The organism is Myxococcus sp. NMCA1, from assembly GCF_026810205.1.
GTDB classification, from domain to species: domain Bacteria; phylum Myxococcota; class Myxococcia; order Myxococcales; family Myxococcaceae; genus Myxococcus; species Myxococcus xanthus_A.
On record NZ_CP113950.1, the window covers coordinates 2,280,221 to 2,334,289 of the forward strand.

General features: G+C 70.0%; 56 protein-coding genes and 4 tRNA genes (2 of these 60 only partly in view). 38 read left to right on the forward strand and 22 right to left on the reverse strand.

The features are described 5' to 3' along the window. Positions 1-2,737, forward strand: partial view of a tetratricopeptide repeat protein gene (locus tag OZ403_RS09775; RefSeq protein WP_268784030.1) — the 3' portion only. 989 nt of this gene lie to the left of the window's left edge; the window shows 2,737 of its 3,726 coding nt (coding positions 990-3,726); the start codon falls outside the window, past its left edge; the stop codon is at positions 2,735-2,737. A gap of 1 nt (position 2,738) precedes the next feature. Next, the gene (locus OZ403_RS09780; RefSeq protein WP_268784031.1) at positions 2,739-3,122 is read left to right on the forward strand and encodes a hypothetical protein; all 384 of its coding nucleotides are present in this window, start codon (positions 2,739-2,741) and stop codon (positions 3,120-3,122) included. Positions 3,123-3,135: 13 nt separating this feature from the next. Here OZ403_RS09780 and OZ403_RS09785 read toward each other — a convergent pair whose 3' ends face one another. From OZ403_RS09785 to OZ403_RS09800, 4 genes are all read right to left on the reverse strand, one after another. Beyond that, the gene (locus tag OZ403_RS09785; protein ID WP_140789085.1) at positions 3,136-5,223 is read right to left on the reverse strand and encodes a RecQ family ATP-dependent DNA helicase; all 2,088 of its coding nucleotides are present in this window, start codon (positions 5,221-5,223) and stop codon (positions 3,136-3,138) included. A gap of 46 nt (positions 5,224-5,269) precedes the next feature. Beyond that, positions 5,270-5,521, reverse strand: coding sequence for a DUF3006 family protein (locus tag OZ403_RS09790; protein ID WP_140800643.1), 252 nt, complete (start codon positions 5,519-5,521; stop codon positions 5,270-5,272). Next, complete coding sequence (gene radC / locus OZ403_RS09795; protein WP_140853548.1) at positions 5,521-6,291, reverse strand: RadC family protein; 771 nt, start codon at positions 6,289-6,291, stop codon at positions 5,521-5,523. Before radC ends, OZ403_RS09790 begins: the two co-directional genes overlap by 1 nt. A gap of 157 nt (positions 6,292-6,448) precedes the next feature. Further along, positions 6,449-6,907 (reverse strand): Crp/Fnr family transcriptional regulator, encoded by a 459-nt coding sequence (locus tag OZ403_RS09800; RefSeq protein WP_140789089.1) that lies wholly within the window; start codon positions 6,905-6,907, stop codon positions 6,449-6,451. Positions 6,908-6,979: 72 nt separating this feature from the next. Between OZ403_RS09800 and trxB the strand changes: the two genes are divergently transcribed. From trxB to OZ403_RS09820, 4 genes are all read left to right on the forward strand, one after another. Then, on the forward strand, positions 6,980-7,942 hold the full coding sequence (gene trxB / locus OZ403_RS09805; protein ID WP_140797729.1) for a thioredoxin-disulfide reductase: 963 nt from the start codon (positions 6,980-6,982) through the stop codon (positions 7,940-7,942). Positions 7,943-8,034: 92 nt separating this feature from the next. After that, positions 8,035-9,219 carry a trans-sulfuration enzyme family protein gene (locus OZ403_RS09810; protein WP_140789093.1) on the forward strand — a complete coding sequence of 395 codons (1,185 nt, stop codon included), beginning with the start codon at positions 8,035-8,037 and terminating at the stop codon, positions 9,217-9,219. Beyond that, a complete protein-coding gene (gene moaC, locus OZ403_RS09815) occupies positions 9,216-9,710 on the forward strand; it encodes a cyclic pyranopterin monophosphate synthase MoaC (RefSeq protein ID WP_268784032.1) in 495 nt (164 codons plus the stop codon). Before OZ403_RS09810 ends, moaC begins: the two co-directional genes overlap by 4 nt. 219 nt (positions 9,711-9,929) lie before the next feature. Then, a complete protein-coding gene (locus tag OZ403_RS09820) occupies positions 9,930-10,181 on the forward strand; it encodes a hypothetical protein (RefSeq protein WP_268784033.1) in 252 nt (83 codons plus the stop codon). Positions 10,182-10,190: 9 nt separating this feature from the next. Here the strand turns inward: OZ403_RS09820 and OZ403_RS09825 are convergent, their stop codons facing one another. The 4 genes from OZ403_RS09825 to OZ403_RS09840 form a co-directional block, all read right to left on the reverse strand. Beyond that, on the reverse strand, positions 10,191-10,745 hold the full coding sequence (locus OZ403_RS09825; protein ID WP_140789098.1) for an NUDIX hydrolase: 555 nt from the start codon (positions 10,743-10,745) through the stop codon (positions 10,191-10,193). Between the two features lie 16 nt (positions 10,746-10,761). Beyond that, positions 10,762-11,586 (reverse strand): SirB1 family protein, encoded by an 825-nt coding sequence (locus OZ403_RS09830; RefSeq protein ID WP_140789099.1) that lies wholly within the window; start codon positions 11,584-11,586, stop codon positions 10,762-10,764. 84 nt (positions 11,587-11,670) lie between these two features. Beyond that, positions 11,671-11,946, reverse strand: coding sequence for a hypothetical protein (locus tag OZ403_RS09835; RefSeq protein ID WP_090491927.1), 276 nt, complete (start codon positions 11,944-11,946; stop codon positions 11,671-11,673). A gap of 7 nt (positions 11,947-11,953) precedes the next feature. Further along, positions 11,954-13,528, reverse strand: a complete 1,575-nt coding sequence (locus OZ403_RS09840; protein WP_268784034.1) for a YiiX/YebB-like N1pC/P60 family cysteine hydrolase — start codon at positions 13,526-13,528, stop codon at positions 11,954-11,956. Between the two features lie 203 nt (positions 13,529-13,731). Here OZ403_RS09840 and OZ403_RS09845 point away from each other — a divergent pair, with 203 nt between their 5' ends. The 3 genes from OZ403_RS09845 (at position 13,732) to OZ403_RS09855 (ending at position 15,476) form a co-directional block, all read left to right on the forward strand. Further along, entirely contained in the window at positions 13,732-14,052 is a 321-nt protein-coding gene (locus OZ403_RS09845; RefSeq protein WP_026114192.1) for a DUF2795 domain-containing protein, read from the forward strand. Positions 14,053-14,130: 78 nt separating this feature from the next. Continuing rightward, positions 14,131-15,036: a hypothetical protein gene (locus OZ403_RS09850; RefSeq protein ID WP_328285516.1), complete on the forward strand. Its 906-nt coding sequence runs from the start codon at positions 14,131-14,133 to the stop codon at positions 15,034-15,036. After that, positions 15,033-15,476 (forward strand): CoA-binding protein, encoded by a 444-nt coding sequence (locus tag OZ403_RS09855; protein WP_090491930.1) that lies wholly within the window; start codon positions 15,033-15,035, stop codon positions 15,474-15,476. Before OZ403_RS09850 ends, OZ403_RS09855 begins: the two co-directional genes overlap by 4 nt. 71 nt (positions 15,477-15,547) lie before the next feature. On the opposite strand, the gene OZ403_RS09860 is transcribed toward OZ403_RS09855, so the two are convergent. Further along, the gene (locus OZ403_RS09860; RefSeq protein ID WP_268784036.1) at positions 15,548-17,161 is read right to left on the reverse strand and encodes a S8 family peptidase; all 1,614 of its coding nucleotides are present in this window, start codon (positions 17,159-17,161) and stop codon (positions 15,548-15,550) included. A gap of 292 nt (positions 17,162-17,453) precedes the next feature. Between OZ403_RS09860 and OZ403_RS09865 the strand changes: the two genes are divergently transcribed. After that, the gene (locus OZ403_RS09865) at positions 17,454-18,164 is read left to right on the forward strand and encodes a hypothetical protein (protein WP_268784037.1); all 711 of its coding nucleotides are present in this window, start codon (positions 17,454-17,456) and stop codon (positions 18,162-18,164) included. 3 nt (positions 18,165-18,167) lie between these two features. Here OZ403_RS09865 and OZ403_RS09870 read toward each other — a convergent pair whose 3' ends face one another. Further along, entirely contained in the window at positions 18,168-19,058 is an 891-nt protein-coding gene (locus OZ403_RS09870) for a patatin-like phospholipase family protein (RefSeq protein WP_140789107.1), read from the reverse strand. 96 nt (positions 19,059-19,154) lie between these two features. On the opposite strand from OZ403_RS09870, the gene OZ403_RS09875 reads away from it, so the two are divergent. Together OZ403_RS09875 and metH are read left to right on the forward strand one after the other, a co-directional pair. Continuing rightward, a complete protein-coding gene (locus OZ403_RS09875; protein ID WP_140789109.1) occupies positions 19,155-20,051 on the forward strand; it encodes an ArsR/SmtB family transcription factor in 897 nt (298 codons plus the stop codon). Beyond that, complete coding sequence (gene metH / locus OZ403_RS09880; RefSeq protein ID WP_268784038.1) at positions 20,048-23,563, forward strand: methionine synthase; 3,516 nt, start codon at positions 20,048-20,050, stop codon at positions 23,561-23,563. Before OZ403_RS09875 ends, metH begins: the two co-directional genes overlap by 4 nt. 14 nt (positions 23,564-23,577) lie before the next feature. On the opposite strand, the gene OZ403_RS09885 is transcribed toward metH, so the two are convergent. Further along, a complete protein-coding gene (locus OZ403_RS09885) occupies positions 23,578-24,174 on the reverse strand; it encodes a hypothetical protein (protein WP_237078178.1) in 597 nt (198 codons plus the stop codon). Positions 24,175-24,313: 139 nt separating this feature from the next. On the opposite strand from OZ403_RS09885, the gene OZ403_RS09890 reads away from it, so the two are divergent. Together OZ403_RS09890 and OZ403_RS09895 are read left to right on the forward strand one after the other, a co-directional pair. Beyond that, on the forward strand, positions 24,314-25,405 hold the full coding sequence (locus OZ403_RS09890) for a hypothetical protein (protein WP_140789114.1): 1,092 nt from the start codon (positions 24,314-24,316) through the stop codon (positions 25,403-25,405). 88 nt (positions 25,406-25,493) lie between these two features. Beyond that, the gene (locus tag OZ403_RS09895; protein ID WP_140796398.1) at positions 25,494-26,333 is read left to right on the forward strand and encodes an FRG domain-containing protein; all 840 of its coding nucleotides are present in this window, start codon (positions 25,494-25,496) and stop codon (positions 26,331-26,333) included. Positions 26,334-26,364: 31 nt separating this feature from the next. Here the strand turns inward: OZ403_RS09895 and OZ403_RS09900 are convergent, their stop codons facing one another. The 3 genes from OZ403_RS09900 to OZ403_RS09910 all read right to left on the reverse strand — a co-directional run bounded on the left by OZ403_RS09900 (position 26,365) and on the right by OZ403_RS09910 (position 28,892). Next, on the reverse strand, positions 26,365-26,589 hold the full coding sequence (locus tag OZ403_RS09900; RefSeq protein ID WP_140789116.1) for a DUF2934 domain-containing protein: 225 nt from the start codon (positions 26,587-26,589) through the stop codon (positions 26,365-26,367). Between the two features lie 156 nt (positions 26,590-26,745). Further along, on the reverse strand, positions 26,746-28,068 hold the full coding sequence (mutY, locus tag OZ403_RS09905) for an A/G-specific adenine glycosylase (protein ID WP_268784039.1): 1,323 nt from the start codon (positions 28,066-28,068) through the stop codon (positions 26,746-26,748). After that, positions 28,065-28,892: an SDR family oxidoreductase gene (locus OZ403_RS09910; protein ID WP_328285517.1), complete on the reverse strand. Its 828-nt coding sequence runs from the start codon at positions 28,890-28,892 to the stop codon at positions 28,065-28,067. Before OZ403_RS09910 ends, mutY begins: the two co-directional genes overlap by 4 nt. Positions 28,893-28,988: 96 nt before the next feature. On the opposite strand from OZ403_RS09910, the gene OZ403_RS09915 reads away from it, so the two are divergent. Further along, complete coding sequence (locus OZ403_RS09915; protein WP_140789118.1) at positions 28,989-29,972, forward strand: RecB family exonuclease; 984 nt, start codon at positions 28,989-28,991, stop codon at positions 29,970-29,972. 4 nt (positions 29,973-29,976) lie between these two features. Here OZ403_RS09915 and OZ403_RS09920 read toward each other — a convergent pair whose 3' ends face one another. Together OZ403_RS09920 and OZ403_RS09925 are read right to left on the reverse strand one after the other, a co-directional pair. Beyond that, on the reverse strand, positions 29,977-30,843 hold the full coding sequence (locus OZ403_RS09920; protein ID WP_011552069.1) for a tRNA threonylcarbamoyladenosine dehydratase: 867 nt from the start codon (positions 30,841-30,843) through the stop codon (positions 29,977-29,979). Positions 30,844-30,871: 28 nt separating this feature from the next. Then, a complete protein-coding gene (locus tag OZ403_RS09925) occupies positions 30,872-31,669 on the reverse strand; it encodes a TatD family hydrolase (RefSeq protein ID WP_268784040.1) in 798 nt (265 codons plus the stop codon). A gap of 120 nt (positions 31,670-31,789) precedes the next feature. On the opposite strand from OZ403_RS09925, the gene OZ403_RS09930 reads away from it, so the two are divergent. Both OZ403_RS09930 and OZ403_RS09935 read left to right on the forward strand, forming a co-directional pair. Then, positions 31,790-33,274 carry a TolB family protein gene (locus tag OZ403_RS09930; protein WP_268784041.1) on the forward strand — a complete coding sequence of 495 codons (1,485 nt, stop codon included), beginning with the start codon at positions 31,790-31,792 and terminating at the stop codon, positions 33,272-33,274. 162 nt (positions 33,275-33,436) lie between these two features. Next, positions 33,437-33,688, forward strand: coding sequence for a hypothetical protein (locus OZ403_RS09935; protein WP_140789124.1), 252 nt, complete (start codon positions 33,437-33,439; stop codon positions 33,686-33,688). Between the two features lie 61 nt (positions 33,689-33,749). Here the strand turns inward: OZ403_RS09935 and OZ403_RS09940 are convergent, their stop codons facing one another. Then, positions 33,750-33,992 carry a hypothetical protein gene (locus tag OZ403_RS09940; protein ID WP_043612925.1) on the reverse strand — a complete coding sequence of 81 codons (243 nt, stop codon included), beginning with the start codon at positions 33,990-33,992 and terminating at the stop codon, positions 33,750-33,752. A 526-nt stretch (positions 33,993-34,518) separates the two neighbouring features. On the opposite strand from OZ403_RS09940, the gene OZ403_RS09945 reads away from it, so the two are divergent. Together OZ403_RS09945 and OZ403_RS09950 are read left to right on the forward strand one after the other, a co-directional pair. Then, positions 34,519-35,463, forward strand: coding sequence for a zinc ribbon domain-containing protein (locus OZ403_RS09945; protein WP_268784042.1), 945 nt, complete (start codon positions 34,519-34,521; stop codon positions 35,461-35,463). A 13-nt stretch (positions 35,464-35,476) separates the two neighbouring features. Then, positions 35,477-36,439, forward strand: coding sequence for a DHH family phosphoesterase (locus tag OZ403_RS09950; RefSeq protein ID WP_140873948.1), 963 nt, complete (start codon positions 35,477-35,479; stop codon positions 36,437-36,439). Positions 36,440-36,460: 21 nt separating this feature from the next. On the opposite strand, the gene OZ403_RS09955 is transcribed toward OZ403_RS09950, so the two are convergent. Further along, complete coding sequence (locus OZ403_RS09955; RefSeq protein ID WP_268784044.1) at positions 36,461-37,033, reverse strand: Maf family protein; 573 nt, start codon at positions 37,031-37,033, stop codon at positions 36,461-36,463. Between the two features lie 208 nt (positions 37,034-37,241). Here OZ403_RS09955 and OZ403_RS09960 point away from each other — a divergent pair, with 208 nt between their 5' ends. Both OZ403_RS09960 and OZ403_RS09965 read left to right on the forward strand, forming a co-directional pair. Continuing rightward, positions 37,242-38,378, forward strand: coding sequence for a metallopeptidase family protein (locus OZ403_RS09960; protein ID WP_268784045.1), 1,137 nt, complete (start codon positions 37,242-37,244; stop codon positions 38,376-38,378). A gap of 5 nt (positions 38,379-38,383) precedes the next feature. Further along, positions 38,384-39,571 (forward strand): class I SAM-dependent rRNA methyltransferase, encoded by a 1,188-nt coding sequence (locus OZ403_RS09965; protein WP_268784046.1) that lies wholly within the window; start codon positions 38,384-38,386, stop codon positions 39,569-39,571. 24 nt (positions 39,572-39,595) lie between these two features. Here the strand turns inward: OZ403_RS09965 and OZ403_RS09970 are convergent, their stop codons facing one another. Next, a complete protein-coding gene (locus OZ403_RS09970) occupies positions 39,596-40,093 on the reverse strand; it encodes a caib/baif family protein (protein WP_174258706.1) in 498 nt (165 codons plus the stop codon). Between the two features lie 16 nt (positions 40,094-40,109). Continuing rightward, positions 40,110-40,592: a hypothetical protein gene (locus OZ403_RS09975; protein WP_140796400.1), complete on the reverse strand. Its 483-nt coding sequence runs from the start codon at positions 40,590-40,592 to the stop codon at positions 40,110-40,112. Between the two features lie 127 nt (positions 40,593-40,719). Here OZ403_RS09975 and OZ403_RS09980 point away from each other — a divergent pair, with 127 nt between their 5' ends. The 4 genes from OZ403_RS09980 to OZ403_RS09995 all read left to right on the forward strand — a co-directional run bounded on the left by OZ403_RS09980 (position 40,720) and on the right by OZ403_RS09995 (position 45,421). Further along, positions 40,720-42,795 (forward strand): ATP-dependent helicase, encoded by a 2,076-nt coding sequence (locus OZ403_RS09980; RefSeq protein ID WP_140789132.1) that lies wholly within the window; start codon positions 40,720-40,722, stop codon positions 42,793-42,795. Positions 42,796-43,009: 214 nt separating this feature from the next. Then, positions 43,010-43,456 carry a 50S ribosomal protein L13 gene (gene rplM / locus OZ403_RS09985; RefSeq protein WP_140789133.1) on the forward strand — a complete coding sequence of 149 codons (447 nt, stop codon included), beginning with the start codon at positions 43,010-43,012 and terminating at the stop codon, positions 43,454-43,456. Between the two features lie 14 nt (positions 43,457-43,470). Beyond that, positions 43,471-43,872 carry a 30S ribosomal protein S9 gene (gene rpsI, locus OZ403_RS09990; protein ID WP_140789134.1) on the forward strand — a complete coding sequence of 134 codons (402 nt, stop codon included), beginning with the start codon at positions 43,471-43,473 and terminating at the stop codon, positions 43,870-43,872. 133 nt (positions 43,873-44,005) lie between these two features. After that, the gene (locus OZ403_RS09995) at positions 44,006-45,421 is read left to right on the forward strand and encodes a type IV pilus twitching motility protein PilT (protein WP_268784047.1); all 1,416 of its coding nucleotides are present in this window, start codon (positions 44,006-44,008) and stop codon (positions 45,419-45,421) included. A gap of 50 nt (positions 45,422-45,471) precedes the next feature. On the opposite strand, the gene OZ403_RS10000 is transcribed toward OZ403_RS09995, so the two are convergent. Further along, entirely contained in the window at positions 45,472-46,209 is a 738-nt protein-coding gene (locus OZ403_RS10000; protein WP_174258707.1) for a hypothetical protein, read from the reverse strand. 35 nt (positions 46,210-46,244) lie between these two features. Here OZ403_RS10000 and OZ403_RS10005 point away from each other — a divergent pair, with 35 nt between their 5' ends. The 13 genes from OZ403_RS10005 (at position 46,245) to OZ403_RS10065 (ending at position 53,848) form a co-directional block, all read left to right on the forward strand. Further along, complete coding sequence (locus OZ403_RS10005) at positions 46,245-46,751, forward strand: regulatory protein RecX (protein ID WP_268784048.1); 507 nt, start codon at positions 46,245-46,247, stop codon at positions 46,749-46,751. Between the two features lie 10 nt (positions 46,752-46,761). Continuing rightward, positions 46,762-47,538, forward strand: a complete 777-nt coding sequence (locus OZ403_RS10010) for an outer membrane protein assembly factor BamD (RefSeq protein ID WP_174258708.1) — start codon at positions 46,762-46,764, stop codon at positions 47,536-47,538. Beyond that, complete coding sequence (locus OZ403_RS10015) at positions 47,535-48,239, forward strand: hypothetical protein (protein ID WP_140853565.1); 705 nt, start codon at positions 47,535-47,537, stop codon at positions 48,237-48,239. The genes OZ403_RS10010 and OZ403_RS10015 overlap by 4 nt, the downstream gene beginning before the upstream one ends. Positions 48,240-48,278: 39 nt before the next feature. Continuing rightward, entirely contained in the window at positions 48,279-49,001 is a 723-nt protein-coding gene (locus OZ403_RS10020) for a tetratricopeptide repeat protein (protein WP_011552090.1), read from the forward strand. Between the two features lie 5 nt (positions 49,002-49,006). Continuing rightward, on the forward strand, positions 49,007-49,945 hold the full coding sequence (locus OZ403_RS10025; protein ID WP_140789140.1) for a DUF4388 domain-containing protein: 939 nt from the start codon (positions 49,007-49,009) through the stop codon (positions 49,943-49,945). A gap of 64 nt (positions 49,946-50,009) precedes the next feature. Further along, positions 50,010-51,068: a selenide, water dikinase SelD gene (gene selD / locus OZ403_RS10030; RefSeq protein ID WP_140797743.1), complete on the forward strand. Its 1,059-nt coding sequence runs from the start codon at positions 50,010-50,012 to the stop codon at positions 51,066-51,068. Between the two features lie 49 nt (positions 51,069-51,117). Further along, the gene (locus OZ403_RS10035; protein ID WP_140789142.1) at positions 51,118-51,927 is read left to right on the forward strand and encodes an N-acetylmuramoyl-L-alanine amidase family protein; all 810 of its coding nucleotides are present in this window, start codon (positions 51,118-51,120) and stop codon (positions 51,925-51,927) included. A gap of 87 nt (positions 51,928-52,014) precedes the next feature. Beyond that, positions 52,015-52,728: a ribonuclease PH gene (gene rph / locus OZ403_RS10040; protein WP_011552094.1), complete on the forward strand. Its 714-nt coding sequence runs from the start codon at positions 52,015-52,017 to the stop codon at positions 52,726-52,728. Then, entirely contained in the window at positions 52,725-53,318 is a 594-nt protein-coding gene (gene rdgB, locus OZ403_RS10045; protein WP_268784050.1) for an RdgB/HAM1 family non-canonical purine NTP pyrophosphatase, read from the forward strand. Before rph ends, rdgB begins: the two co-directional genes overlap by 4 nt. Positions 53,319-53,394: 76 nt before the next feature. After that, positions 53,395-53,468: transfer RNA gene (locus OZ403_RS10050), tRNA-Pro, on the forward strand. A gap of 36 nt (positions 53,469-53,504) precedes the next feature. Beyond that, positions 53,505-53,578 (forward strand) — tRNA-Arg (locus OZ403_RS10055). A 99-nt stretch (positions 53,579-53,677) separates the two neighbouring features. Continuing rightward, positions 53,678-53,751 (forward strand) — tRNA-His (locus OZ403_RS10060). A 23-nt stretch (positions 53,752-53,774) separates the two neighbouring features. Beyond that, positions 53,775-53,848: transfer RNA gene (locus OZ403_RS10065), tRNA-Arg, on the forward strand. Between the two features lie 86 nt (positions 53,849-53,934). Here OZ403_RS10065 and bet read toward each other — a convergent pair. Continuing rightward, on the reverse strand, positions 53,935-54,069 hold the final stretch of the coding sequence (gene bet, locus OZ403_RS10070) for a phage recombination protein Bet (RefSeq protein ID WP_140797744.1). 1,002 nt of this gene lie beyond the right edge of the window; the window shows 135 of its 1,137 coding nt (coding positions 1,003-1,137); its start codon lies off the right edge, out of view — the gene reads right to left on this strand; its stop codon occupies positions 53,935-53,937.

Sequence of the window (54,069 nt, forward strand, 5' to 3'; positions counted from 1 at the left end):
GGACTCCGGCGCTGTCGCGGACCCGCCGACGCAACAGGTGTCCGTCGCGGAGGAGACTGCCGCGGCCTCGGAGCCCGAGGCGAGCGGTGACGTGGATGAACAGCAGGCCGGGGCCGCTCCGGCCGAGGACGCCGGGGCCTCTGTCGCGGGTGGTCTCCTGGGCGACCTTCCTCCTCCCGAGCCGACGGCGTCGAGGCCCGTCGTGGCGAGCACGCCCGCGACGCCGCGAGGCTCTGGGGGCAAGCGCTCCTTGCTGGAGGAGATCCCGGACGCGGCGCCCGCACCCGCGGCCACCGCCGCGAAGGCCAAGGCGCGCAAGCCGGACACCGAAGCGCTCACCGCCGAGTACGAGAAGGAACTGCGGGCGAAGCTGGCGCGTGAGGCGGCGAAGACGTCGTTCATCGCCCGGCATGGCGTGAAGGTCGCTGGGGCCGTGGTGGGCGTGGTGGTGCTGGCCATCGTCGTCTTCAGCTTCGTCAACATCCGCGCGAGCCAGGGCGGACAGACGCTGAGCGAGACGCTGGCCCGGGCCGAGGACCTCATCATCCAGGACACTGGGGCCTCGCTGGATGCCGCGCTGGCGCAGCTCGAGAAGGCGCGGGACATGGACGAAAGCAGCAGCCGGGCCTGGGCGCTGACGGCCTGGGCGCACGCGCTGCGCTACGCGGACCATGGGCAGGCCTCCGAGGACCGACGCCAGGCACTGGAAGCGCTGGAGCGGCCGGGCGTGAAGGACGCGGCCCCCGCGCAGGTGCTGGTTACCAACGTGCTGGTGGCGGACGAGCGCGGACGTGCCCTGGCGCGGAGCGCGCTGCTGGGCTCGCAGCAGGACAGCACCGAGGTCCACGCGCTCGCTGGCAGCCTGCTGCTGGAGGCGAAGGACGAGAAGCAGGCGCTCGAGCGCTTTGACCGCGCGCTTCGTGCCTCTGGCGCCAACGTCCGCGCGCTGGTGGCCCTGGGTGATTACTACAAGGCTTCCGAGGACTTTCCGCAGGCCATCGAGATGTACGAGCGTGCGCGCAAGAAATCCCCCGAGCACCCCTCGGCCCGCATCGGCCAGGCGGAGGCTCGGCTCGCGCTGTACCAGGACCTGGATGCCGCGCTGGCGGACGTGGCGCGGCTCGCGGAGGACCCGAAGCTTCCTGCGGCGTTGAAGGCGCGCCAGCAGCTGGTGCATGGCGAGCTGCTGTCCGCTCAGGGCAAGCATGCCGAGGCCCGCGCGCTGCTCTCCAAGGGCACCCAGGGCCCCCTGGCCTTCGAGTTCCAGCTCGCGCTCGGCGCCGCCAGTCGTGCGGCCGGGACGCTGGACGCGGCGCAGGCCGCCTACGAGGCCGCGCTCAAGCTGCGGCCCAAGAGCGAAGAGGCCCGCGAGGGGCTGGGCCGCACGCTGCTGGACCGCGACCGGGAGCGCGAAGTCCTCACCCGTCTGGAGGCCGACGGGGGCCGCAAGGTGGCCCTGGTGCGCGGCGCCGCGTATGCGCGCCTGGGAGACTGGAAGAAGGCCCGCGCGGAGCTGGCGCGCACGCGTGTGAATGACCGGTATCCCCCGGAGGCCGTCTCCTGGCTGGCCCTGGCGGACGCAGCCGAGGGCAACGGCGCCCAGGCGCGGGAGCTGCTGGAGAAGGCCCTGCACGCGGCGAAGCGGCCCCGCAACGACATGCGGCTGGCGCTGGGGCAGCTCTACTGGCGCGAGCGGGCCTACGACAAGGCGCAGGTCTTGTTCGAGGAGGCCCAGAAGGACCCGCGTGACTATGAGGCCGCGTGCTCGTTGGGGCGGTTGATGTTGTCGCGTGGGCTGCCCGACATGGCCCTCAAGCCGCTGACGCAGGCGGTGGAGCGCAACGGCGCGCACGGCGAGGCCCGGGACGCGCTGGGGCGCACGCTACTGGCCCTGGGGCGGACGCCGGACGCGCTCAAGCAGTTCGAGGCGTGGCAGCTGGAGAACCCGGGGAGCGCGGCCGCGCACAAGGGCTTCGCGCTGGCGCTGTTCCACTCTGGCCGCCGCAAGGACGCGGAGGGCGCGGTGCAGCGCTCGGTGAAGCTGGTGTCGGATGACGCCGAGGCGCACAAGCTTCGCGCGGCCATCCTCTTCGGCGCGGGAGACGCGCGGGGCGGCTTCTCCGCGCTGGAGCGCGCCAACAAGCTGGACCCGAAGGACGCGGGCACGTTCTGTGAGATTGCCCTCGCCTTCATGCGCCAGGGCAACAGTGGCAACGCGGAGGCGGCCTTCGCCGCGGCCCGGCGAGAAGGGCCCGACGCCACCTGTGGCCGGGTGGGAGAGCTGTACGCGCAGTTGCCGGGCGGTGGGCGTGGCGCCGCTCGGACGCTCAAGGACCTGGCGGCCAGGGCGCCGACTGTCTGGGACAAGGCCTTCGCACAGGCCACCATGGCGCGCGCGCTGCTGGGGGCGGGGGCCGTGAAGGATGCCCGTACCGCGGCGGATGAGGCCGTGCGCCTGGCGCCTTTCGATGGGCGCGCCCAGCTTGCACTGGGAATGGTGGCGCTCAAGCAGAAGCAGGAGGACGTGGCCCGGGCCGCGCTGGAGAAGGCCGTGGAGCTGGAGCCCGCGGACGGCCTGGCGCGCCTGGCGCTCGCGGATGCGTTGGTGCGCGAGCCCGGTGAACTGCCGCGAGCCGTGGAGTCCTACGAGGCGTTCCTGAAGCTGGCCGGTGGCTCGAATGAGGCCGCGCGGGTGAAGAAGGCCCTGCCCAGCCTCAAGAAGAAGGCGGCGAGGTAGCGTGAGGTATTTCTCCTCCCGGACGGATTCCCCACTGCTGCACATCATGTGGGGCAATGCGTTCCTGCTGTCGCTCATCTACCTGCTGCTGGGGCTGGGGGTGGAGATTGCCCTGCGCTACTTCCCCTCGCGCTTCCTCCAGCGGCTGTCGCTGTCGCTGGACTCGCTGCCGGCACGGGCCCTGGAGCTGACGGGGGCCATGGAGCCCTTGCGAGCGGCCTACTTCTCCGGCCGCATCTCCGAGGTGGGCGTGCGCGTCGTGTTCGGCATCACCACCATGGTGGTCATCTTCCTGCTCGCGATGGTGGTGGGCACGGTGATGGGCGGCGTCCGGACGCTGCTGGCGCGCCGTTCCCTGCGCGAGGGCGGACGCCGGCACCCCTGAAGAGGCCGCGGCTTCAGCTCCGGCGACGAATGGTGGGCTTGCGCGCGCGCACCGCGGCGTCCGGCACGGCCTGGGGCTCGTGGCCCGCGGCGCGCGCCATCAGGCAGATTTCCACCACCTTGGGGCCAAAGCGCTCCCAGCGGCTCTCCCCGGTGCCCTTCACCGCGAGGAATCCCTCCCGGTCCACCGGCAGCGCCGCGGACAGGCCCAGCAGCGTGGCGTCGTTGAAGATGATGAAGGGGGCGACGCCCAGGTCCTTCGACAGTTCCTTGCGCCAGCGCCGCAGCTCCGTGGAGGCCAGCTCGCTGTAGTTCGTCACCACCGGCGCCGCCGCGGAGCCCGTGCCACGCGAGCGCGACGCTGCCGGCCCGTGGGCCAGCAGCGTGGGCATCTTCTCCGGCGTGCACACGTCGCAGTTGCCACACGACGTGTTGGTGTCGCGCTGGCCGAAGTAGCGGAGGATGGCCGAGCGTCGGCACTTCTTGTCCCGGTCCGTATATGCGTACTCGGTCATCCGCCGCAGCAGCGACAGGTTCTGCCGCTCCTGCTCCCGCACGCGGCTCAGGTCGAGCCCCAGCTCGCGGAAGGGCACCCGCTCCAACGCGCGGATGGAGCGCCCGGCGAAGGGGCGCCGTACCTTGACCACGTGGGCCTTCTCCAACAGGCCCAGCGCGTGGCGGACCTCGTCCACCGACAGCCCGATGCGGCGCGCGAGGATGGGCAGCTCCGTGGTGACCTGCCGGCCCACGGGGAACGTCTCCAGCAAGGACTTGAGCAGCCGCTGTGCGTCCGGCGAGTGCGGCTGCGCCGAGGTGGCCTTCTCCAGCAGGGTGATGCCGTGCTCGCCCTCGCCTCGGCCACCACGCTCCACCTTGCCCTCGCGTTCGAGGATGCGCAGCGCCGCGGAGACCTCGAACTCGCTGGCATTCACCGTGCCCGCGAGCGCGTGCACGCCTCGCTCGAACTCCTCCACTGACTGGAGCACGTTCCACACGTCCCCGAAGATGGCCTCGGCCGGGTGGCTGCTCTGGATGAGCCGCTCCTGGGTGAAGACGTCCGAGTGGTTGAAGAGCAGCACCGCGCGCGCGGCCTGTCCGTCGCGGCCCGCGCGGCCAATCTCCTGGTAGTACGCCTCCACCGCCCGCGGGATGTTGGCGTGGCCGACAAAGCGGATGTCCGGCTTGTCGATGCCCATGCCGAAGGCGTTGGTGGCCACCGCCACCGCTTCCTTCGCGGACATGAAGGTGTCCTGGGCGCGGCGCCGGGCGTCATCGTCCATGCCCGCGTGGTACAGCACCGCCTTCACCCCGCGCCCATGCAGTTCGGAGAAGATGTCTTCTGCCGCGCGCCGCGTGGAGCAGTACACGATGCCGCTCCCGCCCGTGGACGCCAGCCGTGCGCAGGCCTCGTGCCGGTCCGCGTCGCCGCCCACCTCCTGCTTGCCCAGGAAGAGGTTGGGGCGGTCAAAGCCCATGGCGAATTCCTGCGGGTCCTTCATCAGCAGGACGCGCACGATGTCCGCGCGGACCTCCGGCGTGGCCGTGGCGGTGAGCGCCACCGTGCGCGGCGGACGCAGCCGCTTTCGCACCTGTCCGAGCAGCGCGTAGTCCGGCCTGAAGTCGTGCCCCCACTGGGAGATGCAGTGCGCCTCGTCCACGGCGAGCAGGTCCACGCCCAGCGCGGACACCGTCTCCAGGAAGCTCTGGCTGCGGAAGCGCTCGGGCGCCACGTAGAGCAGCTTGTACTCACGCGCGCGCAGCTTGCGCATCCGCTCCGCGCGCTCCAGGTCGGACAGCGATGAGTTGATGAAGGTCGCCGGGATGCCCCGCGCGGTGAGCTGCTCCACCTGGTCCTTCATCAGGGCAATCAGCGGCGACACCACCAGTGTCAGCCCCGGCAGCAGCGTGGCGGGCAGCTGGTAACACAGGCTCTTGCCCGCGCCGGTGGGCATCACCACCACCGTGTTGCGGCCGCTCAAGACGGAGGAGATGACCTGGTCCTGCCCCGGCCGGAACTGGGACAGGCCGAAGTGGCGGACCAGCCCCTGCTGTGCTTCCTCGAGGTAGGGCAGGTCCACCGGCATCGCGCGCATGTTCATCATCCTGGTCCAGCCGTCAACGGAAACGAGGCCGGCGCGCGGCCTCCACTCACAGGTCGAACCCTGGTGGAACCGGAACAGCCAGCCGCGCTCGTATCCGCGCGACGTCCTGCCGCCGCGCCTCCGTTTGCCCTGGCTCCAGCCGGCCATCCACCACGACGTCACCCTCGCGCACGCCCGTGGGCAACGACGCGCGCTCCACCGTGCATGCCTGTCCGGTGTCCAGCCGCACCACTTGCGCCCGGACGTCCTCCAGCAGCTCCACCTGCACCGCTCCCCACAGCCCCACCATGCTCACCATCATCCGCCGCCTCCATTCGCGCTCCACGCCCGCCGCTTCTCCTGTGCTTCGTCCGGCATCAGCCCGCGCTCCAGCATCGACACGTAGCCGCCGTCTCCCATCACCACGTGGTCCAGCACCTTGATGTTGAGCAGCTGCGCCCCCGCGACCAGATGCCGCGTCAGGCCCAGGTCCTGGACGCTGGGCTCCGGGTCTCCCGAAGGGTGGTTGTGCGCCAGCACGATGGACGTGGCGCGCGAGGTGAGCGCCGCGGCGAACACCTCCCGCGGGTCCACCGGGCAGGTGTTCATGGTGCCCTCCGCCACGCGCGCGTCATGCACCAACACGTTGCGCGCGTTGAAGCACAGGACGTGGAACACCTCGCGCCGCAGCGCCCCCAGCACCGGCGCCAGGTACGCGGCAATCTCCTTCGGCGTGCGCAGCCTGGGCCTGCGCTCCCGGGCACGCTGCGAGCGGCGGCCCAGCTCCAGCGCGGCCAGTGCCTGCGCCGCCCGGACAGGCCCCACGCCGGGCCGCAGACTCAGCGCCAGGGGCTCCTGCTGCACCAGCCCCTTCAGCCCGCCGCCCTCCGACAGCAGTGCCCCCGCCACCGCCCACGCTCCAGGCGCGCGAGGCCCGGAGCTCCACACCAAGCACAACAGCTCCGGGTCGGTGAGTGCCGCCGCCCCCAACCGGAAGAGGCGCTCCCGTGACTCCTCCGCGCCTCCCACCCCTCGCGCCCTCACCGACCCTTCGCCCGCCCACGCCGCTCCCGCCGCCGCCTGCTCCATCCCGCCGCCCTCCACGGGGCGGGGACAAAGCAACCCGTGTGCCTGCTTGTGCTACCTGGGGAGTGGGGTGCGTACCCGTCCCGACACGTGGGAAGGGGCTCGGATGCCGGACGGACATCCCTGCACCAGCTGGCTTCTCGGGGGCTGAGACGGACTGTCAGAAGCGGGAGAGGGCGAAGAAGCCCTTGATCTTCTCGTTCGTCTCGCGGAGCCGTTCGCTCAGCGTGCGGACGAACGTCCAGAGCAGCACGTACGCCAGGTCCTTGTCGGTGAACATCAGCTGGTCCAACCGGGAGCGCTCGATGACCCAGACGGCGCAACTCACGTGGGCGATGGCGTCCGCCGAGCGCGGCGAATCCTCGATGACCGCCATCTCACCGAAATACTGGCCGGGCTCCAGGATGGCGAGCGCCTCCTCGCCGATGCCGGGCACCGACTTGGAGATGCGGACCTTGCCCTCGGCGATTACGAACATCTCCTGGCCGGTTTCCCCCTCACGGAACAGAAAGGCGCCCGCCGGGTAGGTCCGGGAGTGGCCAATCTGGGCGACCTTGGCGAGCTGTCCCTGGGTCAAACCCTCGAACAGCGCAACCTTCTTGAGGACGGCGGCATCCATGAGGCCAGCTTCGTATCACGCGCCCGAGGCGCTCTGGTACCTTGGGGCCATCAACGAGATTTGGGAGGAGTCGTGGTGGAGGAGAAGATCAACAAGGTGACCATCATCGGCTCGGGGCCCGCGGGCTACACCGCGGCCATCTACGCCGCGCGCGCCAACCTGCAGCCGGTGGTGTTCGCCGGGGGCCCCACCCTGGAGCATCCGCAGCGTGTGCCGGGTGGCCAGCTCATGGTGACCACCGACGTGGAGAACTACCCGGGCTTTCCGGAGGCCATCACCGGCCCGGAGTTGATGGAGCGTTTCCAGAAGCAGGCGGAGCGGTTTGGCACCACCATCCACATGGAGAACGTGGTGAAGGTGGACTTCTCCCAGCGCCCCTTCCTCATCCAGGGGGAGAGCGTCAGCTGCCGCTCGGAGACGGTCATCATCTCCACCGGCGCCACCGCCAAGTGGCTGGGCGTCAAGGGCGAGGACACCTACAAGAACCGCGGCGTCTCCGCGTGCGCCACCTGCGACGGTGCCTTCTTCAAGAAGCAGGACGTGCTGGTGGTGGGCGGCGGTGACACGGCGATGGAAGAGGCGACGTACCTGGCGAAAATCGTCAACCACGTCACCCTCATCCACCGCCGCGACACGCTGCGCGCCTCCAAGGTGATGCAGGAGCGCGCCCGCCAGAATCCGAAGATCTCCTTCATGTGGGACTCCGCGGTGGAGGAGGTCCTCGGCGACGCGAAGGGGATGAATGGCGCGGTGGTGCGCAACCTGAAGACGGGCGACAGCCATCAGGTGAAGGCGACCGGCTTGTTCGTGGCCATTGGCCACACGCCCAACACGGAACTGTTCCAGGGCGTGCTGGAGACGCACCAGGGTGGCTACCTCAAGACGGTGCCGGGCTCCACGCGCACCAACATCGAGGGTGTGTTCGCCTGTGGTGACGTGCAGGACCACTACTACCGCCAGGCCATCACCGCGGCGGGCACGGGCTGCATGGCCGCCATCGACGCGGAGCGCTGGCTCATCGAGCACGGCGAGTAGTCCACCCGCCCGCGCGGCTCCGCTGAGCATTCCCAGGCCGGCCCCTTCCCGGGGCCGGCTTTTCCCTTCCCGCGAAGGACGCAGCAATCCCCATGAGCTCGAAGCAGAAGACGGTGGCGGTGCACGCCGGGACGCGGCTGGCTGGAAGCAAGGCGGTGCCGGTGTCGCCGCCCATCTACCCGGCGGCGGTGAACTGGTTCGACAGCAGCGATGACCTGGACAGCGCCCTGGACGGGAAGGACTACGCGTACGCCCGCATCAGCGCGCCCAACACGACGCTGCTGGAGGAGGCGGTGGCCGCGCTGGAAGGCGCCGAGGCCTGCGTGGCCTACGCCAGCGGCATGGCCGCGCTGCGCTCCGTCTTCGAGGCCCAGGGCTTCCGGGCGGGGGACACGCTGGTGATGCCGGCGGATGGCTACGGCGTCACGCGCGCGCTGTACAAGAGTCTGTGCGCCACGCTGGGCGTGGAGCTGCACGCGTTCCTGATGACGGACCCCGAGGTGCCCGGGCGCATCCGTGAGCTGAAGCCGCGCATGGTGCTGGCGGAGAGCATCTCCAACCCGCTGCTGCGCGTGCCCGACCTGCGCGTGCTGGCGCGGGCCTGCCAGGACGTGGGCGCGACGTTCGTGGTGGATGGCACCTTCCCGTCGCCCGTGGGACAGCGCGCGTTGGCGCTGGGCGCGGACTACGCGGTGCAGTCCACCAGCAAGTGGCTCAACGGGCACAGCGACGCGCTGGGCGGAACGGTGAGCGCCTCACGTGAGCGGATGGCGCCGCTGCGCGCCGCGCGGGTGCTGGCGGGTGACGTGCTGGGGCCCTTCGAGGCGTGGCTCACCTTGCGCGGACTGCGGACGCTGCCGGTCCGCATGAAGGCGCATGTCGAGCACGCGGCGCACGTGGCGCGGCGCCTCGCGGAGTCGCCTTTGCTGGAGCGGGTCATCTACCCGGGGTTGGCTTCGCACCCGGACCACGCCACCGCGCAGGAGCTGCTGCTGGGCGGCGGCCCCATGGTGGCCTTTGAAATCAAGGGCGCGGGGCGGCCGGAGTGCATGCGCTTCCTGGAGGCGCTGAAGGTGGGACGGCCCGGTCCTTCACTGGGGGACGTGTGCACGCTGGTGATGCACGCGGCCAGCGCCAGCGCGCGCCGGTTCACACCGGAGGAGCGGGAGGCCGCGGGCATCCGGGAGAATCTCATCCGCGTCTCCGTGGGGTTGGAGGACCCGGACGACATCGTGGATGACCTGCTCGCCGCGGTGGCCCAGGGGGTGCGCCGATGAAGATGGTGGACGTGGGGGGGAAGCCGAAGACGGGCCGCGTGGCCGTGGCCACCGCGCTGCTGCGGATGTTGCCCGACACGCGCGAGCGCATCCTGGCGGGGAAGGTGGAGAAGGGGGACGTGCTGGCCGCGGCGAGGCTCGCCGGCATCATGGCCGCCAAGCGCACGCCGGACTTCGTTCCGCTCTGTCACCCCATCGCGCTCTCGGGCGTGGAGGTGACGCTGGCGCCGGAGGACGCGGGGCTCCGGGTCCGCGTGCAGGTGAAGACGGTGGACCGCACCGGCGTGGAGATGGAGGCGCTCACCGCGGCCTGCGCGGCGGCGCTGACCGTCTATGACATGTGCAAGAGCGTGGACCGCGGCATGGTGCTGGACGCGGTGCAATTGGAGCAAAAGTCCGGTGGGCGCTCCGGCACGTGGCGGCGGGAGGAGGCCACGCCGGCTGAGGCGGCTGCGCCGCGACGTCGGACGCGCGCGAAGAAGGCCCGCTGAAGGGGGGGCCTCCCCCGAAGCCGAAGTGCCCGTGCGTTGGCGGACACAGGCGGGCTCAAGCCCCGCCTTCTGTCCGTCTCCACACGCCGCGAATGTGACGCCGTCCACGCCCAGGGCACGCTTGTCCCCGAGGGGGCTCCCGGTGCGCGGGGAAGGCCCCCACGTTGCACTTCAGGCCATGCGGGCGCGAAGGACATGCGCCGGTTCGAGAGGTGACGGGTGTTCGACTTGCGGGGCGTTCTGACGCTGCTGACGGCCCTGGGGGCCGCGGGCTGCGGTGCGCTCACGGAAGAGGGCGCCGCGGCCGACGTGTCGCAGCCCGTGGCGGACCGAGCCGCCTGCGACGCACAGGCGGCCCAGCGCCGCTACGTGTCCGAGGACAGGAAGGAGTGCCAGGTCGTCTTCTTCGTCTGCGCCCGGGGCGAGTCGCCCTTCTTCGACGCATGCGGCTGCGGCTGCTCGCGTCCCTGATGCACGGGCCTACTTCGACTCGCTGAGCAGGCGCTCCTGGAAGAAGGCCGCCACCACCAGCGAGTGGGAGATGTGTCCTTCCAAGATGAGGCGCGGCAGGTCGGCGCGCGGGTGCAGCTCCACGGCGATGTCCTCGCCCGCGTCCTGCCGCCCCTCGTGCCGCTTCACGCAGTCGAGCGCGAGGAAGTTGAAGCACACGTTGCCCTGGAACGCGGGGTTGGGGTGCACCTGGCCCACCGGCACCATTCGGCCCGGCACGTAGCCCGTCTCCTCTTCCAGCTCGCGCGCCGCGGCCCGCTCCGGCGCTTCACCCGGCTCCACGATTCCACCGGGGAGCTCCAGTGTGGATGCCTCGACGCCGAAGCGGAACTGCCGCACCAGCACGAGCTGCGCGTCCGGCGTCACCGCGATGACGTTCACCCAGTCCGCGCAGTCGACGCGCACGCGTGGGTGTTCGTGGCCCGTGCGCGGGTCCGCCCACCAGTCCTCGCGCACCCGGGCGACGCTGAAGTCATGCTCCAGCCCTCGCCGCAGTCGGCGCCAGGGCTTCACCTCTCGAGCCACGTGAAAGTCCTTCCCGTCAGTTGAGCAGCGCGGCGCGCTCCCGCAGCTCGCGGGCCGTCATCTCCAGCCGGTCGCGGTCGGGGGCCTCGGGCGAAAGCTCCAGGCAGCGCTCCACGTCCTTCAGCGCCGCGCGGTAGGCACCCAGGCTGCTGAGCAGCGCGGCACGGGTGCGCAGCTCGCCCGGGTGGTCCGGCGCCAGGAGCAGCAGCAGGTCCACCACCGCCAGCCCGCGCTCACAGTCCTCTCGGCCCAGGTACACGCGCCGCAGGTTGGACAGCATCCGGTATGTAATGAGCTCCACCGGCGCGGGCGCCAGCATGTTGCGGTCGAACTTGAGCTGCGGCGCCACGCGCTTGAGCAGCTCCTCGCAGCCGTGCTCGGTGAGGATGTCCCCTTGATGGAACGGGTCCATGAGCAGCTTGTGGTCCCCCGCGTCGTGCGCCACCAGGAAGTGGCCGGGGAAGGGGACGCCGTACAGGGGGATGCCCGCGCGACGCGCGACCTCCAGATAGACGACGGACAACGTAATCGGCAGCCCCAGCTTCCGCTCCAGCACCTGGTCCAGGAAGCTGTTCTCCGGGGAGTGGTAGTCGTCCTCGTTGCCGCGGAAGCCCTCGATGTCCGCCAGCACGTGGCGCAAGGCGCGCAGCGGCGCCAGGACTTCGCCCTTCTCGCTCAGCCGCTCCGCCTCCACCTGGACCCGGCACGCGAGCACGTCCAGCATGTGCAGGCACCCCGGGGCGTCCAGCAGGGGCTTGTCCAGCGTGGCGATGGCCAGCGCCGCCAGGTCCAGCCGCGGGGGCTCCGCGGCCAGGGCCGACACCAGACGCTCTCGCGCCAACGGTGGGCTGAATCCAGAGGGAATGCTCACGGCGAGAACCAGTAACCCACGAGGGCCCGGACGGCAAAGGCAGGCGGCCGAGCGTCAGAATGCTGGAGGTTCAAGCGGCAGCCGTCCCTTGATTTCCGCCCGCAGGGCAATCTGGGCCGCAATCAGCCCGGACAGGATTCCATCCTCGAACTCAAATGTAGGATGTTCCTTGAGTTCCGGGAAATCGTGGGAATTGCGCACCTCCTCCGGGGAGATGTTGGGCACGGCCTCGCGGGCCAGGCGCAGCACCTTGGCCTGCTGCTGGGAAATCATCTTCTCGAAGAGCTGGGTGGACAGCTGCAGCATCTCTTCGGCCATCTGCTCCGTCATCGTGTGTCTACTCCTGGGCGATGTCCCACTTGGCACGGCGGTAGCTGTAACGGAAAGCGGTGGCGTCCGCCTCCCTGGCGTTGCCTTCCGCCTCCCGGCCGTCCAGGAAGGCCACGAAGTCCAGCTGCCGGTCCTCGCGTCCGTATTCCGCGTCGAAGAGGCGGACCAGCTCGTTGGCGGGCAGGGTGCGGCGGCCAGCCACGCTGACCAGGGGGATGCGCAGGCCCGCCATGTCGCCCGCGGGAGCGTAGGACTTCCACACCAGCTCCGTGCACACGAGCGTCTGGTCGGAGAAGAAGTCGAAGTCGAAGTCATACGGGCGGCCCTGGAAGGTGAAGGCGCGCACGATGGCGCGAGCCTTCTCCAGGCGGGACAGGCGCGGGCGCATGACGCCCAGGTAGTCCACTCGCATGCCGTGCTCCAGGCCGGTGAAGGACACGCCTTCGCTGATGGATTCGATGATGCGCATGGGGTCGCCGTGCGCGTCGTTGCCGCTGTACTCGGCCCACTTGGCGGGGAAGGCGCGCGCCAGGTGCTGGGTGAGCGAGCCCGGTGCGCCGGGAAGGGTGGCCACCCAGTCCTTCACGTCCGAGTCCTCGTCGAAGTACGCGCCAAGCTGGGCGGGCGTGCCGATGAAGAGCTCCGCGTGTGGCCAGAATCCCGGCAGGCCGATGTTGGAGAGGTACCAGTTCTGCCGGGCCACCACGATGTCGCCGGGCTCCATCTTCTCCAGCAGGGACAGGGCCTGCTCGCGGGAGATGAGCGGCTGGCCCACGCGGCGCACGCGGGTGTCGCCCATCCATTCGGCCACCGCGCGCTGCACGGGGAAGAAGGCGCGCTGCGCGGTGTCCGCCGTCAGGTCCACCGTGGCCTTGGCGAAGAGCGTGGCGCCGCGCCGGGTGAGCAGTCCCTTCGCCACCTTGCTGTTGTGCTTCATCTCCTGCAGCAGCCAGGGCACGCGCGGGGCGTCCAGCGCGCCGGCCTTCACCAGCAGCGGGCGGAGCTGTTCCTTGTATCCATCCCCCGTGAGCAGCTGCGTGCTGGTGGAGACGTGGATGGCCTTGTCCTTGAACCGGGCGAAGGCGCGCGCGGGCAGGCCGTACTCGGGCGCGGGCTCGTCCAGCAGCACCTCGAGCTGCTTCTTGCCCAGGGTGAGCTCCGCGTAGGTGAGGCCGTGGGCCAGCTCCGTGGTGAGCGCGCCGTGGGTGAGGAGGAAGCCCCAGGCGTGCTTCTTCGGATGTGCGTGGGCGGGCACCTTCACGAAGTCCCAGTAGCGCTGGCGGATGACCTCCACGGACACGAAGTAGTCGAAGAAGGCCGCCCAGGTGCTGAGCAGCAGCTGCTTCTGGTCCGGCGTGTACGGCACGCTCTGCTTCTGCAGGTACACGGCGCGCGACTGCTTCACGGCCTCCTGTAGCCCGCGCAGGCCCCGGACGTGGCGCTCCAACAGCGCGAGGTCGGTCTGGGCCTGGGCGACGAAGGCCGCTTCGTCCAGGGCGAAGACGTCATGGACGGGCGGCGGGGCGGCGGCGGGCGTACTGGCGAGCGTGAGCCAGGCAAGCAGCAGGGGCGCGGCGGACATGGGGTGTGGGACTCCTGCGAGGAAGGCGTCGCGGGCCGACACCTTAGCCGGGAAGGGGCCAGGGCGGCTGTCCCCCTGGCTGGACAGGGGCTGGGACGGGGGCGCCCCGGGTGGTCCCGCGCCCCGGCCATCCCCACGTTGTCATTGCACACGAACGCACCGGTGCCGGGGCCAGCGCGCCCCGGCAGAAAGGCAGACAGACGATGGCTTATGGACTCGCGGAGGATCCAGCGCTCTCCATCACCCCGCACCTCGACGCGGTGGAGTACCCCGTCGAACGGGAGCAACTGGCGGCGGCTGCCGCTGACGCAGGCGCCCCCCCCGACGTCATCAACCTCTTCAAGTGCCTGCCGCGCCGCGAGTACGCCACCCGCGAGGCCGTGCAGCGGGACCTCTCCGAGGCGTCCCGTCGCTCCGCCCTGGGGGGCTCGAGGGACGACGATGACGGGGTGAACCGGGACCGCCGCAACATCGGGCGGGACGCGGTGGAGGATGCACCGGACGGCCAGACGCGTCATCCGTGAACCGGTGGGCGTTGGGGAGGGGAGGCCTGGTGGAAGCGCTCGCGGGCGCGGGCGCTTTCTGCCAGCGTGCGACCGCGCATGCGTCCCGGCCCCTTGACGTCCAGTCTTCTCCTGTCACTGACCGCCACTGCCTGCAGCCACAAGGCGCCGCTTTCCGTGTCGCCTTCGGAGCCGCGGCCGGCGTCGGTGCGACTGGACTTCCAGCCCCCCGTGGACCGCGTGCTCACGGAGACGCAGCGCAGCGTGCGTTCGGTGGAGCGGCGGGGTGACACCCTTCGAGAGGAAGTGGAGCTGACCACGCAGACGCGCTTCACGCCCTCCGAAGGGGGCTGGCTGCTGGCGCAGGCGGTGCCGCGCTCGCGCCTGACGCGCAATGGTCAGGAGGTACCCACCGGCGTGGCGGACGTGCTGGCGCGCTTCACGCTGCAGGCGTGGCTGGCAGCGGATGGCACCTTCGTGAAGCTGGTGGCCCCCGAAGCCGCGCAGGAGGCGCTCCGCCAGGTGGCGCCCGCGGGCACGGAGGCGGGCGTGCTGGAGCGCTTCTTCGAGCCCGAGGCCCTGGAGACGCGGGCGCGGCGTGAGTGGGAGGTGAAGTTCGCCGGCCTCTTCCAGCGCAACCTCGTGGAGGGCCAGCAGAGCTGGGTGGTGGACCTGGTGCCCGTGGGGGACAGCCAGGTGGCCTACGTGCTGGAGCGCACGGTCCAGGGCACGCGGGACACGCCGCTGGGAGACGCGGTGGTGCTGGGCCTGCGCTGCCTGGACGCGGTGCCGGAGGATGCGCCGGACGCGCTGTCGGAGGCGTGGGTGATGGCGGGCCGGCCGGAGTTGACGCCGGGCGTGTCTTGCGAGGGAGAACAGCTGGTGGGCCGGGGGCGCTTCATGCCCGTGAGCCGCCAACTCACGGTGCGGGCGACGGTGGCGGGCGAAGCGTGGACTGTCACGACGGAGTCCCGGGCAGAGGGGCTCCAGGAGGAGGCGCGATGAGCTGGGAGCAGAACCTCATCGAGGACGAAGCGGGTGTGGAGCGCGTGGTGAAGAGTGCCCGGCGGGTGGCGGTGCTGGGCATCAAGACGGAGCAGCAGTCAGGGCAGCCGGCCTACTACGTGCCGGACTACCTGGCGCGCTCGGGCGTGGAGGTGGTGCCCGTGCCCGTCTACTACCCGGACGTGACGCACATCCTGGGCAAGCCGGTGTTCCGGCGGCTGACGGACGTGCCCGGCGACCTGGACCTGGTGGACGTCTTCCGCAGGCCGCAGGACATCGACGGGCACGTGGACGAGCTCATCGCCAAGAAGCCGAAGGCGGTGTGGTTCCAGTCCGGCATCCGCAACGACGCCGCCGCGGAGAAGCTGGCGAAGGCGGGCATCCAGGTGGTCCAGGACCGCTGCCTGATGGTGGACCACCGCCGCTACGGCGGGCGGTAGTCACTTCGCCGCCAGGAAACGCACCCCCATCCGTCCTGACGCGGAGGGTGGGGGCGTGCCGAGCATCCGGCTCAGTAGTCGCCCGCGATGACCTTGGGCAGGACCTTGGCCAGGTCCGGTAGCGGGCCAATCTGGCGCGTGTTCGCGGGTTGCGGAGTGCCGTTGGCGCGCAGCAGCGAACGCATCTGCGTGCTGGTCAGGCGTCGCCCGTTGGCCAGGGCCACGCCCTGCGCGCTGGCGGCGGCGCCCACCACGATGGGGGACGCGCTGGAGGTGCCGCTGAAGCTGGACGTGTAGAACTGGTCCTCGCCATGGCTGGCGCCGAACACGTTGCCGTAGCCCATGCTGTAGACGCGCTCACCCCAGCCGTGCACGTCCACGCGGTTGCCGAAGTTCGTCCAGCACATGGGCAAGCGCGTGGTGGCCGTACTACCACCCACGAAGATGGCCCCCGAGTCCCGGGTGTTGCGGTTGAACACGCTCCCGTACGCGGGCGCATCCAGGTCGGCGCTGCCGTTGCCCGCCGCTTCCACGACGATGACGCCGTTGGCGGTGGCCGTCTTGATGGCGTCGTAGTTGGCCTGCCAGTACTCCATTGCGATGTAGTCGCACTGGGAGGTGTTGCACGAGCACGCCGTGCCGTCCGAGGGGCCGCGGGCGTGCAGCTCGATGAGGACGATGCCACCCAGACCCGCGGCCGTGGCCGCCTTGGTGATGGCGCTCGCCGTGCTCTGGGCCCCGATGGACTCGTAGCCCGCCTTGGCCTGGTGCGCGATGCCCGTCACGCCATAGGCGTTGCTCGCGCCCACGATTTCACCCAGCACCGCCGTGCCGTGGTCGCGCCAGCTCCGGTCGGTGTACTGGGTGCCGCCCATGTGGAAGAGGTCGGGCATGTCCTCGTGCGTGGTGCGCCACCCGCCCTCGATGTCCACCACCTTCACGTTCTGCCCCTGGCCGCCACGGACCGTCCACGCGTACTTCGCGTCGATGCCGTCAGGCGCGGCGTTGAGGTATCCCTGGTTGCTCTCGTAGAGCGGTGTGACGGGTGGGAGGTCCGCCGCGGCCAGCAGGCTGCGCACCGCCGCGTCCATGCCGAAGTTCACCATGGCCGGCTCGGGGGGCGGCTCGGCGTAGGCCACCTCGACGCCGTCCAGCGCGTTGAGCGCGGCGACCAGGTCGGCCACGCGCTCGGATGTGGTGCCCGGCATCAAGGGGACTTCGAAGTACAGGTTCAGGTCCGCCAGTTGCTCACCGCTCTGCCGCTCCCCGGAGGCCTTGCGCGCCTCCAGCGTGGACTCGGCGTCGTCGAACAGGCGGGCCATGGCGCCAATGCGGGGCGCGCGCTCCAGCAGTGACATCACATGGTCCAGGTCAGCCTCCAGGCGCGCGTCGCCCAGCCCTCGTCTGGCCAGCAGCGAGCGCTCCGCGGCGTCCCGGTCCGACGTCAGGGCCACCAGTTGCTGGTCGCGCAGGCGCACCCGGCTGCCTTCGTGGAACTTCACCACGATGCGCTCCACATAGGTGTCCGCGGCCAGTTCGCGGCCGGTGGGCTTGGCGACAAGCGCGCGTGGCTTCAGTGACTTCGCGGGCGGAGCGGCCACCGCCGTGGGGGCGAAGGCGAGCACCGACAGGGACAGCATCGCGTACCGCAGGGGGCGCATCGACAGGAGCGACGACATCGTCATGGACAGCCTCCACATCGGAAGAGAGGACGGCTGTGTCCCGGGTCCACTTGCTCAGTGGACTGGTTCACATGGATATCTTGCATTTCTGATCTGTCGTGAAATGAGGAGCCGACGTCCGCGTCCGTCCGGAAGCCGACATCGGCGCGCCCTGTTGGAGGAGACGCGCGCCCGCGTCGACGGGGTGCGTCACTGGCGCGGAGGCATCTCTCGTGGAATTGTGGCTCCACCCTGGAACCGGCTTTTCGCCGCGGCGGGGGACAAGGGCGGTCTTCCGTCCTGGGAGCATCGGTCGATGCGGGTCGCAGGCGCGTTGGGGCAGGGGCTGCTGGTCGCCTTCCGGTTGATGGGCGTGGGGCTTTGGGGCGCGCTGAAGGGCGGAGCGCTCTTCGGTCTGGTGGGGTTGGCGGTGGGCGCGGCCACCTACGCGTTGCCCCGGTGGCTGGGCGTTCCGCCCGCGCCCACGTGGCTCGTCATTCTGAGCGCGGTGTTGCCGCCGCTGGCCCTGTCGGTGGCAGGCGGCTACGCGTTCATGCTGCAGGCGGTGTCGGGGCGGCTGGCCGAGGAGGCCAAGGCGCGGGGCGTGGTGGCCCGCGTCTATGCCGTGCTCAAGCCCGTCACGGTGCAGGTGGCGCGGCGGCTCCAAGGCTCGGGCTCACTGTCGCGCGAGGAGTTGTCGCGCGTCGTGGACGAATCGATGAGTGAGCACCTGCGGCAGGTCGAGCAGTCCCGGAGCGAAACGCCGTCCTCACGCATGGCGGAGGTGGAGCGCTTCCTCATGGAGCAATCCCGTCGCGTCCTGGGCGTGCTGGCGCTGCGCGCCGTCGTCTCCGCGCCGGACACCGCCACCGCGGTGCGGAACCTGGAGACGCTGGGCATCGAGCGCGTGGAGATGACGCTGGTGGAGACGCTGGAGGACCTCTTCTTCCTCCAGGTGCTGCTGGCCTTCGGGGCGGGCGTGCTCGTGGCCGCCACGCCCGCGCTGCTCATGGTGTGGCTGCGCTGAGGCTCACCACTCCGCCTGCGCGAAGGGCACCGGAGGCCGTGCCAGGGCGCGCTCGGCGGCCAGCTTCGCCTGGTCCAGGGCGTCGAAGCCGCGCTCCATGGTGGTGGGGGACACGGGCGGCAGGTTGGAGACGACGACGTAGACGGGCACCTGCTTCTGCTCCAGCACGGTGAGCTGGAGGCGGAAGTGGTCCTGCCGCAGCGCCGCCGAGCCCGCGGCCAGGCCCTGCGCGTACGCCATGGGGCCGCCCACCACCTTGCGCGTCTTGCTGGGCAGGTAGTGCACGAGGATGGCGTCCAGCTCCGCGCCCACCGCGCTCTCGTGCAGCGACAGCGCGGGCGCCTTGTCCACCAGGCCACCGTCCCAGTACAGGCTGCCCTCCAGGGGCACCGCGCGGAACAGGCCGGGGTAGGCACACGTCGCGTGGACGCGCGGGGCCAGCTCTCCCGAGGTGAACACGTCGTGGCTGCCCAGCGTGAGGTTGGCGCCCACCAGCAGCAGCGGGTGCGGCAGCTCCTCGAAGGTGCGCACCGGCAGCGTGGCGTCCAGCAGCTTGCGGAAGCGCTCGCCCTTGAGCAGGCCCGTCAGGCCGTGCCCCGCCGCGTCCGCGTTGAGCACCGCGCCAATGGGGTCCGGGTCCCAGAAGTTGGCGCGCGTCTGGCGCAGCACCAGCTCCTCCACGTCACGCACCGGCGTGCCCGCCGCGGCGTAGGCCGCCACCATGCCGCCCGCGGACGTGCCCGCGTACGCATGAGGACTGAGGCCCGCGGCGGCCAGCCCCTTGAGGAAGCCAGCGTGACCGTAGAAGCCGAAATATCCAGCGGAGAGGACGAGTCCGAAGCGCTTGCCGGCGAGCAGCTCGTGAAGGGTCGGGGTGTGGGTGGGAGTCGCCATGCTTCGCCTGTACGCGACTGTCGGGGCACAGGCAACGCGTCGCGTCTAGAGAATGCTGGCCTCGGGCCCGGCATCGACATATGTTGATGCAGCGATATGGAAGAGCTCTCCCAGTCATTCCGGGTGCTCGGAGACCCGACACGGCTGCGCATCCTCCGGTTGGTGGCAGAGGCCCCGTTGAATGTGACGGAGCTGGTGTCCCTGGTGGGCGTGGCGCAGTCCTCCGTGTCCCATCACCTGGGCAAGCTGAAGGGACTGGGCCTGCTGCGCGAGGAGCGCCACGCGGGCTACAGCTACTACTCGCTGGCCTTGGAGCAGGCGGATGGCCGCTGGCCGCTCATCCAGATGGCGCGTCAGGCGGAGGACGCGGCGGGGGACTCGGCGCGGCTGAAGGATTTGCTGCGAGCGCGCGAGGACCGGCAGGCCCTCAACGAGCGGCTGCTGGAGCCAGGGCAGTCGTGGTTCCTGTGGGCGGGTGCGCTGGCGTCGCTGCTGCCACCGCTGGAGGTGGCCGACTTCGGCTGCGGCACCGGTGTGCTGAGCGTGGCCATTGCCCGCTGGGCGCGGCGCGTCTGGGCCATTGACCAGAACGCGGACGCGCTGGAACAGGCGCGGGAGCGGGCGGGCCGCGAGGGCCTGGAGAACATCCGCTTCCTCCGCGAGGACCTGCACCGGCTGTCGCTCGCGTCCGCCAGCCTGGACCTGGTGGTGATTTCGCAGAGCCTCCACCACGTGGAGGAGCCGCAGGCGGTGCTGGCCGAGTCCGCCCGCCTGCTCAAGCCGGGCGGCCGGCTGGTGCTGTTGGAGTTGATGCCGCACGAGGAGCGCTGGGTGCTGGAACGGCTGGGCCACCGGCACCTGGGCTTCGCGCCTGAATCCCTCGAAGCCGCGCTGCGCGAGGCCGGCTTCACGTCCCTGACCCGGGAGACACACGCCCGGGACGGGGCCAGCCCCTTTCGTGTCTTCCTGCTGACTGGAGTCAAACCGTCATGACGAGCCCTGTCCCCACTGCCCTCCCGCTGCCTCCTGGTGAGAACGGCCGTCGCGTGGAGGCCCTGCGCGCCGCGATGCGTGAGCGCGTGCTGGTGCTGGATGGCGCCATGGGCACGCTGCTCCAGAACGAGGACCTCAAGGCGGCGGACTTCGGCGGCCCGGAGTACGAGGGGTGCAACGAGTACCTCGTCCTCACGCGGCCGGAGCTGGTGGAGAGCATCCACGCGCGCTACTTCGCGGCCGGCGCGGACGTGACGGAGACGGACAGCTTCGGCGGCACGCCGCTGGTGCTGGCGGAGTTCGGCCTGGGCCACAAGGCGCTCGAAATCAACGAGGTCTCCGCCCGGCTGGCGCGCAACGCCGCCGCCGCCGCCGAGGCGAAGGACGGCCGCATGCGCTGGGTCGCGGGCTCCATTGGCCCCACCACCAAGGCCATCAGCGTCACCGGCGGCGTCACCTTCGAGGAGTTGGTGGACAACTTCGCGGTGCAGGCCGAAGGGCTCGCGCTGGGGGGCTCGGACTACCTGCTGATTGAGACGGCGCAGGACACCCGCAACGTGAAGGCGGCGCTGCTGGGCGCCGAGCGCGCGTTCCAGAAGCTGGGCTACGCGCTGCCGGTGGCGGTGTCCGGCACGATTGAGCCCATGGGCACCATGCTGGCCGGGCAGAGCGTGGAGAGCCTGGCCGCGTCGCTGGAGCACGCGGACCTGCTGTACCTGGGCCTCAACTGCGCCACGGGGCCGGACTTCATGACGGACCACCTGCGCTCGCTGGCGTCGATGAGCGCGTTCCCCGTGTCATGTGTGCCCAACGCGGGCCTGCCGGACGAGAACGGCCACTATCTGGAGACGCCGGAGATGCTGGCGCGCTCCGTGCGGCGCTTCTGTGAGCAGGGCTGGCTCAACGTGGTGGGGGGGTGTTGTGGCACGCACGCGGGGCACATCGAGACGATGGCCAAGGCGGTGCAAGGGCTGAAGCCACGCGCGGGCTCGCCGCGTTCCCGGGCCTCGCTGTCCGGCGTGGACTACCTGGAGGTGACGGACGAGCAGCGCCCCCTCATCGTGGGCGAGCGCACCAACGTCATCGGCAGCAAGAAGTTCAAGGAGCTCATCGTCGCCGGCCAGTTCGACGACGCGTCGGAGATTGCGCGCGCGCAGGTGAAGCGGGGCGCGCAGGTCATCGACATCTGCCTGGCCAACCCGGACCGGGACGAAATGGAGGACATGCGCAGCTTCCTGGAGGTGGTCATCAAGAAGGTGCGCGTGCCCTTGATGATTGACTCCACCGACGAGCGCGTCATCGAGATGGCGCTCACCTACAGCCAGGGCAAGGCCATCATCAACTCGGTCAACCTGGAGGACGGTGAAGAGCGCTTCGAGAAGGTGGTGCCGCTGGCGCGCCGCTTCGGCGCGGCCCTGGTGGTGGGTTGCATCGATGAGGTGGGCATGGCCGTCACGCGCCAGCGCAAGCTGGAGGTGGCGGAGCGCTCGTACGAGCTGCTGACGAAGAAGTACGGCATGAAGCCGGAGGACCTGTACTTCGACCCGCTCGTGTTCCCCTGCGCCTCGGGTGACGCGCAGTACACCGGCAGCGGCGTGGAGACGATTGAAGGCGTGCGCCTCATCAAGCAGCGCTTCCCGCGCTGCAAGACGGTGCTGGGCATCTCCAACGTGTCCTTCGGCCTGCCCACCGCGGGCCGCGAGGTGCTCAACTCCGTCTTCCTGTACCACAGCGTCCAGGCGGGCCTGGACATGGCGCTGGTCAACTCGGAGAAGCTGGAGCGCTACCCGTCGCTCCCCGAGGAAGAGCGCAAGCTGTCCGAGGACCTGCTCTACAACCGCGGCGCGGACCCGGTGACGCCCTTCGCCGCGGCCTTCCGTGAGCGCAAGGCCGCGCGGGCCCAGGTGAGCACGCTGCCGCTGGAAGAGCGGCTCCAGCGCTACATCATCGAAGGCACGCGTGACGGCCTCACCGCGGACCTGGAAGCGGCCATGCAGAAGTACTCGCCGCTGGAAATCATCAACGGTCCGCTGATGAAGGGCATGGATGAGGTGGGCCGCCTCTTCGGCGCCAACGAGTTGATTGTCGCGGAGGTGCTCCAGAGCGCCGAGTCCATGAAGGCCGCGGTGGGCTTCCTGGAGCCGCACATGAGCAAGGCCCAGGCGGCCATGCGAGGCAAGGTGGTGCTCGCCACGGTGAAGGGCGACGTGCACGACATCGGGAAGAACCTGGTGGAAATCATCCTGGCCAACAACGGCTTCCACGTGGTGAATCTGGGCATCAAGGTGCCCCCCGAGCAGTTGGTGCTTGCCGTGCGTGAGCACCAGCCGGACATCCTGGGCCTGTCGGGCCTGCTGGTGAAGAGCGCGCACCAGATGGTGGCCACCGCGGAGGACCTGAAGCGGGCGGGCGTGGACGTGCCGATTCTGGTGGGCGGCGCCGCGCTCAGCCGCAACTTCGTGGACCGCAACATCGCCCCGGCCTACGGCGCCGGCACGGTGGCCTACGCGCAGGACGCGATGAACGGGCTCGAGCTGGCCAAGCAGATTGTGGATCCGTCCTCGCACGAGAAGCTGCGCGGCGAGCTGACCGTCCGCCGGGAGAAGCTGGCGCGCGAGGTGAAGGAGCGGCCGGCTCCGGCGGCGGTGGTGACGCGCGGGCGCAGTGCGGAGGTGAAGGTGCTGGACAGCGTGCCGTCCGCGCCGGACTGGGATCGGCACGTGCTGTCCAACACGCCGCTGGACCACATCTGGAAGTTCATCAACCCGGTGATGCTCTACGGACGGCACCTGGGGCTTCGCTCTTCATCTCGGGTGCTGGGCACGCCGGCCGAGGCGGAGCTGGCGAAGACGGAGGAGGGCCGCAAGGCGCTGGCCCTCAAGGAGGCCGTGGAGGAGCTGAAGGGCTTCCTGCGCGGCGGCCTCATGCAGGCGCGCGCGGTGTTCCAGTTCTACAAGGCGGGCAGTGACGGCAACCGGGTGGTGCTCTTCGACGGCGCGTCCGGCAAGGAGGCCGCGTCCTTCGACTTCCCGCGCCAGGACCGCGAAGGCGGCCTGTGCCTGGCGGACTACCTGCGTCCGCTGGAGGGCGGCGCGCCGACGGACAACGTGGCCATGTTCGTCGTCACCGCGGGCTCCGGCATCCGCGAGCTGTCCGAGGAGCTGAAGGCGAAGGGCGAGTTCCTGAAGATGCACGCGGTGCAGGCCCTGGCGCTGGAGACAGCGGAGGGCTACGCGGAGCTGCTGCACACGCAGCTACGCAGCATGTGGGGCACGCCGGACCGGCAGGACATGACGATGCTGGAGCGCTTCCGCGCGGAGTATGTGGGCAAGCGCTATTCCTTTGGCTACCCGGCCTGTCCCCGGCTGGAGGACCAGTCGAAGCTGTTCGCGGCGCTGCGGCCGGAGGACATCGGCGTGCAGCTCACGGATGGCTCCATGATGGAGCCGGAGGCCTCGGTGTCCGCCATCGTCTTCCACCACCCGCAGGCGTCGTACTTCTCCGTGACGTGAGGTGACGTGGCGGCTCAGAAGCGCGCGCCCAGGCTGAGGTCGGCGCTGAAGAGGTTGCCGACGTCGGCGCTGCCCGGGGCGAAGTCCCGCGCCACGAGCACGCGGTAGGTGGCGCGCAGGCCGGCGGTGACGCCGCTGTACCGGTACTCGAGTCCGGCGGCGAGCGGCACCTCCGCGCCCCAGCCCTTCTCGAAGGCGGTGCCCACGTCCATGGGCGTGGGGTGGAAGTAGCTGACGCCCGCGCCCGCGCCGACAAAGGGCTTCCACTGCGAGAAGAGCGTGGGGCCCACCTTGGCCAGCAGGCCGCCGTTGTGCCGCCACAGCGTGCCGCGCCGGGGCTCCGCGTAGCCGTTGGCGGAGCCCTCGTAGCCCAGCTCCAGGCCCACACCGGAGACGATGGGGACTTCTCCCAGCAGGGCCAGGAACGCGCCCACGCCCGTCTCCCTGCCCACGTTGCCCGACCACGTCGTCACGCCGCTGCGCACTGTCAGGCCGGATGCCCCGAAGCCCGGGGCGGGCTGCGCCTTGACGCGGGGCGTCTCCGCGACGGCGGGACTGGCGAGCAATGCCGCCGCAAGGGTGCCCGTCCCCCATCCACATCGCCTGTTCATGAATGCCCCCTCCCTTGTCCGCCGGGGTGTCTCCCGGTTCTCGGGTGGAACGTTGTTGCCGGACAGGAAGGTCGGGAACCCGGCGCATCGGGGATGGGCAGCCACACCGGAAGGCCGGGGAGGGGATAGAGTCCGCGCCATGAGCGCGCCGAACATCCGCCGAGCCGTCCAGTTGCTGCCTGCCTGTGCCACCACCGGAATCGGGAGCCTGCCGCACACGCAAGTGGAGCTGGGGCTCCAGGCCGCGCTGGCCCTGGACATCCCGTTCCTGCCGCAACTGCCGGTGGGCAAGCCCTCGGAGTTGATGATTCCCGCGGCGCTGGAGGGGCTGCCGGGCCTGGCCTTCGATGAGGAGGGCCTGTGTACGGTGGACCTCGCGGCCTGGCAGGCGGGGCGCGCGGCCTTCGAGGCGCGGCTGGAGGCCGCGTTCCAGTCCGGCCAGTTCGAGGCCTTCGAACCCTCACCCGAGGCATGCCGGGCGTGGCGGCCCTTCCTGTGGGAGGTGGAGACGCGGAAGCTGGCCTTCGCGAAGGCGCAGCTCGCGGGCCCCTTCACGGTGCGCTCGGTGGCGCGCACCACCGACGGACAGCCCGCGCTGGAGGTGCCGGGCCTGGATGAAGCGATGTACCGGCTGACGCTGGCGCGCTCACTGGCCATGGTGAAGGCGCTTCGCCGCGCGGGCACCACGCCGCTGTTCTACCTGGACGAGCCCGGGCTCTATGCGCTCCAGCGGACGAATCCCCGGCACCTGATTGCCATGCAGGAGCTGAAGCTGCTGGTGGTGGCCTTGCAGCGCGAAGGCGCGCTGGTGGGCCTGCACTGCTGCGGCAACACGGACTGGGCCGCGTTGCTGGATGTCCAGCCGGACCTGCTCTCCCTGGACGTGCGTCTGTCATTGGACGCGATGGTGGAGGCGGGCGCCGCGCTGGAGCGTTTCCTCGGCGCGGGCGCGACGTTGAGCCTGGGCATCATCCCCACGGACCTGGCGTCCACCTATGAAGTGGGAGAGCTGGTGGACTCGGTGGAGGCCACGCTGAAGGCGGCGCTGCCTCGCGGCTTCACCTTCGCGCAGGTGGTGTCCACGGTGGTGCTGACGCCCGCGTGTGGACTGGCGATGCGCTCGGTCATCGACGCGGAGCGCATCCTGGAGGAGCTCAAGGTGGCGCAGCGGCGGCTCCGGAGCGCGCTCTCCGCCGAGCGTCCCTCCGTTGACACCGTGAATCCCCACTGAGCGGGCTCATCCCCCCGCGCTGAAGGATTCCCTGCCCAGGGGCATGGGCCGCCGCGATGCATATCTTGTCGCGGGGGTTCATGCGCCCATGTTGGAGCAGCGTATCGGGACATGGTTGGAGTTGCAGGACGCGCTCTTCGCCGGGTCGTGGAGCGAGGTGTTGGGGCGTCACCGCTCCACCTTCGTTTTCCGTGGCATGCCCCAGGTGGCCAACGATTTGTCCACGGCGCTCAACCGCAAGGGCCTGTTCGTGCGCAAGGAGAAGGACCTGCTGAGGGCCTTCCGAAAGTACGCGCGGGGCTACAGCCCGCAGTCCGTGGAGTCACTCTGGGACTGGCTCGCCCTGGCCCAGCATCATGGACTGCCCACGCGGATGCTGGATTGGACCTTCAGCCCCTATGTGGCGCTCCACTTCCTCACCGAGAACCCGGAGCGGTATGGCGAGGACGGCGTGGTGTGGTGCGTGGACTACCGCCAGACGAATCGCCACCTTCCCAGGCGGCTGAAGACACTGCTCCGGCGAGAAGGCGCGGACGTCTTCACGGGGGAGATGCTGGCCATGGCGGCGTCGGACCTCTCTACTTTCGACCACCTCGCGAAGCACCCGTTCGTGCTCTTCCTGGAGCCACCGTCGTTGGATGCCCGCATCGTGAATCAGTTCGCACTCTTCTCGGTGATGAACGGGCCCGAGCTCTGCCTGGACACCTTTCTCGAAGCCCAGGCGGAAGGCGTGCGCAAGCTCATCATTCCCGCCGCGCTCAAGTGGGAGGTGCGCGACAAACTGGACCAGAGCAACATTACCGAGCGCGTGCTCTTCCCTGGCTTCGACGGGCTCAGCCGCTGGCTTCGGCGTTACTACAGCCCACGTGCCTCCGTGTGCGCCGCGGGCGCTCCGGCGGGGCGCCCGCGGCGGCGTGTGGCGAAGTGAGTCGGCCTGGCGGCTACACGACGGCGGACTGTCATTGACGGCCGAGCCGAAGCTCTCGCTCGGCCTGAAACCAGTCCTGCTCGGAGTTGCCGTGCGTACCGCCCCGGGCCAGGAAGATTTCGTAGGCCCGGCGGGCAAGCTGCTCGTTGGTGGGGCCGGGGCGCGACTCCGGAGCCCGAGGCTTGGTTGGGGCCGGGGGGGCAGGCGGCTTGCTCGAAGACGGCCCCGTCTGCTTGTTGGCGGTGTGGCGTGCCATGCTCGGATTCCTCCGGTGGAAAGAGTCCGCGGAGATTGGGGCGCGTCGATGCTGAAAGAAACCGGCATGCGGGGGCCGGGGTTGTCAGTGCGACAGGAGGACTGCCTCTGTGTCGAGCGACGGACAGCGGGACGTGCGGGGTCGGCGTCGAAGCGCTCAACCGCCTGACAGCACGCTCGCCCCAAGCACGACGTCGAGCGCTCGCTGCATCGCGGTGCTCATGCCGAGGTCCCCCGCATCAGCAGGGGAGCACCAGCGAAGCTCCTGGAAGGCGGGTGTGCTCGTGGGCCGGCGAGGACCGGAGACGCGCAGCAGCCGCAGCGAGAGGTCACGGTGGGTGAGCTGCCGCTTCACGGTGCCCAGCGCGCCTTCCAACGTCACGTCGACGCCCAGCGCGGCGGCGAGCCGGGCGCGGGCTTCGCTGTCCGGTGCGTCGTCGGCGATTTCGGCGGCCGGCAGCTCCCATAGGCCTCCGAAGAGCCCGGCGTCCGCGCGGCGGGCGAAGAGGAGGGTGCCAGCATGGGGCCACACGGCGACGGCCAGCGTCAGCTTCTTGGGCGTGGCTCGCACCTTGGCGGGGGGCAGCTCGTCCACGCGGCCCTTGCGGAAGGCGACACAGGCTCCGCGCACGGGGCACAGCAGGCACAGCGGGTTCTCTGGCCGGCACGTGGTTGCGCCGTGCTCCATGAGGGCCTGATTGAAGTCACCGGGCCGCTCGCCCTTCACCAGCGCGGTGGCGAGTGCCCACAGTGTGGCTTCTCGCTGGCGGTCTCCTGGAGCGCCTTCGACCTCGAAGATGCGAGAGAAGACGCGCGCGACGTTGCCGTCCACCAGCGGCGCTTCTTCGCCAAAGGCGATGGAGGCCACCGCGCCTGCGGTGTAGCGGCCGAAGCCGGGCAGTTCGAGCAGCTCCGCGGCGGCGGACGGCAGGGTGCCGCCGAAGCGCGCGACGACTTCCTGTGCGGCGCGGTGCAGGTTGCGGGCGCGGCTGTAGTAGCCCAGGCCCTTCCAGCCCGCGAGCACGTCATCCAGCGGCGCCGAGGCCAACGCGCGCGCCGTGGGGAATCGCGCGAGGAACCGCTCCCAGTAGGGAATCACCGTCGACACCTGGGTCTGCTGGAGCATGACTTCGCTCAGCCAGATGGCATACGGGTCCCGGGTGCGGCGCCAGGGCAGGTCGCGCTTGTTCCGGTCGTACCAGTCCAGCAGCGGCCCACGCACGCTGGCGAGGTGCGCCGGAGCGGGGGGGACAGTGGCCGCGGGCGGCGCGGAAGGAGGACGCCCGGCGCGAGTCTGCCGGGCTGGCGCTTCCTCGGGTGATGCCGCGGCCGTGACGGCAGCTCGCGTCTTCGTGGCGATGCTTTCGCGCGGCACCTGCACGTCCTCGATGGCGGGCTTCGAGCGAGTCTTGGATGCGGCACCGCCGGACGTTGAAGCAGAAGGCTTCGTGCGGGGGACACGGGGACTGCGGGAGGTCATGCGTCCTTCTTCTTCGAAGCCACCGCCATGCGGCGGGCGACACGGTCGAACAGGGAGGGCACCCACCGGTTGGCCACCACCATCACCCGGCCGGGCAGCGTGAGCACGGTGTCGCGCCGTCCACTCCGGCTCGCACGAACCATCGCGTCGGCGACTTCTTCCGCGGACATGGCCTTCAGCGGGATGGCGTCCTGTCGCCAGCCCTCCGCATGGAGGCGGTTCTCCCGGAAGTCGCTTTCGGTGAAGCCGGGCGACACGAGCAGCACCTGGATGCCCTCGGCGGCCAGCTCCGCGCGCAGCGACTCCGTCATTGCATTCACCGCGGCCTTGGACGCGCAGTAGCCGCCCAGCAGCGGCAGTCCCCGGTGGCCCAGCACGGAGCTGACGTTGACCACCTGCGCGCCACGCCGCTTGCGCAACAGCGGCAGTGCCTCGCGCGTCATCCGCCATAGACTGAAGACGTTCAGCTCGAAGACCTGCCGGAGTTGCTCCTCCCCAACGCCCTCCAGCGGTCCGTAGAGTCCCTGGCCCGCGTTGTTGACGAGCACATCCAGCCCACCGAAGGCAGCATCCGTCTCGCGCACCAGCCGCGTCACGTCGTCGCCCACCGTGACGTCGCACCGCACCGGCAGTGCCCTCACGCCCAGTGACGCCACTTCACGGGCTGCGTCCTCGAGCTCGGGAAGCCGGCGCGCGGCCAGGACGACATCCGCGCCCGCGGCGGCGTAGGCCCTCGCCGCCGCCCTGCCAATGCCTCCGGAAGCCCCCGTGATGAGGACCACCCGGCCCTTGAAGGGTTGGGTCTTCATGCCGACGCGCACCATACCTTCCCGGTTGCCTGGGGGGACTGTCTTTCAGCGACCAGCGGGGGCCTGTTTCCTCGCCTGTTCCCCTTCTGGTGGAGCGGGCGAACGCCTAGGATGCGCGCCTTCATGCGGCGCCCCCCTCTCAGCAACGACTTCTCCTGGTCCAAGAGCCGCCACGAGAAGTTCTCCGAGTGCCTTCGCGCGTACTACCTCTACTACTACCGCTCCTGGGGCGGCTGGGAGGCGAGCGCGCCCAAGGACGTACGCGAGCTCTACGTGCTGAAGAAGCTGGGCAACCGCTACACGTGGGCCGGCAGCGTGGTGCACGAGAGCATCAAGGACGTGCTGTTGGACTGGCGCGCGGGCCGCGAGGTGGACCCGGCGGCGGTGGAGGCGCGCACGCGCAAGCTGATGCAGGACGACTTCCGGCACTCGCGCTCGAAGAACTACTGGTCGCAGAAGTACCGCAAGCAGTTCACCGGTCTGGTGGAGCACGAGTACGCCGAAGCCGTGCCGGACGAGGCGTGGAAGCAGAACTGGGAGACGGTGCGCTCCGCGCTGTCGTGGTTCTTCTCCTCGCGCTGGAAGGACCTGGCGCACAGCCTCAAGCCCGAGCAGTGGCTGGAGGTGGACGCGGGCTTCGACTTCGCCCACTTCACGATGGACGGCCTCAAGGTCTTCGCAATTCCCGACCTGGCCTTCGTGGATGCGGACGGCACGCCGGTGGTGGTGGACTGGAAGACGGGCAAGTCGCGCGACGGGTACGACGAGCAGGTGCTCGGTTACGCGCTCTACGTGGCCCAGCGCTACCGCTTCCCGGTGGAGAAGGTGCGCGCCTCGCTCGTGTACCTCAACGAGGGCAAGGAGCAGGACGTCACGGTGGACCCGGAGGCCATGGCCTCCTTCCACCGGCACTTCGAGCAGAGTGTGGCGAAGATGCGCTCGCTGCTGAAGGACCCGGCCACCAACACGCCGCTGGACGCGTCCGCGTTTCCGCCCACGGAGTCGCTGACGTCCTGCGCGCGGTGTGTCTTCCGCCGTCCCTGCGGACGTGAGGGCGCCGCGGCCGAAGTGCCCCAACCGCAGCAGGTGGTCTGAGCGCCTAGCGCGCCGACGCGAGCCGCCGCACCACCACGCCCGCCGCGTTCATCCCGAAGCAGGACGTGACGAAGGCCACGCTGCCGTCAATCTGCGTGCGGTGGTCGCAGGTGTGGAACTCGTTGTCCTGCGGGCACACGCACAGGAAGCCGTCGGTGGCGTCGTCGTACTGGAGCGTCACCGGCAGCCGCCGCGCTTCGATGGAGTACACGGCGGTGATGCCCGTGTGCTTGTCCGTCTCCACCGCGTACTTGCGCTTGAGCAGCTTGCGGATGTCCTTGGCGAAGGGGTCCATGTGCGTCTCGGACAGGTCCTCCACGCGGATGGCGGTGGGGTCCAACCGGCCCGCGGCGCCCATGGAGCTGACCACCGGCACGCCCAGCGTCACGCAGCGGTGCAGCAGGTGCAGCTTCGCCTTCACGTTGTCGATGGCGTCCACGACGAAGTCGTACTGGCCCGGCTGGAGCATCTGCTCGGCCACGTCCGCGCGGTAGAACTCGCGCACCGCCTCCACCTTCGCCGCCGGATTGATTTCCTGGCAGCGCTGCGCCATCAGCTCCGCCTTGGGCTTGCCCACGGCCTTCACCGTCGCGTGGAGCTGGCGGTTGGTGTTGGTGACGCACACGTCGTCATGGTCCACCAGCGTCAGGTGGCCAATGCCGCTGCGCACCAGGCCCTCCGCCGCGAAGCTGCCCACGCCGCCCAGGCCGAACACCACCACGCGCGCGTTGGCCAGCCGCTCCATCGCGGAGTCGCCCAGCAGGCGGCCGGTCCGGTCGAAGCGCCGGGAGAGCTTGAAGGGACGGGCGAGCGAGTCCGGGGCGGTGGGCGGAGTCTCAGGGGCAGGGGCGGGGAGCGGCTGCGGGTTCATGGCGGTCCTCTATAACGCGACCGCTCGCCTACCGCGAAGGCGCAGGGAAAGCTTCCCGGAAGAAGCGGCGGGCATTCTCGGTCGTCTGCCGGGCGACCTCCTCGACGGGCTCCCCTCGGACGTGGGCCATGCCCTCCAGGATGTGGGGAAGGTAGCCCGGCTCGGAGCGCGTCCCCCGGTGGGGCGTGGGGGCCTGGTCCGGGGCGTCCGTCTCCGCCATCAGCCGGTCCAGGGGGATGGCCCGGAGCGCATCCAGGGGCTTGCGGGCCCCCGCCCAGGTGACGGGGCCCGCGAAGGAGAAGTGGCAGCCCTTCTGGAGATAGAAGCGCGCCAGCTCCACGCCGCCGCTGTAGCTGTGCATGAGCAGGCCGGCCTCGGGGAGGGGCTCCTCCTTCAGCAGTTCGATGAGGGCCGGGTGCAGCCGGTGACAGTGCATCAGCACGGGCAGGCCGTGCTTGCGCGCCAGCGCGAGGTGTCGCTTCAGCACCGTCACCTGCCGTTCCAGCGGCGCGCCCGGAAGGCTGGGGCCGTCCAATCCGCACTCACCCACGGCCGCCGCGCCGCCCTTCGCGAGCAGCGCGTCCAGGTGTTCGAGCACGGCGTCGTCCTCTTCCGGGGGCATGTCGGGGAGGAGCTGCGGGTGGATGCCCAGGCCCACCTGAAGGCGGGCATCCTGGCGGGACATCTCCAGCAAGGGCTCCCAGTCATGCGGGCCCACGCCAGGGATGACGATGCCGTGGAGGCCCGCGGCCCATGCGCGTGAGAGGACTTCATTCCTGTCGGCGTCGAAGCGGGACGCATCCAGGTGGCAATGGGTGTCTATCATTGAGCAGGCAGCTCCCTTGGGCCGTTCATTCAGGAACACGCTGCGTGCTCCTGCGCATCCGGGTAAGCGCGCCCGGAAAGGCTGACGGTATACGCGCCCTCTATTCTCCGGAGGGTTTCCATGACCAAGCGTGTCGTTATCAGCGCGCTGTGTGGCGTGCTGCTGGTGCTGTTGACGGGGTGCGGTGACGAGTGTGTCGATGCATTCGACTGCCGCAGCGACAACGGGCCACCCCCGGCGGGGAAGGATTGGACGTGCCGCTCGGGCAACTGTGAGCTGCGCGATGTCCAGCGGCCGCCCGAGGAGGACGCTGGGACGGAAGAGGACGCCGGCACCGAGGAAGACGCTGGCACCGAAGCGGACGCGGGCACTGAAGTGGACGCCGGCACGGGCGACGACGGTGGCGTGGTCGTCATTGGCACGGGGGCCAAGGGCGAGGCTTGCACCGCGTCCTCCGACTGCGCCGCGGGCCTGCGTTGTGAGGGCACGACCGAGGCCATGACGTGTCAGGCGCTGCACGTCGCCTTCACGGCCATGGACGACACCGACGAAATGGCTGCGGTGGTGACGCGCTTTGATGAGCCGGAGCCCACGCGGCTGTCGGACGCCGCAGAGAACAGCCTCTACCCGCGCTGGAACCCGGCCGGCAACCGGATTGCCTTCGTCCAGGGCGCCACCGAGACGGGCAGCTCGACGGGGAACCTGGCCGGTGAGCTGGTGGCGCGCGACGTGCCGCTGGTGGCGGGCACGCCCACGATGCTCGCCAACGGCACCACGGGCAGCACCGAGGGCTTCCTCTACCTGGAGTGGGAGCCGGGTGATTCTCTCCTGTACGTGCGCCGCGATGGCGACAGCATCTCCGGCATCTCCCGCGTCCCGGCAGAGGGCGGCAAGGTGGAGCAGGTCACAGCGTTGGGTTCCTCCCCGGCCTGGCGCAATGGCAACACGTTCGCGTTCAGCACCGCCACCGTCGGCATCTCCACGGACACCGTGGGTGGCGGCGCGCCCAAGCCGCTGGCCATCGCGGGCCCCACGGCGGAGCAGCCGCACTACAACCGCGTCAATGACCAGCTCCTGTTCCTCCGTCCGGATGACTCGCGGCCGGTGGGGCTGAACACCGCGCTCTACATCGTCCCCGTGAGCGGCGCCGCCGTGCAGACAATTGCCGAGTTCAGCACGGCGGCCGTCGAGGGTGGCTCGGTGGATTCCTACATCGCCAACCCCACCTGGGCGCGGGATGGCAGCTGGGTGGCGTACGTGCGCGCCTACTTCTTCAACCCCACCACGGGTGAGCCGGAGCTCTGCGGCGCCGGCACCTCGCCCTGCGCCGGCGACCCGGGCAACATCATCTTCCTGCGCCGCATCAACCCGGCGGACGGCGCCCCGGTGGGGGATGAGGTCAGCTTCGCCGAGGGCGCCACGCTCCCGTCGTTCTCTCCGGATGGCCACTACGTGGCCTACATCCAGGCGGGGCAGCTCTACGTCCAGCAGATTGACCCGGCGGCGGGCGCGAAGGTGGGTGACCCCATCGTCCACCCGCTGGGGGACTACACCCTCCAGACGTCGCGCGGCGATGACCACCGCCCGCGCTGGCAGCCCCGGTAGCCCCAGGCCGTTGACGGCGTGAAGTCCCAGGCCCGCGTCTCCCCAGGGGACGCGGGCCTTCGTCGCTTCCGGGATGGCGCGCGGCGCCTTGTCTCGGCGTGAGATGCGGCATAGGGAGGGGCGCGCGGGCCCACCCTTGGGCCCGTCCACCGGAGGACCCGCATGAGGCGCTTTCTTGTTCCTGGCTTCCTGCTCTTCACCGCCTGCGCCACCGTGCCGGCTCACAGCCTGGACGAGGGCAGTGGTGGCGCCGTGGCCGAGGAGCCACAGCCGCTGGCCGCACCTGTGCGCCTGGAGACACGCTCCGGCAGCTTCCTGGTGCACCCGAACAACGCGGAAGACTTCGAGAAGCTGCTCGCGGGAGAACCCACGCGGCAGCGCTACAACGCTGGCATCCTGATGGCGGGAGACTGACGTCCACGCCGCCGCGGGGGCAGACGCGCGCGCCACGCCGGCCGAGACAGGGACGGAGGGCTCAGCCTTCCACGACGATGCGGCGCCCCAGCGCCCGGGTCATCTGCGGCGAGGTGAGCTGGGCCAGCACGTCCACCAGCTCCCCGCCGGAGGTCTCGAAGGCCGCCGCGATGACCTCGCCCACCGTCAGGTGGACCTTGCCCGCCGCCGCCCGGGCCCGCTGGGCCGTTCGCCGGAGCGCGGGCATCACCCGCCGGCCCTGCCTGGGAACCGCGCCACTTCTACGAGTCGTCCGCTTGCCCATGGGTTCCTCCCACCGCACCGTGCTACGCGGGTGAGTACACCGTGGGTCTGACACATGCAGTTGAGGTGCCAGCGGCCTGACTACCTGGCCGGTGGGACAATACCCCTCATTTCCCAGGCAGAAAGCGGGGTTAAGCAGATAGTCAGCTCACTGGGTTCACGGTGCTGCCCGGGTATGAATCGTTTCATCGAGCGTTTTCGTTCACTCTGAGCGCAATCTCGACGTTTCGTTCAACGGCCCCGTTTCGTCACGTGGCTTACAATTCTTGGCACCTAGGTCCAATCTGACCTCGATGTCAGAGTCGAGCCTTCCCGCAGAAGTCCGTCTTTCCGGGCGGAAAGCCAGAACATCCTGACACGAATGTCGTGGCCTCGTGGGCGGCGCGGGCAGTGCGGTATACGCCGGGGGCATGCCCCAGACTCTCTGTCCGAACTGCGGCCACAGCCCCATTCCGCGCGGTGCCAGAGCGTGCCCCTCGTGCGGGGAGCCGTTCGACCATCTCCAGTCCCACAAGAAGGTTGGCCGGATGCGGTTGGACCGGCCCATGGTGGAGGCGGACGACGACGCCACGGTGTTCGGCGGGGACCTTGTCACCAGCGCGGTGTCCGCCCATCCGGGCCCTGCTGCGGGGGTGTTGCTGGCGAGCGCCGCGGCCTGGTTCGTCCGCGCCGCGGGCCTGTTGGGCTCGCTGGAGGACCCCACGTGGACGTACGGCCTGGTGTGCCTGGGCGCGGTGCTCGCGCTGGTGCTGGTGCTCAACCGCGGCCCCGCGAAGGGGATGGCGCAGTTGGGCGTGGTGGTGCAACTGCTGGCCACGGGCTGGTTGGCGCGCGAGGCACCGCTGGCCCCCGTCCACGTGGCCTACTTCATCCTCGGGGTGCTCGCGCTGGTCATGGTGGTGGGCGAGCCGGGGCCCATGCGGCGCTACCTGGGGTTGGGTTTGGGGCTGGGGGCGGCGGTCGCCTCCGCGGGGTTGCTGGCGCTCCCCATCGCGGGGACGTCGGGCGCGGGTGTGCGTCAGTCCCTGGTGGGCAGCGAGCTGGGGTATCGGCTGGAGCTGCCCGCGGGGTGGGGACAGCTGACGCGCGAGCAGCTCGCACCGCACCTGGTGCTGCCCGCGTCCACCCTGCAGGGCGGCGGCGTGGGCTTCGGCGACATGGCGCAGGGGCGTTATGGCCTGCTCTGGGTGGAGCGCGGCACGGGCAAGGCGGCGGCCGTGGGGTGCAAGGGGTTACTCCAGGCGCTGGGCGGCACGTTGGGTGAGGCGGTGTCACTTCCCGCGCCTCCGGCGTTGGGGAGCAAGGCCACCGTGCATCCGCTGCGCACGCCGGGTGGCGCGGGAGGCACGCTGGCGTGCGGGGTGCTGGCGGACGGGCGGCTCGTGGGGCTGGCGGTGGTGGCTGCCCAGGCGAGTGGCGGCGCGGACGAGGTGGCCTTCACGACGGTGGGCGCGGGACTCGCGTTGCAGTAAGGGGCTCATCGCCATGAACGTCCAGGTCCTCTTTCACGACAGCTGCTTCGACGGCGCCGCGAGCGCGGCCGTGTTCTCCCGCTTCTACCGGGAGCGCATCCGTCCGGAGGCGGCCTTCCGGTACCTCGGTTTGAACCACAAGCCGGGCGCCGAGGGCATCGATCCGGCCGTGTTCACCGGCGAGGAGAATGTCATCGTCGACTTCCGCTACAGCCAGGACGCGCGGCTTACCTGGTGGTTCGACCACCACGCCTCCGCCTTCCAGCAGCCGGGGGACGAGGCGCACTTCCGCGCGGACACCAGCGGGCGCAAGTTCCACGACGCGCACCGCAAGAGTTGCACGAAGTACCTGGCGGACGTGGCCCGGGAGCGCTTCGGCTGGGATGCGTCGCCCCTGGCGGACCTCATCCACTGGGCGGAAATCATCGATGGGGCCCAGTTCCCCTCGCCGCAGATGGCGGTGGCGCTGGAGGAGCCCGCGCTGCGCATCATGACGGTGCTGGAGGCCAACAAGGACCCGGGCCTCATCCCCGAGGTCATCCGCCGCATGCAGTCCGAGTCGCTGGCGGACATCGCCGCCTCGCCGCTCATCGCCACGCCGTTGGCGCCGCTGCTGGCGCGCCACCAGTCGAACATCGAGCTGGTGCGTGCCCGGGCGCGCTACGAGCGCGGCGTCGTCTTCTTCGACCTGGTGGACGAGGGCGTGGACAGCCTCAACAAGTTCATCGCCTATGCCCTCTACCCGGACGCGCGCTACACGCTGTGGGTGGGGAAGGGCGCCTCGCGGGCCAAGGTGTCCATCGGCTCCAACCCGTGGAAGCCGGAGCTGCGGCGGCACGATTTGTCCGCCATCGCGGGGCGCTACGGCGGCGGCGGACACCCGGTGGTGGCCGCGGTGAGCTTCAAGGCGGACCAGGCCGACAAGGCGCGCGCCGCCTACGCGGAGATTCTCGCGGAGCTGTCCTCCGACGCGTGACGGCGCGGGCGTCAGCGGCGCTCAGAAGAACCGGAAGCCCGCCTCCCGCAGCAGTCGCACCACCGTCACCATGGGCAGGCCCTGCACGTTGGAGCGGTCGCCGTCGAGCCGCTCCAACAGGGCCTGTCCGGCGTCCTCCACGCGGTAGCTGCCGCAGCAGCCCTCCCATTCGTTCAGGTCGAGGTATCGCTCCAGCTCCTCCTCCTTCACCGGGTAGAAGGTCAGCCGGGCCGTCTCCACTGCTTCGAGCACCTTGCCTCCGGGGCCCACCAGGCACACCCCGGTGTGGATGGCGTGGGTGTTGCCCACCAGCTTGCGCAGTTGCTCGCGCGCCGCGTTCCGGTCCACGGGCTTGGAGAGGACTTCGCCCGCCACCTCGACGAGCTGGTCCGCGCCCAGCACCCAGGCCTCCGGGTGCCGCTGATGCACCGCGCGGGCCTTGCGTGACGCGAGCTCCCGCACGGCCTCCGTCACCGACAGGTGTGGGGCTACGAGCTCGTCCACGCCGGGGGCCTCGGCGCGGTAGGGCAGCCTCAGTCCATCCATCAGGGCCCGCCGGGCGCTCGACGTGGAGGCCAGAATCAATTCGCTCATGGGATGGGCAACCTAGTGCAGTGCGGGGCGGGTGGGTGTCCGGTCGCGTCAGCAAGCGGGCGTGCACGTCTCGGCTTCCCGGCCACGGGGTGATGCCGTACCCTAGCGGCCCATGTCGCGGCGCGGTCTGCTCGCCTTCTGTCTCCTCATCGCTGCCTGCAAGCGCGGCCCTCCGGCCTCTGAAGCGCCGGACGCGTCCTGTCCGGCCGTGCCCGCCCTCAGCGCGCCTGGCGCCGGGGCGCCCACCGCCAGCGTGCGTCCCGCACCGCCCCTGGAGGACGCCACTCACCGGATGCAGCCGCTGGCCGTGTGCCGCTCGGACGGCGCCGCCCCGTTGGATGCGTCGCGCCGCTACTTCGAGGACGGCCGCTTCGAGGAATCACTGTCCTGCGCCGCCCAGGCCGCCGCGCTGGAGCCGGACCTGGCCGCCGCCCACGCGGAGCGCGGCGTGGCGCTGGCCGCCCTGGGCCGCGAGACAGAGGCGCAGCTCGCCTACGCGCGGGCGCTCGCCATCGACCCAGGGGACCCGTCCGCGCTTCTGGGCTCGGCGCACCTGTACGCCGTGCAGCTGCCCTCCACCCGGGAGCGGGACGAGCTGGGCGCCCTCTACGCCGAGCGCGGCCTGTCCCAGCCCAACACGCCCCCGGAGCTGATTCCGCACCTCGCGCTGGTGGCCGCCATGGCCTTCAACGATTTGGGGCAGGCGGAGTCCTCGCTGGCGCACTCGGCCATCGTCCTCGCGCGCAACCCCGGCAGCCGCGAGGCCCTCTACGAGCGCGCCCTGGCCCTCTTCGAGCTGTGCCGCTTCCGCGAGGCCCGCACCGCCTTCACCAGCCTCGTCGACGACCCGGAGCGGGCCGCGCACGCCCATCACCACCTGGGGCTCCTGCTGGAGCGCGAGGGCAAGTGGAAGCAGGCGCAGGGCCACTTCGACAAGGCGCGCACGCTGGCGCCGGACGACTTCCCCGAGCCGCCGCTGCCCGCGGAGGAGGACTTCCGCGCAGAGGTGGAGAGGGCCGTCGCCGAGCTGCCCACGGACATGCGCGGGGACTTGGACGGCGTGCCCGTCACGGCGGAGGAACTGCCCGCGGACGCGGACCTGCTGGCCAACCAGCCGCCGCTGTCGCCCACGATTCTCGGGCTCTTCCGGGGCCCTCCGCTGGCTGAGCCCTGTGATGGCTCCGAGGTGCCGTGCCGCTCCGTGGTGCTCTACCGCCGCAACCTGGCGCGCGCCGTCCGGACGCCTGAGGAACTTCGCGAGCAGATCCGCGTGACGTTGCTGCACGAAATCGGGCACCTTCGCGGCGAGGACGACGAAGAACTGGCCGCTCGCGGCCTGGAGTGAGCCTGATGCCCCCCCATGCAGCCCTGCCCGTCGCGCGCGTCACCCCAAAGGGGGCGCGCTCGCTGCGGCACTTCAATCCCTGGGTGTACCGCACCGAAATCGCCGCCCCGCCCGACGTGAAGGGCGCCGGCGCCGTGGTGCTGGTGGTGGACTCCCAGGGCAATCCCATTGGCCAGGCGCTCTACGCTCGCCGCTCGCCCCTGGCGCTGCGCCTGCTGACGCGCAAGGGGCCCGCCGAGGAGCCGGTGGACGACGCCTTCTTCCGCCGCCGCCTGGAGGCCGCCCTGGCGCGCCGGGCATTCCTGTCCGGCCGTGACGGGCTGCGGCTGGTGCACGGCGAGGCGGACCAGCTCCCGGGCCTCTTCGTGGACCGCTACGGAAAGGGCCTCACGCTCCAGACGCTCTCCGAGGGCATGGATGCGCGCAAGGAGACGCTGGCGAAGATGCTGGTGGAGCTCACCGGCGCCACCCACGTCATGTGCCGGGACGACGCCTCCGGCCGTGACTTCGAGGGCCTGTCCCGCGAGGCGCGCCTGCTGCACGGCGAGGGCGCCGCGCGCTTCACCTACCACGAGGGGGAGAACCGCTTCGAGGTCGACCTCCAGGGCGACATGAAGACGGGCGCCTTCCTGGACCAGGTGGACAACCACCTGCGGGCCGGGGAGCTGGCGCGCGGCGACGCGCTGGACCTCTTCAGCTACCACGGCGGCTTCGCGCTCTCGCTGTCACGCACCTGCACGTCCGTGCTGGCGGTGGAGCAGGACGAGAAGGCCGCCGCGCGCGCCAAGGCCAACGCCGAGGCCAACGGCCGCGCCAACGTCACCGTGGAGAACGCCAACGCCTTCGACGTGCTGCGCCGCTTCGACACCAGCGGGCGCCGCTTCGACACCGTGGTGTTGGACCCGCCCGGACTGGCCAAGCGCCGTGAGGGCCTGGCCACCGCGCTGCGCGCCTACCACGAGCTGAACCTGCGCGCCTTCCGCTGCCTCAAGCCGGACGGGCTGCTCGTCACCTGCTCCTGCTCCGGCAAGCTGGACCGCGCCGCCTTCGAGGAGATGGTGCTGGCGGCCGCCGCGGATGCGAAGCGGCCGGTGCAGATTCTGGAGCGGCGGGGCGCGGGGCTGGACCACCCGGTGCTGGCCGGGCTGCCGGAGACGGAGTACCTGAAGGCCCTCTACGTGCGCGCCCTCTAGCGAGCGAAGGGGAGGGGCTGGGGCCTATGGAATCCCCAGCTCCTTGCGCAGCCGGCCCACGACCTTGAAGTACTCCGTCCGTGGGAAGGGCACGTTGAGGATGTGGAAGTCCTTCTTCGCCAGGCCCACGCAGCCGAAGCAGTAGTTGCAGTCCTGCAGGTTGCGGCACAGCACCAGGTACGCGCTGGTGGAGCAGTTTTCGCTCTGGACGCAGTACGCGCAGGCGTTGCAGCTCTTGCAGTCCACGCAGTGCGAGCAGTTGTTGCACAGCTCGCATCGGGTGCAGTGCGTGCACGTGAAGCAGCTGTCGCAGTCCTTGCAGAACATGCAGTTGGCGCAGCGCTGACAGCCCTCGCACGCGTAGGAGCCGGGGTTGCCCGGGTCGGACGCGAAGCTCTTGGCCAGCTTCTGGAACTGATCCAGGAACTCCCGCTTGCCCAGGGTGGACACCAGCTCCCGCGCCGCCTTCTCCTGCGCGACCAGGTCCGCCTTATCGGGCCGCGTTCCTTTGTCCTTCACCACCTGGGACACTCCTTCATCAGTTCGGACCGGGCCTCAGGCGAGCCAGTCCCGCAAGGTCGATGCCGCGCGCCACCCGGCGCACCTCCACCGTACCCGGAAATCCCCGGCTGGTGACGGCAACCACGTAGCGCCCCCCCACAAGGAGGTTCGCTTCGGCCACGGACTCCTCCGCGTCGTACCGCACGAAGCCCACGGCGTCGTCCAGGTGGATGGGGGCGGACGGGTCACTGGCCGCCTTGCCCCGGGAGCGGTCGGCGGCCTCCTGGATGGCCTTGCCAATGCGCTCGCCCATGGTGGTGTCCACGATGCGCACCTTCACCTCGCGTCCCTCACCTCGGGTGTAGAGCCGCTCGGCCTCGGAGACGGACACCTCGCCGTACTTCCCGGTGGAGCCCTGGGTGTGCGCCACCGTGAAGCCGTCCAGCCGTTCTGGAAGGAAGGGCGCCAGTTGCTTGAAGTACACGCAGGGCGCGTTCTCCGCCGACACCTCGGGTGTCACCTCCGGGGACGAGCCGGACTCGCCGAGGCATCCCGTGCCCAGGACGAATGCGAGAACAGCGCCAGAGCGCCTGGGGAAAAAAGAGTCGCGCACGAACGAATCAAAGGGTATCCCCGCCCCGCGCGCAATGGACCTCTCGAAGCTCAATCCTCCGCAGCGCGAGGCCGTGGTCACCATCGAGGGACCGCTGCTCGTGCTGGCAGGCGCTGGCAGCGGCAAGACTCGCGTCATCACCCACCGCATCGTCCACCTGCTCAACGAGCGGCCGGGCCTCATCATGGCCCGCAACATCCTGGCGGTGACCTTCACCAACAAGGCCGCCACGGAGATGAAGGAGCGCCTGGTCCACATGGCGGGACCTCGGGCGCAGGGCGTGCTGGTGTGCACCTTCCACGCCTTTGGCGCGGAGATGCTCCGCGAGGACATCCACCGGCTGGGTTGGCCCAAGAAGTTCGCCATCGCCGACATGGGCGACCAACTGGCCAACATCCGGCGCGCCATGCGCGAGCACAAGATCGACGACCGCTCGTTCGACGCGCGCAAGGTGCTCAACCTCATCTCCAAGGCGAAGAACTCCGGCAAGGCGCCGGAGCCCAAGCCGGAGGGGATTGGGGATGATTACGACCTCATCACCCACATGGTGTACCCGGACTATCAGCTGTCGCTGAAGGCGCAGGGGTCGGTGGACTTCGACGACCTGCTGCTGCTGCCCGCGCGCCTGTTGCGCGAGCATCCGGACCTCTACGAGAAGTACACCAAGCGCTTCCGCTACCTGCTGGTGGACGAGTTCCAGGACACCAACACCGCGCAGCTGGAGCTGCTGAAGCTGCTGGCGGGCCGCTCCCGCAACGTGTGCGCGGTGGGTGACGACGACCAGTGCATCTATTCGTGGCGCGGCGCGGAGGTGCGCAACATCCTCGACTTCGACCGCCTCTTCCCGGGAGGGAAGGAGGTCCGGTTGGAGCAGAACTACCGCTCCGTCCAGACGGTCCTGGACGCGGCCAACGCCGTCATCGCCAAGAACCCAGAGCGCAAGGCCAAGCAGATGTGGACCGACCGCACAGGGGGCACGAAGGTGAAGGTGGTGACGTGTCCCAATGACGAAGAGGAGGCCCGCTTCGTCGCGCACGAAATCCAGAAGCACATGGCCCTGGGCATCTCCGCGGACGACATCGCCGTGCTCTACCGGACCAACGGCCAGTCCCGCCCCATCGAGGAGACGCTGCGGGAGAAGAACATCGGCTACGAGGTGGTGGGCGGCAGCGAGTTCTTCGACCGGCGCGAGGTGAAGGACGTCATCGCGTACTTCAAGGTCATCGTGAACAAGCTGGACGAAATCTCGCTCCTGCGCATCGTCAACGTGCCCTCGCGCGGCATTGGCGACGTGACGATGGAGCGACTGAACGTCCACGCGCGGGGCGAGGGCGTCACGCTGTGGACGGTGATGAAGAAGGCCGCCGACTACGAGGACCTGCCGCCGGGGGCCGGGGCCCGGGTGATGGACTTCGTGGACCTGGTGGAGCGCTACCGCGCCGCGTACGAGCACGGCCAGCTGGCCAACGTGACGCGCAAGCTGCTGGAGGAGATTGGCTTCCGCGAGGCCACCCGCGCCCACGCGACCAGCGCCACCGCCGCGGACAAGAAGCTGAAGGGCGTGGACGGCGTCCTCAACTCGCTGGAGAACTTCGAGAAGCGCGAGGGCCCCAAGGCCAGCCTGCCGACGTACCTCAACCGCCTGAGCCTGGACACCCGGCAGGAGGAGGAGGAGGTGCCGGGCGCCAACCGCCGCGTCACCCTGATGACGGTGCACGCCTCCAAGGGCCTGGAGTACCGGCTCGTCTTCTTCATCGGCATGGAGGAGGACCTGATGCCCCACGGAGGCATGCAGGGCGAGGCGCAGAACCTCGAGGAGGAGCGGCGCCTCTGCTACGTGGGCATCACCCGCGCCAAGGAGGTCCTCTACCTCACCCGCGCGGCCACCCGCGTGAAGCGCGGCAAGGAGGTGCCCCGCACGCCTTCGCGCTTCCTGGAGGACCTGCCTCCGGAGGTGATTGAGATAGTGGAGTTGGACGCACCGCGTCAGGGGCCTCCGACCACGGAGGAGAAGAACTTCTTCGCCAACTTGAAGGAGCGCTTCAAGAAACCCGGGATTCCGGGATCGCCTCCGGGTGGCACCGGGCCGTCTGGGGGAGCAGCCAGGTAGGTGCCCGCCTCCTGAAGGGGGCGTTGGGGCGGGGGTGATCGGGGAATCCGGGCGTCTGGTGCGGTGTGACCTTGACTTGATCCGCCACACCCACTAGGACGGTCGGCCTTTCCGGGCCTCCGTGAAGTTTTCACGGTCGACCCGCGGTTGATTAAGCACGAGCAGCGGTCCCTGGAATGCACACGGCGGCCGCGAGAAGTCTGGAGTGCACGAAATGTCGCAGAAGACCTACAGCGCGAAGGCTGGGGACATCAAGCGCCAGTGGCACGTCATCGACGTGTCCGACAAGGTGCTGGGCCGCGCGGCGAGCCAGATTGCCACCCTGCTGAAGGGCAAGCACAAGGCCATCTACACGCCGTCCATTGACACGGGCGACCACGTGGTCGTCATCAACGCCGAAAAGGTGAAGGTGACGGGTACGAAGGAGCAGAACAAGATGTACTACCGGCACCCGCACGCGGGTTTCCCGGGCGCCCTGAAGGTCACCAACCTGGAGAAGCTCCGCCAGCGTCACCCCGAGGACATCATCATCAACGCCGTGCGGCGCATGCTTCCGCGCAACGCGCTGGGCCGCCAGATGATGACGAAGCTGAAGGTCTACGCAGGTGACACGCACCCGCACGCGGCCCAGAAGCCTGCCGCGTTCGAGGTCGAGGCGTAAGGGAGATAACGTCCATGCCCATCCACCAAGAGCTCGGTTTCTACGCCACCGGCCGCCGCAAGGAGGCCACCGCCCGCGTCTGGATTCGTCCTGGCACTGGCCTCGTCACCATCAACGGCCGCGAGCTGAACGAGTACTTCGGCCGTGAGACGTCCAAGATGGTCCTCAACCAGCCCCTCGAGATCCTCGAGCAGAAGGGCAAGGTTGACGTGACGGTCAACGTCAAGGGTGGCGGTCTCTCCGGCCAGGCCGGCGCCATCCGTCACGGCATCGCCCGTGCGCTGTGCTCCTTCAACCCGGAGTTCCGTCCGGCGCTGAAGAAGGCCGGCTTCCTCACCCGCGATGCTCGCGCGGTCGAGCGTAAGAAGTACGGCCAGCCGGGCGCGCGTCGCCGGTTCCAGTTCTCCAAGCGCTAAGCCACTCGCTCGGCAGCTGGGTTGTCCTCACGCGGCGGGGGTCCTCATCCGAGGGCCTCCGCCGATGTGTTTTCGGGGTCCATCACGCCCCATCGCATGCGTGCGCGAGCGTCTGGTAGGATTTGCGCCGCTCATGGAACTCAACGAGATCCTCCAGATCGCCCTGCGCGGCGGTGCCTCCGACATTCATCTCAAGGCAGGCCTGCCGCCCATGTTCCGCGTGGACGGTTCGCTGGTTCCGCTGAAGGACGGCCGCCGCCTCCCTCCCGAGGAGGTGGCGCGCATGGCCTTTGGCATCATGAACGAGTTCCAGAAGGAGAAGTTCAAGGGGAGCAACGAGGTGGACCTGGCCTACGGCGTGCCGGGGCTCGGGCGCTTCCGCGTGAACGTCTTCCAGCAGCGTGGCACCGTGGGCGCCGTGCTGCGTGTCATTCCCTTCAAGGTGATGACCATCCAGGACCTGTTGCTGCCGCAGATTCTCGCCAAGATTTGCGGTGAGGAGCGCGGCCTGGTGCTGGTGACGGGCACCACGGGCTCCGGCAAGTCCACCACGCTGGCGGCGATGATCGACCACATCAACGCCAACGAGACCAGCCACATCATGACGATTGAGGACCCCATCGAGTTCCTCATTCGCGACAAGCGCTCCATCGTGAACCAGCGCGAGGTGGGCGTGGACACGATGAGCTTCGCGCAGGCGCTCAAGAGCGCGCTGCGGCAGGACCCGGACGTCATCCTCGTGGGCGAAATGCGTGACCATGAGACCATCGAAACGGCGCTCCACGCCGCGGAGACGGGCCACCTGGTGATGTCCACGCTGCACACGCTGGACGCGACGGAGACCATCAACCGTATCGTCTCCGCCTTCCCGCCGCATCAGCAGAAGCAGGTGCGCCTCCAGTTGGCCAGCGTGCTCAAGGCCGTGGTGTCCCAGCGTCTGGTGCCGCGCGCGGACGGCAAGGGCCGCGTGGCCGCCGTGGAGGTGCTGCGCGTCACGGCCCGTGTCCGCGAGATGATTGAAGACAAGGACCGCACGAAGGAGATCCACGACGCCATTGCCCAGGGCACGGACACGTACGGGATGCAGACCTTCGACCAGTCCCTGATGAGTCTGGTGCGGCAGGGGCTCGTCACCTACGAGGAGGCCCACCGGCAGGCCACCAACCCGGACGACTTCGCGCTGCGCTTCTCCGGCATCAGCGGCACGTCCGACTCCAAGTGGGACAACTTCGATTCGAAGCCCGGTGAGTCGCGGCCCATCCCCGGCTCCTCCGCCTTCGCTCAGAAGGGGGCGCCCACGGCTGTTCCGGCGCCACAGGCCGCGCCTGCTCCGGCGCCCATGGCACAGCCCATGCGCCCGGCGGCTCCGGCACCGCAGCAGATGCGTCCGGGCGTTCCGCCGCCGCAGACCATGCGTCCGGGGGCTCCGGCTGGCGCGCCAGTGGGGCGTCCCATGGCGCCGCCTGCCGCGCGCCCGCCAGCGCCCGCTCCGGCCCCGGCACCCGCCGCGGCAGGTGGGGACGACGACTTCCAGATCGAGCGCTTCTAGCGGTTCACGGCGCCCACCCGGAAAGGGCAGGGCGTTCCGTGCCGCGGCTGCTACGCGTCGTCCTCACCCAGCAGGGCGCGCAGCCGGGACAAGCGGATGGGGCCGATGAGGCCCTCCTTGGACAGCGCCTGGAGCAGCTGCGCGGTCGCCTGCACCTTGGCCTCCTGTTCCTCCTCGGGCCGGTCCACCACCTCCGCGTCGAGCACGGCCTCCATGTGCTCGGGGTTGATGGGCGCGGGCCCTTCCGACCACGCGATGTCGAAGAGGGCGCGGGCCACGCCCTCACGCACCTTCCGCTCCGCGTCGTTGGCGGCGGCCTTCACGAACGTGAGGAAGAGCGCGTCCACCGCCTCCTTGGTGAGCGCGGCCAGCGCGGGCACTTCGCCCAGCGACTCCTTCACGTATTCGCTGTCGAACGCGTCCACGTCCTGCTCGTAGCCGAAGGCCTCCTCCAGGAGGATGGAGGCCAGGAACGCGTCCGTCTCCTCCGGGCTGGCGCCTTCCTCGGCCAGGGCTTCGCGGGCCTTCTTCGTGGGCTCCGCCAGGGTGGCGTCCTGGTCTAGCGCGCGGACCGCGGCGTGGGCCGCCAGCAGCACCAGCGAAGCCTGGGCATCGGTGGACAGGGTGCGGCCGCCCACGCCCAGCAGCACCGACTTGTGCTTCGGGTTCGCGGAGGCGGCGTCGGTGAAGGCCTGCTCTTCCACAGAGAGGTCTCCGCCCGACTGCTGCTTGAGGAGCGTCTCCCGAGCGGCATCGGCGGCGAGGAAGCGGGCGAGTACGGGGTGCATGGCCGGGCCTGTTACCACATGCTAGGTATCCCGCCATGCATCCGGAGGACGAAGGGCCCGACGCTGTTCGCCGTGCCACGGACGCGTGCCTGAAGCTCCTGTCCATGCGCGGGCGCAGCCGCCGCGAGCTGGAGCAGGCCCTGGCCCGGAAGGGCTTCACCGAAGCGGTGTGCGAAGCCGCGCTCGCCCGCGTGAAGGATTGGGGCTACCTGGACGACGAACGCTTCGCGTGCGAGCGAGCCACCCTGCTCCTGGGCCGAGGCCGGCTGGGGCCAGATGCGGTGGCGCATCGGCTGCGGGCGCACGGGCTGGAGGAGGGGACCGCCCAGCAGGCCATCTCCGAGGCGAGCGACGCGGTGTCCTTCGACGCGCTGGCCACGGCGCGGGCGGTGCTGGAGAAGCGGGGACTGCTCGGCCGCCCGCTGGGGGTCAAGGAGCGGGCCCGCGCAGGACGGCTCCTGGACAGCCGAGGCTTCTCGGAGGACGTCATCTACCGGTTGCTCGGAGAAGCTTCGCTGGACCCCTCGGGGCCGGAGGAATAGCGTGGTGGGGATGCGTTCCGCCGTCGCCTTTCTGTCCGCCTTCCTGCTGTTCGGTACCGGGTGTGCGTCCCTCACGCAGGGCCAGGCCGGTGAGCCTGACTATGCCGCCGTCGCCGATGAAAACCTGCGGCTCGGCTCCGAGGCCCTGGAGAACAAGGACTTCTTCCGCGCCCAGAAGTACTTCGAGTACGTCCGGACGAAGTTCCCGTACCAGGAGGCCGCCCGCGAGGCCGAGCTGAAGCTGGCCGACGTGGACTTCGAGCGCGACGCCTTCCCCGAGGCCAAGGAGCAGTACCAGGCCTTCATCAAGCTCCACCCCACGCACGCCAAGGTGGACTACGCCGCCTTCCGCTCCGCGATGACCCACGTGCGGGCCTACCCCTCCGAGTTCTTCGCCCTGCCGCCGTCCCGCGAGAAGGACCAGGGCGAAATCCGCTCCGCGCTGGTGGCCATGGAGGAGTTCCTGCGCCAGTACCCCCAGTCTCAGTACGTGGCGGAGGCGAAGACGCACCGGGAGGACGCCCGGCGCCGGCTCGCCTCGCACGAGCTGTACGCGGCCCAGTTCTACCAGAAGCGTGAGCGCTGGAAGGCCGTGGCTCAGCGCCTGGAAGGGCTGCTGCGCCGCTACCCGGGCACGGAGTACGAGGAGGAGGCCCTCTTCGACCTGCACGACGCGTACGTGAAGCTGAATGACACGCAGAAGGCGCAGGACACGCTGCGCCAGGTGCTGCGTCGACTGCCCGGCACGCCCGCCGCGGAGCGCGCCCAGCGTATGCTGGGCTCGTGAGAACGACCCAGGACTGGAGCCGCCTCGGTGGCGGCCTCATCGTCATCCTGGCGCTGGGCGCCACCCTGGCCCTGTTCGTCCCACGCTTCCTGGGCGCCGCGGCCGGTCCCGAGCTGGAAATCATCACCGCGCTCAAGGCGACGGAATCCAGCGGCCTGTCGTTGCCCGTCCCCGGCGCGCCGGTGCCCCTGACGTCCCGGCAGCACCGCTTCGCCCGCATCACCGTCAACGTGGCGCCTGGAGGTCAGCGGGCGGAAGCGCAGGCCACGCTCGACTTCGAGGGCGCCCTGGGCGACACCCGGGTGGGCACGGCAGGCGTGGAGCGGGTACCCTTCGTGGTGCGAAACGGGTCCTGGGTGCCGGAGACGACGGCGGCGCCCCGGCTCCAGGCGCTGGTGACGGCATTGGAGTCCCGCCGCAGGGCGCTCCAGGCGGCGGACGCGGAGTCCCTGGGGCGGCTGGCGGGACCGGGCACGCCCGGCGTGGGCGGGCCGGAGTGGGAGCAATTGCGCCAAGTCCGGGCGCGGGGTTACCAGGTGGAAGCGTGGTACGTCCGGCTGGAGCGGGACGATGCGGTGGTGACGGAGCATTGGCGCCTGCAGGGGGCGCTGCCGGCGCGGCCGGTGGACACCCGGGGCCAGCGGCAACTCTCGTTGTCGCTCAGTGGTGATGAATTCTTGTTTTCTGCCAGCCTCATGTAGGCTAGCCGTCTCGGAGGCAGGGCCCTGGCGGGCCGATTCATGGACGAGCCCCTCAAGCAGCTACTGACCCTCGGGCGCGGCTACTTCGAGAAGAAGCAGTACGCGCAGGCCGAGCAATACCTCGCGAAGATCGTCGAGCAGAATCCGACGTTCGCGGACGTATTCAACATGCTCGGCATCATCTACCACGACCAGGGGCAGTTCGCCCGGGCGCAGCGCGCGTTCGAATCCGCGCTGAAGCTCAACCCCGCCTATACCGAGGCGGCGCTCAACCTGGCCGTCATCTACAACGACATGGGGAAGTACGCCGAGGCGAAGGAGGTCTACCAGGCCGCCCTCTCCCAGCAGAAATCCGGCCCGGACGAGCTGGACCCCTACGTGGAGAAGAAGATCGCCAACATGTACGGCGAGATTGGCGACGTCTTCGCCTCCAGCGGCGTGTGGGCCAAGGCCATTGAGGAGTACCGGCGCGCGCTCGCGCTGTGTCCTCAGTTCGTGGACATCCGCCTCAAGCTGGGCAACGCCCTGCGCGACGCGGGGGACAACGCGGCGGCCCTCATCGAATACGAGCAGGTCATCGCCCAGAACCCGGCTTTCATTCCGGGACACATCCAGTATGGAGTCGCGCTGTACTCGGCCGGGCGGCGGGCGGAGGCGGTGCAGGTCTGGGAGGACGTGCTGGTGCGCAGCCCCGGTAACAAGAGCGCGCAGATGTACCTCAACCTGGTGAAGGACCCCGGCAAGGCGGAGCAGGCTGGCTGACGACCATGGACACCCAAAAGACCTACGCCCTCAAGTTCATCTCAGGGAAGTACCAGGGCGGCGAATTCCCGCTGAAGGCGGACAAGCAGATCGTCATCGGCCGCTCCAGTGAGCTGGACATGGTGCTCGTGGAGGACATGGTCTCCCGCAAGCACGCGCGCATCAGCTTCTCCGATGGGAGCATCACCATCGAGGACCTGGGCTCCACCAACGGCACCTTCGTCAACGGTGAGAAGGTGAAGCAGTCCCGCCTGAAGGAAGGGGACCGCATCCTCATCGGGACCTCCATCCTCAAGCTGGTGCACCAGGGCGCCGAAGGCGCCAGCGTGGATGAGGGCACCGCCCGGTTGAAGCTGGAGGAGGCCGCCGCGGCCCAGGCCGCGCGGACGACCAACAAGGCCAGCTCCATGACGGGGAAGATCGAGGAGATTCCCCTCCCGGACCTGCTCCAGCTGTTCCACACGTCCAAGAAGAACGGCGTGCTGGTGGTGCAGCGCAGCGACCAGGAAGGGCGCATCTACCTGCGCCAGGGCCGCGTGTACTACGCCGTCATCGGCGAGAACCACAACCTGGGTCCGCAGAAGAGCTTCAACCGCATCATCACCTGGGAAGAGGGCGACTTCGAGCTGCGCCCGGCGGAGAACCAGGAGTTCATGGTGGAGCTGGACTCGTCCACCGAGGCGCTCCTCATGGACGCGCTCCGCCAGCTGGACGAAATCAAGCGCCTGCAGCCGAGCTTGCCGACGGCGGGTGCCTCGCTGGCGCTGGCCTCTCCGCTGACGCCGCCGCTCAAGGAGCTGGCGCCGGAGCTGCTGGACGTGCTGCAACTGGTGCACAACTACGGCACCCTGAACGCGGTGATGGACCACGCGGACGCGGACGACGTCGTCACCGCCGAGGCCGTGGTGCAGCTGCTCAAGCGGGACTACATCCGAGCGGCCTGAGCGGTGAACGGGCCGGGCCCTTGCCGGGGCCCGTGCCGGGACGGCGAGGCGCGGGGAAGCGGGCATGGCGGAGAAGAAGACGGACAAGGTGAAGCGCCTCACCGAGCTGAGCCACTGCGCGGGCTGCGCGGCGAAGCTGCGGGCCTCGGACCTGGCGCAGGTGCTGGGAGGGCTGAAGTCCACGAAGGGCCCCCAGGCGCTGGTGGGGTTCTCCACCAACGACGACGCGGCCGTGTACCGGCTGGCGCCCGGCATGGCCGTGGTGGAGACGGTGGACTTCTTCCCGCCGGTGGTGGACGACCCGTTCCAGTTCGGGGCCATCGCCGCGGCGAACGCGCTGTCGGACATCTACGCCATGGGCGCGCGGCCCCTCTTCGCGCTCAACCTGGTGTGCTTCCCGGACGAGCTCCCGCTGAAGGTGCTGTCGAAAATCCTGGCGGGCGGCCAGTCCAAGGCGGACGAGGCTGGCATCCCCATCCTGGGCGGCCACAGCATCCGCGACCCCGAGCCGAAGTTCGGCATGGCCGTCACCGGCGTGGTGCATCCGAAGAAGGTGCTCACCAACGCGGGCGCGAAGCCGGGGGACGTGCTCTTCCTCACCAAGCCCCTGGGCTCGGGCATCGCCACCACCGCCATCAAGCGGGGCGTGGCGTCCAAGCAGCTGGCGAAGCGGGCGCTGGGGGTGATGACGACGCTCAACCGCGCCGCCGGCGAGGTGTTCGCCTCCGGGAAGTTCAAGGTGAACGCCCTCACGGACGTGACGGGCTACGGCCTGTTGGGGCACCTGCTGGAGATGATGACCGCGGCGAAGACGCGCGCCACGCTGGACCTGGAGCGCATCCCGCTCATCGCGGAAGTGCCCGCGCTGGCGGAGGACGGCGTGGTGCCCGGCGGCACCAGGTCCAACCTCGCCCATGTCCACAAGAAGGTCCGCTTCCCCGAAGGACTGCCCGAGTGCATCCAGTGGGTGCTGGCGGACGCGCAGACCAACGGCGGCCTCCTGGCCAGCGTCCCCGCACGTCAGGCGCTCAAGGCGCTCAAGGCGCTGGAAGCGGCTGGCGTGGACGCGGCGCTGATTGGTGAAGTCCAGGCGGGGAAGCCGGGCATCGACGTGGTGGGCTGAGGCCCGGATTTCGCTCTGGCGGCCGGGCTCCGCTAGCATGGGGCCCAGCATGCCGTCGCCGCGCCGCCCCCTCCTCGGCCTCCTGTCCTTGCTCTGGCTGGTCCCCGTCATCGCCGGGGCCGCGGAGCGTCCCGCGCGCATCATCATCGACCCGGGACACGGTGGCGCGAAGGAAGGCGCCAAGGGCCCCGGCAAGCTGCGGGAGAAGGACGTCGCGCTCCAGATTTCGCTCCGCCTCCGGGACAAGCTCGAGGCCGCGGGGGGCGACGTGTTCCTGACGCGCGAGCGCGACACGCTGGTGTCGTTGACGGAGCGCGTGGCGTGGACCAATGACCACGCGCCCGACCTGTTCATCTCCATCCACGCCAACTCCATGCCCACCAAGCGGATGCGCGCGCGCACCGAGGGCGTGGAGACGTACTTCCTGTCCGCCAGCGCCTCCGGTGACGCCGCGCTCGCCGTGGCGGACCGGGAGAACGCGGAGGCGCCCATGTCGCGCGCCGCGCGCACGGACTCCACGCTGGCCTTCATCCTCCAGGACCTGGCGCGCACGGAGGCGCACGCGGATTCCTCGCGCCTGGCCTACGCCATCCACCCGCGCCTCGTGCGCGGCACCCGCGCGGTGAACCGGGGCGTGCAGCAGGCGCCCTTCTTCGTCCTCTCCGGCGTGGAGTGTCCGGCGGTCCTCGTGGAGGTGGGCTACATCTCCCATCCCGTGGAGGGCCCCCGGCTGGGCCGGCCGGAGTACCAGGAGAAGCTGGCCGAGGCGATTACCGAGGGCGTGCTGGCCTTCCTCAAGGAGACGCGCCGCCGGGACGCCGCCCGGGGAACCGAGGTGGCTGGCCCCGTGTCGCCCTGAGTGCAACGGCGCCAAGGCAATCGACACCCGCGCGGCGTGGCTCTGGTAGAGAAGGGGACGCTCGTCCTCATTTCCCAGGAGCCTGCTGTGCGTTCCTTTCAACGTGGTGCGCTGGACCTTCGCCCCGTCGTCCTCACCCCCGGTGTCTCCCGCTACGCGGAGGGCTCGGTCCAGGTGGAGTTCGGCCACACCAAGGTGCTCGTCACCTGCTCCACGGAGGAGCGCGTTCCGCCGCACCTGATGGGCAAGGGCTCCGGCTGGGTGACGGCGGAGTACGGCATGCTGCCGCGCGCCACGCACTCGCGGAACCAGCGTGAGTCCGCCAAGGGCAAGCAGACGGGCCGCACCATGGAAATCCAGCGGCTCATCGGCCGCTCCCTGCGCGCCGCGGTGGACCTGTCCACCCTGGGCCCTCGCACCCTGACGCTGGACTGTGACGTGCTCCAGGCGGACGGAGGCACCCGCACCGCTTCCATCACCGGGGCCTACGTGGCGCTGGTGCTGGCGCTGCGCTCGCTGCAGAAGGCCGGAACCATCTCCAAGCTGCCCAAGCTCACGCCGTTGGCGGCCGTGTCCGTGGGCATCGTCAAGGGCGAGGTCCGGGTGGATCTGGACTACGACGAGGACTCCACCGCGGATGTGGACCTGAACCTGGTGGCCACCGCGGACGGCCGCATGGTGGAGCTGCAGGGGACGGCGGAGCACCAGCTCTTCGACCGCAAGGCCCTGGACGCCATGGTGGACGGCGGGCTGGCCGCCATCCAGAAGCTGACCGCCGCGCAGGCGCAGGTGCTGGGATGACGGTGAAGCCCCGGCTGCTCTTCGCCACGTCCAACAAGGGCAAGCTGCGCGAGCTGCGCGGCCTCGTCGGAGACTCGGTGGAGGTGGTGTCCCTGGCGGACCTGCCTCCCGTGCCCGAGCCCGTGGAGGACGGCGCCACGTTCGAGGAGAACGCCGTGAAGAAGGCCCGCGCCTATGCGGACGCCACGGGGATGCTCACCCTGGCGGATGACTCCGGGCTGTGCGTGGACGCGCTGGGCGGCAGGCCCGGTGTGAAGTCCGCGCGCTATGCCCCGGGGGATGACCGGGCCCGCTACGAGAAGCTGCTGACCGAGCTGGCCGGCGTGCCCGACGCGCAGCGCACCGCGTCCTTCCGCTGCGCGCTGGCGCTGGTGGGGCCCGGAGGAGGGGAGGCGAAGGTGGAGGTGGGGCAGTGCCAGGGCCGTATCGGCCACGCGCCGAAGGGGAGCCATGGTTTCGGCTATGACCCCGTCTTCATCCTTCCGGGCGGCGACCGTGCCCTGGCGGAGCTGACGCCGGAGGAGAAGTCGGCCATCTCCCACCGGGGGAAGGCCTTCCAGAAGATGAAGCCCCACCTGCTGGGCTTGTAGCCGTCCGGAATGCGAGGCCGTCAGTCACGTCGGCCTTGCGCGTCCGTTCGGGATGGTTCAACAATGCCGGACTTCTCGGGGCGTAGCGCAGCCTGGTAGCGCACCTGCCTTGGGCGCAGGGGGTCGGAGGTTCGAATCCTCTCGCCCCGACTTGAAGTGCAGCATCGGAAGCAGGCGGCCCGGCCAGCTCCAGTAGCTCAGCTGGATAGAGCACCGGCCTTCTAAGCCGGGGGTCGCAGGTTCGAGCCCTGCCTGGGGCGCTAACCTGGCCGTAAGTAACATTTGGGCCTTGTCAGGGTCCTGGTTTCCAAGGTAGGGAAGCCGCCGCTTCAAACGCCGTTCGCGGTAAAGCTGTAACGGCGGCCATAGCTCAACTGGTTAGAGCGCCGGACTGTGACTCCGGAGGTTGCCGGTTCGATCCCGGTTGGCCGCCCTTCTTTACCCGCCCTCGAAATTGCGTTCGTAGCTCAACTGGATAGAGCACCGGGCTTCGAACCCGGGGGTTGGGGGTTCAAGTCCCTCCGAGCGCGCACCTTCCAGCAGACTGAAGCAGGAACGCCCCCGCCATTTTCGCAGCGGGGGCGCCCCTCACAGCCTGACGGTTTCCTGCTCAGCGTTACGCATCATGGGCCGCGCCGTTGCCGCCGCCCGTCGACGCCGGCACCCGGCAGCGCAGCTCCGTCTCCGCCTCCAACGCCAGCAGGTTCTCCCGCATGGCCTTGGCCCAGCGCGCCCGGGGCTGCTCCATCAG

What these genes read in the sequence shown, in the direction of transcription:
- OZ403_RS09785 (WP_140789085.1), bottom strand. Translation starts at nt 5,223, where the DNA reads ATGATGAACATGCGCGCGATGCCGGTGGACCTGCCCTACCTCGAGGAA.
- OZ403_RS09790 (WP_140800643.1), bottom strand. Translation starts at nt 5,521, where the DNA reads ATGGTGAGCATGGTGGGGCTGTGGGGAGCGGTGCAGGTGGAGCTGCTG.
- radC (WP_140853548.1), bottom strand. Translation starts at nt 6,291, where the DNA reads ATGGAGCAGGCGGCGGCGGGAGCGGCGTGGGCGGGCGAAGGGTCGGTG.
- OZ403_RS09800 (WP_140789089.1), bottom strand. Translation starts at nt 6,907, where the DNA reads ATGGATGCCGCCGTCCTCAAGAAGGTTGCGCTGTTCGAGGGTTTGACC.
- OZ403_RS09810 (WP_140789093.1), top strand. Translation starts at nt 8,035, where the DNA reads ATGAGCTCGAAGCAGAAGACGGTGGCGGTGCACGCCGGGACGCGGCTG.
- moaC (WP_268784032.1), top strand. Translation starts at nt 9,216, where the DNA reads ATGAAGATGGTGGACGTGGGGGGGAAGCCGAAGACGGGCCGCGTGGCC.
- OZ403_RS09835 (WP_090491927.1), bottom strand. Translation starts at nt 11,946, where the DNA reads ATGACGGAGCAGATGGCCGAAGAGATGCTGCAGCTGTCCACCCAGCTC.
- OZ403_RS09840 (WP_268784034.1), bottom strand. Translation starts at nt 13,528, where the DNA reads ATGTCCGCCGCGCCCCTGCTGCTTGCCTGGCTCACGCTCGCCAGTACG.
- OZ403_RS09845 (WP_026114192.1), top strand. Translation starts at nt 13,732, where the DNA reads ATGGCTTATGGACTCGCGGAGGATCCAGCGCTCTCCATCACCCCGCAC.
- OZ403_RS09850 (WP_328285516.1), top strand. Translation starts at nt 14,131, where the DNA reads ATGCGTCCCGGCCCCTTGACGTCCAGTCTTCTCCTGTCACTGACCGCC.
- OZ403_RS09855 (WP_090491930.1), top strand. Translation starts at nt 15,033, where the DNA reads ATGAGCTGGGAGCAGAACCTCATCGAGGACGAAGCGGGTGTGGAGCGC.
- OZ403_RS09860 (WP_268784036.1), bottom strand. Translation starts at nt 17,161, where the DNA reads ATGACGATGTCGTCGCTCCTGTCGATGCGCCCCCTGCGGTACGCGATG.
- OZ403_RS09865 (WP_268784037.1), top strand. Translation starts at nt 17,454, where the DNA reads ATGCGGGTCGCAGGCGCGTTGGGGCAGGGGCTGCTGGTCGCCTTCCGG.
- OZ403_RS09870 (WP_140789107.1), bottom strand. Translation starts at nt 19,058, where the DNA reads ATGGCGACTCCCACCCACACCCCGACCCTTCACGAGCTGCTCGCCGGC.
- OZ403_RS09875 (WP_140789109.1), top strand. Translation starts at nt 19,155, where the DNA reads ATGGAAGAGCTCTCCCAGTCATTCCGGGTGCTCGGAGACCCGACACGG.
- metH (WP_268784038.1), top strand. Translation starts at nt 20,048, where the DNA reads ATGACGAGCCCTGTCCCCACTGCCCTCCCGCTGCCTCCTGGTGAGAAC.
- OZ403_RS09885 (WP_237078178.1), bottom strand. Translation starts at nt 24,174, where the DNA reads ATGAACAGGCGATGTGGATGGGGGACGGGCACCCTTGCGGCGGCATTG.
- OZ403_RS09890 (WP_140789114.1), top strand. Translation starts at nt 24,314, where the DNA reads ATGAGCGCGCCGAACATCCGCCGAGCCGTCCAGTTGCTGCCTGCCTGT.
- OZ403_RS09895 (WP_140796398.1), top strand. Translation starts at nt 25,494, where the DNA reads ATGTTGGAGCAGCGTATCGGGACATGGTTGGAGTTGCAGGACGCGCTC.
- OZ403_RS09900 (WP_140789116.1), bottom strand. Translation starts at nt 26,589, where the DNA reads ATGGCACGCCACACCGCCAACAAGCAGACGGGGCCGTCTTCGAGCAAG.
- mutY (WP_268784039.1), bottom strand. Translation starts at nt 28,068, where the DNA reads ATGACCTCCCGCAGTCCCCGTGTCCCCCGCACGAAGCCTTCTGCTTCA.
- OZ403_RS09910 (WP_328285517.1), bottom strand. Translation starts at nt 28,892, where the DNA reads ATGGTGCGCGTCGGCATGAAGACCCAACCCTTCAAGGGCCGGGTGGTC.
- OZ403_RS09915 (WP_140789118.1), top strand. Translation starts at nt 28,989, where the DNA reads ATGCGCGCCTTCATGCGGCGCCCCCCTCTCAGCAACGACTTCTCCTGG.
- OZ403_RS09920 (WP_011552069.1), bottom strand. Translation starts at nt 30,843, where the DNA reads ATGAACCCGCAGCCGCTCCCCGCCCCTGCCCCTGAGACTCCGCCCACC.
- OZ403_RS09925 (WP_268784040.1), bottom strand. Translation starts at nt 31,669, where the DNA reads ATGATAGACACCCATTGCCACCTGGATGCGTCCCGCTTCGACGCCGAC.
- OZ403_RS09930 (WP_268784041.1), top strand. Translation starts at nt 31,790, where the DNA reads ATGACCAAGCGTGTCGTTATCAGCGCGCTGTGTGGCGTGCTGCTGGTG.
- OZ403_RS09935 (WP_140789124.1), top strand. Translation starts at nt 33,437, where the DNA reads ATGAGGCGCTTTCTTGTTCCTGGCTTCCTGCTCTTCACCGCCTGCGCC.
- OZ403_RS09940 (WP_043612925.1), bottom strand. Translation starts at nt 33,992, where the DNA reads ATGGGCAAGCGGACGACTCGTAGAAGTGGCGCGGTTCCCAGGCAGGGC.
- OZ403_RS09945 (WP_268784042.1), top strand. Translation starts at nt 34,519, where the DNA reads ATGCGGTTGGACCGGCCCATGGTGGAGGCGGACGACGACGCCACGGTG.
- OZ403_RS09950 (WP_140873948.1), top strand. Translation starts at nt 35,477, where the DNA reads ATGAACGTCCAGGTCCTCTTTCACGACAGCTGCTTCGACGGCGCCGCG.
- OZ403_RS09955 (WP_268784044.1), bottom strand. Translation starts at nt 37,033, where the DNA reads ATGAGCGAATTGATTCTGGCCTCCACGTCGAGCGCCCGGCGGGCCCTG.
- OZ403_RS09965 (WP_268784046.1), top strand. Translation starts at nt 38,384, where the DNA reads ATGCCCCCCCATGCAGCCCTGCCCGTCGCGCGCGTCACCCCAAAGGGG.
- OZ403_RS09980 (WP_140789132.1), top strand. Translation starts at nt 40,720, where the DNA reads ATGGACCTCTCGAAGCTCAATCCTCCGCAGCGCGAGGCCGTGGTCACC.
- rplM (WP_140789133.1), top strand. Translation starts at nt 43,010, where the DNA reads ATGTCGCAGAAGACCTACAGCGCGAAGGCTGGGGACATCAAGCGCCAG.
- rpsI (WP_140789134.1), top strand. Translation starts at nt 43,471, where the DNA reads ATGCCCATCCACCAAGAGCTCGGTTTCTACGCCACCGGCCGCCGCAAG.
- OZ403_RS09995 (WP_268784047.1), top strand. Translation starts at nt 44,006, where the DNA reads ATGGAACTCAACGAGATCCTCCAGATCGCCCTGCGCGGCGGTGCCTCC.
- OZ403_RS10000 (WP_174258707.1), bottom strand. Translation starts at nt 46,209, where the DNA reads ATGCACCCCGTACTCGCCCGCTTCCTCGCCGCCGATGCCGCTCGGGAG.
- OZ403_RS10005 (WP_268784048.1), top strand. Translation starts at nt 46,245, where the DNA reads ATGCATCCGGAGGACGAAGGGCCCGACGCTGTTCGCCGTGCCACGGAC.
- OZ403_RS10010 (WP_174258708.1), top strand. Translation starts at nt 46,762, where the DNA reads ATGCGTTCCGCCGTCGCCTTTCTGTCCGCCTTCCTGCTGTTCGGTACC.
- OZ403_RS10020 (WP_011552090.1), top strand. Translation starts at nt 48,279, where the DNA reads ATGGACGAGCCCCTCAAGCAGCTACTGACCCTCGGGCGCGGCTACTTC.
- OZ403_RS10025 (WP_140789140.1), top strand. Translation starts at nt 49,007, where the DNA reads ATGGACACCCAAAAGACCTACGCCCTCAAGTTCATCTCAGGGAAGTAC.
- selD (WP_140797743.1), top strand. Translation starts at nt 50,010, where the DNA reads ATGGCGGAGAAGAAGACGGACAAGGTGAAGCGCCTCACCGAGCTGAGC.
- OZ403_RS10035 (WP_140789142.1), top strand. Translation starts at nt 51,118, where the DNA reads ATGCCGTCGCCGCGCCGCCCCCTCCTCGGCCTCCTGTCCTTGCTCTGG.
- rdgB (WP_268784050.1), top strand. Translation starts at nt 52,725, where the DNA reads ATGACGGTGAAGCCCCGGCTGCTCTTCGCCACGTCCAACAAGGGCAAG.